This is a genomic window from Paraburkholderia sp. BL21I4N1 (genome assembly GCF_002973525.1).
In the GTDB taxonomy this organism is placed as follows: domain Bacteria; phylum Pseudomonadota; class Gammaproteobacteria; order Burkholderiales; family Burkholderiaceae; genus Paraburkholderia.
Genome location: NZ_PVEN01000002.1, coordinates 56,632 through 114,065 on the forward strand (window position 1 = coordinate 56,632; position 57,434 = coordinate 114,065).

Genomic DNA, 57,434 nt, shown 5'->3' on the forward strand with positions numbered 1-57,434 from the left:
CACCCATTTGAAGCTCTCCTTGATACGCCGGCGGGCGACTGGTCGTCGGCAACCCGGGCGGCGTTTGAAGCAAAGTAAATGCGGCGAACAGGGCGGCAGGTCGCGTCTGTCAGTGCGGCATGCCGGTGCAGCGCGACGAGGCTGCACGTCAAATACAACGGGCGGGCGAGTGCCGGCCGGGCCGAAGCGATCCGGCCGGTCCCCGCTTGTTTGTCGTTGGCCGCGAGCGTGGCGATCGTCGTGGTCGCGATGCTCGCGGCAGGTTCAGGCGATGAGCGGCCTGTGGCGGCTTAGCGGTATTGACCCGCGTACTTCAGCACCTTGTCGACGTTGGCCTTGGTGATGAAGCCCGGGCCCGAGCCGATATTGCGCGGCCCATAAGAAGGCGCGAGTCCGTAAGTGGCGAGCCGTTCCTTGAACTTCGGATTGGCCTGCAGGATCTGGCGGATCTTCGCCGGGTCGGTGGTGTGCTCCTTCTTCACGATCGCCAGTACGGCGACCGGGATATAACCCTGCAAGTACGGTTGCTGATCGATCGCGAACTGGATCGTGCCGTCCTGGATCGCCTTCGCAATGTCGCTGTCGAAGTCGAACGTAGCGAACCAGACCTTGCCCGCAAGGCCCATCTGTTGCAGCGCCTTGATGGTCGGATCAGCCGACAGCGGACCCAGCGCGAGCACCGCCTGCGTGTCCGGATGATTACGCAGATACGCGCTCACCTTCGACTGCACGCCGGTCGGGTCCTGGCCCGCGTCGAGCGTGGAGGTCTTGAAGTCGACGCCGAGCGCATCGGCGAAACCACGGCAGCGCTCGAACGAAGCCGGATTCGTCGCATAGTGGTTCACGCACAGGAACGACTTGATGCCGGCGGCCTTCGCTTTCTGGCCCGCCGCTTTGCCGGCCGCATATTCAGGTTGGCCGACATGCATGATCGCGCCGAGCTGGGCGCTTTGCTCTTCGGTGCCGGAGTTGATCGTGACGAGCGGAATGTGTTTCTGCGTGACCTTGGCGATCGAACTCTTCAGCACGTCGAAGTCGGCGATCGAGACGATCACACCGTCGTAGTTGCGCGCCGCGGCCTGTTCGACCAGCCGCGCCATGTCGGCGATGTCGCCGTTCGGCGGGTTGCGGTAATCGGTTTCGACGTTGAAGTCCTCGTCGGCCTGTTTGATCGCGTTCTTGATGGTGTTCCACCATGAATCCGAATCCGGCGCGTGGCTGATCAGCACGAAATGGGCGTCCGCCGCGCGGGCGGCCGAGGCCGCGCCGAATCCCGTCGCCAACGTCAATGCCGTCACCAGAATCCTGAGCGCACCCTTGCCCTTGCAAAGTCTCATTGTCTCCACCTTTCTCGGTCTGTCGTTATTGAAGGGAGCGTCTGGCGGGCGGCTTTCCGGTCGCAAATCGGGTCGCGCGGTTCAGCTCGACGCCATCGCTCACGACCAAGATTAGGCCATCTTCCCGAGCGTTGCAATGAAAATTTCATGACAAATAAAAATAGAAAATACGTTCCATTTGACGGGGCCGCTGCCTATAATCGGCAGCGTCAGGACGCCGTGTGGCGGGCCTTAGCGGCCGATACCGCACTGCAATAAAGCACCCGAGAGAGAGCCATGGCGGAAGAGAGCACGGAAGAATTGCCCAGCGTCGATGAATTGATGCAGCGCATCGCGGAGAACTACGAGGCGTTGCCGCGTCAGTTGAAGAATGTCGCGACTTATATCGAACAGCATCGCTCCAGCGTGATGGTGGATCGCACCAGCGACATCGCCGCGAGTTGCGGCGTGCATCCGTCGGCGGTGGTGCGGTTTGCGCAGCGCTTCGGGTTTTCCGGCTTCTCGGATTTGCAGGCGGTGTTCCGTCAGGCTTATACGGGGCAGGGCAGTTCGTCGCCGAGTTATCAGCAGCGCATTCGCAAGCTGATCGACGAGAAGCCGGGCGCGTTGTCGGGCGGCTCGGTGGCGCGCGAATTTATCGCGGCGTCGCGTGGCGGGCTCGAAGAACTCGAAGCCGGCCTCGACGACGCGCAGTTCGACGCCGCCGTGAAGATGCTGCAGCAGGCCGACAACATTTACGTGATCGGCGTGCGGCGTTCGTTTCCGGTGGCGAGCTACATCGTCTACGCGTTGCAGCACACGCCCAAGCGCGTGCATCTCGTGTCCGGTTTCGGCGGCATGTACCGCGAACAGATTCGCAGCGTGAAGAAGGGCGACGTGGTGATCGCGATCAGCTTCGCGCCGTACGGCAAGGAAACGCAGTATTGCTTGCGCGTCGCGCATCACCATCAGGCGAAAACCTTGGTGATTACGGATAGTCAACTGTCGCCGCTGTCCCGTTACGCGACGACCCAACTGTATGTGAAAGAGGGCAGCGCGTTCGCGTTCCGCTCGCTCACCAGCACGATCTGTTTGTGCCAGGCGTTGTTTATCGCGCTCGCGTACAAGCTCGAATTGAACGTTGAAGAATCCAAAGACACCGGAGGATACGATGACTGATGTGGCAAAGACGATCGATGTAGCGGTATTCGGCGCGGGACGTATCGGCAAGATTCATGCGGCCAATCTCGCGCGGCAGCCGGGCGTGCGGCTCAAGTACGTGGTCGACGTGAATCGCGAAGCCGCCGCGGCGCTCGCCGCCGAGCATGGTGCGCAGGTGGCGGATATCGACGGCGCGATGGGCGATGCGTCGATCGGCGCGACCGTGATCTGTTCGAGCACGGACACGCATGCGGATCTGATTCTGAAATCCGCCGCGCAAAAGAAGCACGTGTTTTGCGAGAAGCCGGTCGACCTCACGCTGGAACGCGCGCGCGCTTGCGCCGACGCGGTGGCGCAAGCGGGCGTGGTGTGCATGATCGGTTTTCAGCGGCGCTTCGACCCGACGTTTTCCGCGTTGAAGGCGCGTATCGACGCGGGCGAAATCGGCACGCCGGAGATGCTGGTGGTGACGAGCCGCGATCCCGGTGCGCCGCCGGTCGACTACATCCGGCACTCGGGCGGCATCTTCAAGGACATGCTGATTCACGACTTCGACATCTTCCGCTGGATTCTCGACGACGAAGCCGATACGTTGCACGCCACCGGCAGTTGCCTGACCGATCCGGCGATTGCCGAGGCGGGCGACATCGATTCGACGGCGGTGACGATCCGCACGAAGCGCGGCCGTTTGTGCCAGATCAACACCGCGCGTCGTGCCGCGTATGGTTACGACCAGCGTTTCGAAGTGCTGGGCAGCACCGGCATGCTGCAGGCGGGCAATGTGCGGCCGACGGAAGTCACGGCGTATTCGAAAACCGAAGTATCGAGCGACGTGCCGGAAGCGTTTTTCCTCGAACGTTACCGTGCGGCCTATGCGCTTGAAATCGCGCATTTCTTCGATGCGGTGACGCGTGGCAAACCGGTGCGCACGACCGTTGCCGATGGTTTGAAAGCGCTTGAACTGGCCGATGCCGCCACGCGTTCGTGGCGCGAGGGCCGTGCGGTCAAACTCGGCGAGGCCTTGTGATGAGCGCGGACACGGGGCGGCTTCGGCTGGGCGTGGTGGGGTTGGGGCGGCTGGGCAAGCGTCATGCGGAGAATCTCGCGTACCGGGTGCCGGGGGCTGCGCTGGTGGCCGCCTGTAGTCCGGTGGAAGAAGAGCGCGCGTGGGCGCGCGAGGCGTTGCCCGAGCCGCGGCTTTATAGCGAATATGCCGAGTTGCTGGCGGATCGCGACGTGGATGCGGTGTGGCTGGTGACGCCGTCGTCGTTGCACGCGCAACAGATTATCGAGGCGTTGCGGGCCGGCAAGCATGTGTTTTGCGAGAAGCCGTTGTCGCTGGATCTGGCGGAGTGCGAGCGGGTGCTGGCCGAGGCGGCGCGGTATCCGCATTTGCAGGCGACCATTGGGTTTATGCGGCGCTTCGATCCGAGCTATCGGGATGCGTTCGACAGGATCGAGGCGGGCGCGATCGGGCGGCCTTTTTTGGTGCGATCGCAGACGACGGATCAGAACGATACCGATGGGTTTTTCGTGCGCTTTGCGGCGACGTCGGGCGGGATTTTTCTTGATTGCACGGTGCACGATATCGATGTCGCGCGTTGGCTGTTAGGGAAGCCGCGTGCCACGCGGGTGTTTGCCGCAGGGGCGGTGGCGTTGCATGAAGGGCTGCGGGAGTTTGGCGACGTCGATAACGGGGTTGCGATTTGTGAGTTCGAGGGTGGCAAGCTCGCGGTGTTTTATGCGTCGCGGACGCAGGCGCATGGGAACGATAGTCATAGTGAAGTGATTGGGACGGCTGGGGCGTTGGCGATTGGGCGGAATCCGTCGGTGAATCGGGTCGAGATTTATGATCGGACCGGGATTCGGAATGAGTGCACGCCGACGTTTTTTGATCGGTTTGAGGAGGCGTTTCTGGTTGAGGCCAGGGAGTTTGTTGCCGCTGTGCGGGGTGGGGTGGGGTGCGGCGCTACGCTTGCTGATGCGGTTGAGGCTACGCGGATTGGTAGCGCGTTGAGGGAGTCGCTTTTGAGTGGGCAGGCTGTTGGTTTGGCCTGAGCGGCGCTTGGGTTGGGTTGGCTTGCTGTTTTGGCCTTTCCTTGATTTGGTGGTGGTCTATTGGCGTTGCCCCTGTGCGGGGCGGCACTCACTTTCTTTGCCGCCGCAAAGAAAGTAAGCAAAGAAAGCGGGCTCACCCCGCCAGCTTATAAGTGGGTCCCCCGCACAGCCACGGTAGTGGTGCATCTGGAATCCGTGCTCTCGCACATTCCGCACTCGTGACAAAGGTGTCATTCATCCCGCCTCGCGCTACGCGCTCGCCGGTCCGGTCCATCCCAAACCAGTGGTTTTTCCGCGCGCGGCGGGAACCATCGGCTTCGCCTCGGCGAGACGCCGACATGCCCCAAAAGCTCGCAAACGCTTCGTTGGCCAACCGCCAGGGATCCACTTGGCAGGGGCCATGCTTGAACGACCACGGGGGCGCGCGCAGCGCCGCCGGATGAATGACTGCTGTGCCACCAACGTGGAATGTGCGAGAGCCCGGATTCCAGATGCACCACTACCGAGACTGCGCGGGGGACCCGCTTATGGGCTGGCGGTTTGAGCCCGCTTTCTTTGCTTACTTTCTTTGCGGCGGCAAAGAAAGTGAGTGCCGCCCCGCACAGGGGCAACGCTAATAGACCACTAAGAAAGCAAGGAAAGGCCAAAACAGCAAACCAACCCCAAACCCGCCGAGCAGGCCAAAACCCTCCCCCAAAAGTCCCACCACCTTAAGCCCCGCTTATAATCAAGGATTCCACGCATCCATCAGTTGAAAGCCCCATGAGCGAGACCCGCAGCGAGACCCCCAGCGAGACCCCGAGCGACACCCTCTCCAAAAGCTTCGAACCCCACACCATCGAAGCCCACTGGGGCCCTGAATGGGAAAAACGCGCCTACGCCGCGCCCTCATTCGACGGGAATAAGAAAGACTTCTCGATCCAGCTGCCGCCGCCGAACGTCACGGGCACCCTGCACATGGGCCACGCCTTCAACCAGACGATCATGGACGGCCTCACCCGCTATCACCGCATGCTCGGCGAAAACACCCTGTGGGTGCCGGGCACCGACCACGCGGGGATCGCCACGCAGATCGTCGTCGAACGTCAACTCGACGCGCAAGGCGTGTCGCGCCATGACCTCGGCCGCGAAAAATTCGTCGAACGCGTCTGGGAATGGAAACAGGAGTCCGGCTCGACCATCACGAACCAGGTCCGTCGCCTCGGCGCCTCGATCGACTGGTCGCGCGAATATTTCACGATGGACGACAAAATGTCGACCGCCGTGCGCGACGTGTTCGTCCGCCTGTATGAACAAGGCCTGATCTATCGCGGCAAACGCCTCGTCAACTGGGACCCGGTGCTGATGACGGCCGTGTCCGACCTCGAAGTGGCCAGCGAAGAAGAAAACGGCTTCCTCTGGCACATCCAGTACCCGCTCACCGATGGCTCGGGCCATCTGACGGTCGCGACCACCCGCCCGGAAACCATGCTCGGCGACACCGCCGTGATGGTCCATCCGGAAGACGAACGCTACGCGCACCTGATCGGCAAGACGGTCACGCTGCCGCTGTCGGGCCGCGCAGTACCCATCATCGCCGACGACTACGTCGACCGCGAGTTCGGTACCGGCGTCGTCAAGGTCACGCCCGCGCACGACCAGAACGACTACGCGGTCGGCCAGCGTCACAACCTGCCGATGATCGAAATCCTCACGCTCGACGCGAAGATCAACGACAACGCACCGGAAAAATACCGCGGCCTCGACCGTTTCGACGCCCGCAAGCAAGTGGTGGCGGACCTCGAAGCGCTCGGCGTGCTCGAATCGGTCAAGCCGCACAAGCTGATGGTGCCGCGCGGCGACCGCACGAATGTCATCATCGAGCCGATGCTGACGGACCAGTGGTTCGTCGCCATGAGCAAGCCGGCGCCGGAAGGCACCTTCAATCCGGGCAAATCGATCGCCGACACCGCGCTGGACGTGGTCCGCAGTGGCGAGATCAAGTTCGTGCCGGAAAACTGGTCGACCACGTACTACCAGTGGCTCGAAAACATCCAGGACTGGTGCATCTCGCGCCAACTCTGGTGGGGCCATCAGATCCCGGCGTGGTACGGCGAAAACGGCGAGATCTTCGTCGCGAAGACCGAAGAAGACGCCCGCGCCAAAGCCACGGCAGCCGGCTACACGGGGGCGTTGAAGCGCGACGAAGACGTGCTCGACACGTGGTTCTCGTCGGCGCTGGTGCCGTTCTCGTCGCTCGGCTGGCCGAACGAAACGCCGGAGCTGAAGCATTTCATGCCGTCGTCGGTGCTGGTCACCGGTTTCGACATCATCTTCTTCTGGGTCGCGCGCATGGTCATGATGACCACGCACTTCACCGGCAAGGTGCCGTTCGACACGGTCTACGTGCACGGTCTGGTGCGCGACGCCGAAGGCCAGAAGATGTCGAAGAGCAAGGGCAATACGCTCGACCCGATCGACATCGTCGACGGTATCGACCTCGACACGCTGGTCGCCAAGCGCACCACCGGCCTGATGAATCCAAAGCAGGCCGCATCGATCGAAAAGAAAACCCGCAAGGAATTCCCGGACGGCATTCCGGCGTTCGGCACCGACGCGCTGCGTTTCACGATGGCCTCCATGGCCACGCTCGGCCGCAACGTCAACTTCGACCTGGCGCGCTGCGAAGGCTATCGCAACTTCTGCAACAAGCTGTGGAATGCCACCCGTTTCGTGCTGATGAACTGCGAAGGCCACGATTGCGGCTTCGAGCAGCCGGCCCAGTGCGGCGAGTGCGGCCCGGACGGCCATCTGCATTTCTCGCAGGCCGACTACTGGATCGTCTCGCGCCTACAGCGCGTGGAAGCGGAAATCGCCAAGGGTTTCGCCGACTATCGTTTTGACAATGTGGCCAACGCCCTATACAAGTTCGTATGGGACGAATACTGTGATTGGTATCTCGAACTCGCCAAGGTTCAGATCCAGACGGGTCAGCCGAACCAGCAGCGCGCCACGCGCCGCACGCTGTTGCGCGTGCTCGAGACGGTGCTGCGCCTCGCGCATCCGGTGATTCCTTTCATTACCGAAGCGTTGTGGCAGAAAGTGGCGCCGTTGGCCGGACGTTACCCCGCGGGCCATGCCGAGGGCGAAGCGTCCATCATGGTGCAACCTTACCCTGTTGCCGAGCCTTCGAAGATCGACGAAGACGCGGAACAATGGGCCGCCGATCTGAAAGCGGTGATCGACGCGTGCCGGAATCTGCGCGGTGAAATGAATCTGTCGCCGGCGGTCAAGGTGCCGTTGCTCGCCACCGGCAACGCGGAGCGGCTGCGTACCTTCGCTCCGTACGCCCAGGCGCTGGCCCGCTTGTCGGAAGTGCAGATTATCGCCGACGAGGCAACGCTGGACGCCCAGGCAGATGGCGCGCCAATTGCTATCGTAGGGAATGACAAGCTCGTGCTGAAGGTCGAAATCGACGTTGCCGTGGAGCGCGAGCGTTTGTCGAAAGAAATTGCGCGGTTGAGCGCGGAAATCATCAAGTGCAACGGCAAATTGCAGAACGAAAGTTTTGTTGCAAAGGCGCCGCCGGCAGTCGTTGAGCAGGAGCAGAAACGGCGGGCTGAATTCGAAGCCACGGTGGGCAAGCTGCAAGCCCAGCTGGCGCGTCTGCCTGCCTGATCGGGGCGCCATGTCCGCCTGTGATCCGACGGTGATCGGGCGGACACGGACTGATAGCTAAACCAGAGGACTCAGGGTAATCACATGCTAAAAGTTACAAAAGCGGTATTTCCAGTAGCAGGTCTTGGCACGCGGTTCCTCCCCGCCACGAAGGCGAGCCCGAAGGAAATGCTGCCGATCGTCGACAAGCCGCTGATTCAATATGCGGTCGAAGAAGCCATGGCGGCCGGCATCACCGAGATGATTTTCGTCACGGGACGTAGCAAGCGCGCGATCGAGGACCATTTCGATAAATCGTACGAAATCGAAGCGGAACTGGAAGCGCGCGGCAAGGATAAGCTGCTGGAGTTGGTGCGCAGCATCAAGCCGAGCCATGTGGACTGCTTCTACGTGCGTCAGCCGGAAGCGCTGGGCCTCGGCCACGCGGTGCTGTGCGCGGAAAAGCTGGTGGGCGACAACCCGTTCGCCGTGATTCTCGCCGACGACTTGCTGTACGGCACGCCGCCGGTCATGACGCAGATGATCGAGGTGTTCGACCACTATCACAGCTCGGTGATTGGCGTCGAAGAGATCCCGCCGCAGGAAACCAAGTCGTACGGGATTGTCGACGGCAAGGAGTGGGAAGACTCGATCATCAAGATGTCGGGCATCATCGAGAAGCCGGAGCCGAGCGTGGCGCCGTCGAATCTCGGCGTGGTGGGCCGGTATGTGTTGAAGCCGCGCATCTTCGAACATTTGCGCGCGCTGAAACCGGGCGCCGGCGGCGAGTTGCAACTGACGGACGCGATCCAGTCGTTGCTGGCCGACGAACAGGTGCTGGCGTACAAGTATCACGGCACGCGGTTCGACTGCGGCAGCAAGCTGGGTTATCTGAAGGCGACGGTGGAGTTTGCGTTGCGTCACCCGGAAGTGGCTGCTGATTTCGAAGAATATTTGCGTACCCGTTCGCCGGTGCTGGAAGGCTGAACGAGCGTTAGACGCATTGGCCTGTCAGCAGGTCTGTTTTAGCCTCTCGATAGCATCAGACTGACGTAAAAAAGGCGCCGTGCCCGCAATTGCGGGCACGGCGCCTTTTTGTCTGTTGGGCGTTTGGTGCGTGACGCGCGCCGGTTTAGCGGCGTTTCATCAGGAACGTGAAGACTTTGTCTTGCGTTGAGGTTTCGACGATTTCGTTGCCGGTTTGTTTGGCGAAGGCGGCGAAATCGCGCTGCGAGCCGGGGTCGGTGGCGAGCACTTTGAGGATCTGGCCGCTTTCCATGTCGGCGAGCGCTTTTTTGGCGCGCAAGATGGGCAGCGGGCACAACAGGCCGCGTGCATCGACTTCCTTGTGAATCTGAATTTGCATCGACGATGACCTTCTGGGGCGGGGGCGTCGCGGTGGGGCGACGCTTGAGGTTCAAATTCTACAGTGTGGCTGCTGTTTTGGTCTTTCCTTGATTTGGTAGTGGTCTGTTGGCCTTTCCTTGTTTTCTTAGTGGTCTATTAGCGTTGCCCCTGTGCGGGGCGGCACTCACTTTCTTTGCCGCCGCAAAGAAAGTAAGCAAAGAAAGCGGGCTCAAACCGCCAGCCCATAAGCGGGTCCCCCGCACAGCCACGGTGGTGGCTCATCTGGAATCCGTGCCCTCGCACATTCCGCACTTGTGACAAAGGTGTCATTCATCCCGCCTCGCGCTACGCGCTCGCCGGTCCGGTCCATCCCAAACCAGCGGTTTTTCCGCGCGCGGCGGGAACCATCGGCTTCGCCTCGGCGAGACGCCGACATGCCCCAAAAGCTCGCAAACGCTTCGTTGGCCAACCGCCAGGGATCCACTTGGCAGGAGCCATGCTTGAACGACCAGGGGGGCGCGCGCAGCGCCGCCGGAAGAATGACTGCTGTGCCACGAACGTGGAATGCGCGAGAGCCCGGATTCCAGATGCACCACTACCGAGACTGTGCGGGGGACCCACTTATGAGCTGGCGGTGTGAGCCCGCTTTCTTTGCTTACTTTCTTTGCGGCGGCAAAGAAAGTGAGTGCCGCCCCGCACAGGGGCAACGCCAATAGACCACCAAGAAATCAAGGAAAGGCCAACCCAGCAGACAAACAAAACCCAAGCACCGCGCAGCCAACCCCCAGTCAGCCAACCCAAAAAAACCAACCCCCCGCCGGGGCATATAATGTCCCCCGACCTGCCGCCCTCCCGAGAAAAATGCCCGATCTGCTCGCCAACCTGAACCCCGAACAACACGCCGCCGTCACGCTCCCCAACGAGCCGGCGCTCATCCTCGCCGGCGCGGGCAGCGGCAAAACCCGCGTGCTCATCACCCGCATCGCGTGGCTGATCCAGCACGGGCTGGCGTCGCCCGCCACGGTTCTCGCGGTCACCTTCACCAACAAGGCCGCGCGCGAAATGATGTCGCGCCTCCAGGGGCTGCTGCCCATCGACACGCGCGGCATGTGGATCGGTACCTTCCACGGCCTCTGCAATCGCATGCTCCGCGCGCACCATCGCGACGCAGGCCTGCCCGCCACGTTCCAGATCCTCGATACCGCGGACCAACTGTCCGCGATCAAGCGTCTGATGAAGGGCCTCAACATCGACGATGAAAAGTACCCGGCCAAAAACCTTCAGTACTTCATCAACAACGCGAAAGAACAAGGCCTGCGCCCGAAAGACGTCGACGCGACCGACAACTTCAACCTCAAATTCGTCGAGCTTTACGAAGCCTACGACCAGCAGTGCCAGCGCGAAGGCGTGGTCGATTTCCCGGAACTGCTGCTGCGCTGCTTCGAACTGCTCGCGCACAATCCGCCGCTGCGCGCTCACTATCAGGCGCGCTTTCGCCATATCCTCGTCGACGAGTTCCAGGACACCAATAAGCTGCAGTACGCATGGCTCAAGATGCTGGCCGGCCAGACCAACTCAATCTTCGCGGTGGGCGACGACGACCAGTCGATCTATGCGTTCCGTGGCGCGAACGTCGGCAACATGCGCGACTTCGAGCATGAGTTCAACGTCCGCCATCTGATCAAGCTGGAGCAAAACTACCGCTCGCATGGCCATATTCTCGACGCGGCCAATCAGCTGATCGCCAATAACTCGCGGCGTCTCGGCAAAAACCTGCGCACCGACGCAGGTCACGGCGAACCGGTGCGCGTGTACGAATCCGCCACCGATTCGCAGGAAGCCGGCTGGATCGTCGAGGAAATCAAGGCACTCATCAGCACCGGTACGTCGCGCAGCGAAATCGCCATTCTGTATCGCAGCAATGCGCAGTCGCGCACGATCGAACACACGCTGGTCAACGCGGGCATCGCGTATCGCGTGTATGGCGGCTTGCGCTTTTTCGAGCGCCAGGAAGTCAAGCACGCGCTCGCCTATCTGCGCCTGATCGACAATCCGAACGACGACACCGCGTTCGTGCGCGTCGTCAATTTTCCTACACGCGGTATCGGCGCGCGCTCGATCGAACAACTCGCGGACGCGGCGCGTCTGTACAACTGCTCGATGGCCGCGGCGATTCCGTACGTAGCCGGCAAAGCGGGGTCGAGTCTCTCCGGGTTTGCGAACCTGGTCGGCAAGATGCGCGCGGAAACGCAGCAAATGAGCCTGCCGGAAACCGTCGAATACGTGGTGCGCACGAGCGGGCTGTCCGAGTTCTATCAGAACGAACGCGAAGGCCAGGACCGGCTGGAGAACTTGCAGGAACTGGTCAACGCGGCGGCGGCATTCGTCAGCGAAGAAGGCTACGGCATGGACACGCCCGCGCGTTCCATACCGCTGCGTCCGGGCGCGAGCGCCGCGCCTGAGCTCGCGGTCGCCACCGACGACCCGAATACCGTCGTGCTCGACGCCCCCGGCATCGCCGATCCGGCGCAAAACCCGGACACGATGACGCCGCTCGCCGGCTTCCTGTCGCACGCCTCGCTCGAAGCGGGCGACAACCAGGCGCAAGCCGGCCAGGAAGCCGTGCAACTGATGACGGTGCACGCGGCCAAGGGGCTGGAGTTCACCGCGGTATTCATCACCGGTCTGGAAGAGGGCCTGTTCCCGCACGAAAACAGCGCCATGGAATCGGACGGTCTGGAGGAAGAGCGGCGTCTCATGTATGTGGCGATCACGCGTGCGAAGGAGCGGTTGTATCTGTCGTTCGCGCAAAGCCGCATGCTGCACGGCCAGACCCGCTACAACATCCGCTCGCGCTTCTTCGACGAACTGCCGCAGGAAACCCTCAAGTGGCTCACGCCGAAGATCGAGGCGGGTGCGCGTTGGGGCGGCGGCCGTTCGGACAACGCGGGGTATGGGCGCGACTGGTTCGCACGGCCGGGTTATACAGGGCCCGCGTCGTCGACACCGGCGCCGTTGCCGGCTTTCGCGAATGAACAGCGGGCGGCGGAGACCGGCTTCCGCGTGGGGCAGCAGGTGTTCCACACCAAGTTCGGCGAAGGCACGATCACCGCGCTCGAAGGCGGCGGCGTCGACGCCAAGGCGCAGGTCAAATTCAAGCGGCACGGCGAGAAGTGGCTGGCGCTCGCGGTCGCCAAATTGCAGGCGGTCGAATGAGCGCCGCGCCGTCACATCGTCCGCTCGGTATTCTGGCGGCGCTGCCGCAGGAACTCGGTGATCTGATCGACGCGATGCGCGCCGAGTCCGGCGTGCGCACGATCACGCACGGTCAGCGCGACTATCATCTCGGCACATTCCATGGCGCACCTTGTGTCGTGACGCTGGCGCGGGTCGGCAAGGCGGCGGCGTCGGCCACGGTCAGCGCGCTGATTCACGCGTTCGACGTCGAAGCGGTCGTGTTCACCGGCGTCGCCGGTGGCGTGGGCGCACAGGTGCGAGTCGGCGATATCGTCGTGGCCAATGCGCTGCTGCAGCATGACCTCGACGCGTCGCCGCTGTTTCCGCGCTTCGAAGTGCCGTTGCTGGGCGTCTCGCGTTTCGCGGCAAATGCGGCGCTGGCCGATCAGCTCGCGGCGGCTTGCGAACGCTTCGTCGCCGAAGAGGGCGCGGCGGCGGCGGCGCGGTTTGGAACCCGGGCGCCGCGCGTGCATCGCGGCCTGATTATCAGCGGCGATCAGTTCGTGGCCAGCGCGGCGGGCGTGAAAGCGCTGCGCGACGCGTTGCCGGACGCGCTTGCCGTGGAGATGGAAGGCGCGGCAATCGCGCAGGTTTGCTACGAATACGGCGTACCGTGCGCCGTGGTGCGCACGATCTCGGATACGGCCGACGATCACGCGCCGGAGTCGTTCGTATCGTTTCTGACGGAGATCGCGGGCACGTATTCGAACGCGATCCTGACGCGGTTTTTAGAAGCGCGGAGTTCGGTACGCTGAGTTGCGTCGTACAGTGACTGACGAAAACGCCGGCGACATGAACTGACCACGCCGGCGTTTTTTCACCCCGCACGCTAAACGTTCCCAGCGCCGTCGTCCAACGCCTCGCGTACCTGCTGCAACGCCGCCGGATCTTCAATGGTCGGCAAATCGCCGGGCTCACGCCCCTCCGCGAGCGCCGCGATCGCGCGGCGCAGCAGCTTGCCGGAGCGCGTCTTCGGCAGCATCGACACCACCACCACGCGCGCCGGGCGCGCAATCGCACCGAGTTGACGGTCGACCGTCGCCGCGAGATCGGCTTCCAGCTTCGTGCGTTTTTTCGCGTCGGCGTAAGCGCCGGCGTCGCGCAGCACGACGAAGGCCATCGCGGCTTGTCCCTTGAGCGCATCCGTCACACCGACTACCGCCACTTCCGCAACGGCCGCATGGCTCGACAGCGCTTCTTCGATCTCGCGCGTGCCGAGCCGATGGCCCGCGACGTTGATCACGTCGTCGGTACGGCCGAGGATCGTCACGTAACCGTCTTCGTCCTGAATGCCCCAGTCGAAAGTCGAATAAAGCTGCTGGTTCGGAATGCTCGACCAGTACGTGCTGACAAAGCGCTTGTCATCGCCCCAAACCGTCGACATGCAGCCCGGCGGCAACGGATAAGCCAGCGTCAACACGCCTTTTTCTCCGGGCGGGCAGGGCTCGCCGGTCGACTCGTCGCGCAAGCTCAGATTGAAACCCGCCGACGGCACGCCCGGCGAACCGAGCCTGGTGGGCAGCGCTTCGACGCCGCGCGGAATCGCCAGCATCGGCCAGCCGGTTTCGGTCTGCCAGTAGTTGTCGATCACCGGTTTGCCGAGCGCATGGGTAATCCAGCTCGCGGTCGGTTCGTCGAGCGGTTCGCCGGCCAGAAACAGCGTGCGCAGGCTCGACAGATCCGCCTGCTTCAGCAGCGCCGGATCCTGCTTTTTCAGCACGCGCAACGCGGTCGGCGCGGTGAACATCAGGTTGATCTTGTGTTGCTCGACGAGGCGCCACCAGATGCCGCCGTCAGGACGGATCGGTGTGCCTTCGTACATCACGGTCGTCAGACCCGCGATCAGCGGTGCGTAAATAATGTAGCTATGGCCGACCACCCAGCCCACGTCCGACGCGGTAAACATCGTGTCGCCGGGCTTGCCCTGGAAGATGTGTTCCATCGACGCCGCCAGCGCCACAGCGTAACCGCCGACGTCGCGCTGCACGCCCTTCGGCTTGCCGGTCGTGCCCGACGTGTACAGCACATAGGAAGGCTCGTTCGATTCGAGCCATTCGCACGGCACATGGGCGTCATAGAACTGCTCGCGCAGCGGTTCGTAGCTGACCAGGTAGCTGGCGTTCAGCCGCTCCGGCGCGAGTTGCCGGTCGATCAGCAAGACGTGCGGCGTCTTGTGGGTGGCGCGCGCGAGCGCTTCGTCCATCAGCGGTGTGTAGTCGATCACTTTGCCGCCGCGCGCGCCGGCGTCGGCGGTGACGATCAGCACCGGTTTCGCGTCGTCTATACGGGCCGCGAGGTTCGGCGCCGCGAAGCCGCCGAACACCACCGAATGAATCGCGCCGAGCCGCGCGCAGGCGAGCATCGCGAACAGCGCCTCGGGGATCATCGGCAGATAGAGCAGCACCACGTCGCTGCGCTTCACGCCGAGCGAGCGCATCACCGCCGCCATCCGGTTGATTTCTGCGTGCAGCTCGGCATACGTGTAGCGCCGCTCGATACCGGTTTCCGTCGACACGTAGACCAGCGCATTCTGCTGCGCGCGCGAGGCCAGATGACGATCCACCGCGTTATGGCACAGGTTCGTGCGCCCGCCGCTGAACCAGCGCGCGAACGGCGGATTCGACCGGTCGAGCACCGTGTCGAACGGCGTCTCCCAATGAATCCGTTGCGCTTCGTCGCGCCAGAAGGCTTCGGGGTTCTCGATCGAACGGCGGTGGAAGTCGCGGTAGCTGGTCATCGACGGCAATCCTTCTGCTGCGTGAGTGAACCTGAGTGAACGGGAGATCGGAGCGGGCGGCCGGTTTAACCGGCGCGGGAGCAGGGCGGAGTCCCGCACAAGGATAGAACAGGCGCGACGTTGCGGACAACGCGGGTTGTCCATGAGCGACCGACCCACAAAAAAAGGCGCCGCAGCGCCTTTCTCTGAAACTCACTTTCGAGCTAACCGGTCACGCTTTCGCGCGCTTGCCTTCCACGTCCGGCAGAAACACCGTCAGCACGCCGATCAGCGGCAGGAACGAACAGACCTTGTAGACGTACGCGATGCTGGTGGCGTCCGCCAACTGCCCGAGCACCGCCGCGCCGACGCCGCCCATGCCGAACGCGAAGCCGAAGAACAGTCCCGCGACCATGCCTACCTTGCCGGGAATCAGCTCCTGCGCGTAGACGATGATGGCCGAGAACGCCGAGGCCAGCACCACGCCGATGATCACCGTCAGCACGCCGGTCCAGAACAGGTTCGCGTACGGCAGCAGGAGCGTGAACGGCGCGACACCGAGGATCGACACCCAGATCACGTACTTGCGGCCGATCCGGTCGCCGATCGGACCGCCGATCACGGTGCCCGCGGCCACTGCGGCGAGGAACACGAACAGATGAATCTGCGCGGCCTGCACCGGCAGATGGAACTTGTCGATCAGATAGAAGGTGAAGTAACTGTTGAGGCTGGCGAGGTAGAAGTACTTCGAGAACACCAGCAGCATCAACACGCTCATGGCGAACATGACCTTGTTACGCGACAGCGTGGCATGCGGCGCCGAGCTGCGCGCTTTCTTGATCGACGGATGCCGTTTGTACCAGCGGCCGATCTGCGTCAGCACGACGATCGCGACGAGCGCCGCCACCGAGAACCACGCAATGCTGCGCTGGCCGTGCGGAATCACGATCAGCGCAGCGAGCAGCGGCCCGAGCGACGACCCTGCATTACCGCCCACCTGGAACAGCGACTGCGCGAGACCGTGCCGTCCGCCCGACGCCATGCGCGCGACCCGCGACGACTCCGGGTGAAACACCGACGAGCCGCAGCCCACCAGCGCCGCCGCGACCAGCAGCACGCCGAAGCTCGGCGCGACCGACATCAGCAGCAGGCCCGCGAGCGTGAAGCCCATGCCGACCGGCAGCGAGTACGGCTTCGGATGCTTGTCGGTATAGATGCCGATAAACGGTTGCAGCAGCGACGCGGTGATCTGATAGGTCAGCGTGATCAGCCCGATCTGACCGAACGACAGCGCGAAGTTGTCTTTCAGCATCGGGTAGATCGCCAGGATCAACGACTGGATCATGTCGTTGAGCAGGTGCGAAAAGCTGATCGCGCCGAGCACGGAATACACCGTGCGCTGGACCTTGGCGGCAGGTTGCGCCGTGGCTGCGTTGGCAGCGGCGGTGCCGTTTCCGGTTCCGGACGACGCGCCGGCGAGGGCGCTTTTATCGAGGCTCGTTTCCATACGATAGATGAGAGAAAAGGAAGATGACGGGAAAGGATTCGACGCTACCGGCGCGCCTTGACGCTGGGCGGGGACTGCTGCGGCATTTCGACGCGGCTACCGGCGTAATCAGCTATTTGTCGCAGTTTAATGTGGCTTGAGCGAAATGTAAGGACAAGTTTTGTCGCGAATCGGACATGATTTGTCGATGCAGGCCACATCGCGACGCGTCGAAAGCGGGCGTCGCCTGCACCGTCACGGTGCTTGAGTGTGTGTATTGCCCTTACCACGGCTGGCTGGCGACTCGTCGGATAAATCCGGCCCGGCGATTTTTGGCCATGTATAAAACGGTCGCGGGCGCGAAGCTTACAAGGCGATGCGTCGAGGACCGGGCGAAACGCGGTCGGCATTTCGCGAGCGACGTTAAAGATCGCCGACGTTCTTGCCGTAGACCCGGAGAGATAGGCAGCAATGCCGGGACTGACCTTTCCGGCAGCTCTACATGTGGGGACGGGGAATATGAAAGCAGTGTCGCTGGGTAGCCAGACGGGTGTGGGTTTTGTTCCGGAGGAGGATTCGGCCGGCCAGTTGCCGCCGCGCGGCCAACGCGGCCGCTCGCGGGCCGTCAAGCTCAAGGGCTTGTCGGTGAAGGCGATGTTGCGTCTCGCTTTTGCGGTGCTGCTGATCGGCACGCTGGTGATCGGGGTGTTTTCGCTGACGCAGATCAGCCGTCTGAACGCTTCCGCGCAATCCATCTACGACCAGGGGCACGTCGCCAGCCGCGCGGCCGAAGAGGCGCGCGGCCACATGCTGCGCGCGAGCCGCGCGCAAAAAATGCTGCTGACCGCGACCACCGCGAAGGAACGCGACGACCTCGGCGGCGACATCGACAAGGGCTTGAGCGGCCTGGCCGCGCAGCTCGTCACGCTGCAGCAGTACGTGGACACGTCGGACGCCAAGGCGGTCGACCAGCAGAAGAAATTCGCCGCCGCCGTCACGCTCTGGAGCGGCCACCTGCGCGACTTCGTGACGCTCGTGAAAGCGCAGCCGCTGGATCTGTCGCAGATGAACTGGCAGGTCGGTACGCAGGACGTGTCGCTGCTGGTCGAAACCGACAAGCTCGAAAAGAAAGTCGACGAACTCGTCGTGCAGCGCGGCACCGCCGCGAAGGCGACCATCGACGCGTCGGGCTTCATCTACCACTCGTCGTTCGTGATGATCGCCGTGATGACGATCGGGCTGATCGTGCTGGCGTTCGGCATCAGCGAATGGGTGGTGCGGCGTCTGGCCGGGCAACTCGGCGGCGAGCCGGGGTATGCGAAGGAGATTGCCAGCCGGATCGCGGCGGGCGATCTGTCGAACGAGATCGCGCTGGGGCGCAAGGACAAGTCGAGCATGCTGTTCGCGCTGCACGACATGCAAAGCGGACTGGCGACGACGGTGGCCGACATTGCGTCGAGCGCGGATGCGATTGCGACGGCGTCGGGTGAAATCTCGATGGGCAATCTGGATCTGTCGCAGCGCACCGAGCAGCAGGCCATGGCGCTTGAGCGGACCGCGAGCAGCATGGAGCAGCTGACGTCCACGGTGCGGCAGAACGCCGATAACGCGAAGCAGGCGAGCACGCTGGCGCATAACGCGTCGGATATCGCGGAGAAGGGCGGCGCGGTGGTGAGTCGCGTGGTCGCGACGATGAATGAGATCAACGACAGTGCGCGCAGTATCGGCGACATTATCGGCGTGATCGAAGGGATCGCGTTTCAGACCAATATCCTGGCGTTGAATGCGGCGGTTGAGGCGGCGCGGGCTGGGGAGGAGGGGCGTGGGTTTTCGGTCGTCGCCGCCGAGGTGCGGAATCTGGCGCAGCGCAGTGCTGCCGCGGCCAAGGAGATTAAAGGGTTGATTAGTACCTCGGTCGAGCGGGTCGGGAATGGCTCGACTTTGGCTCAGGATGCCGGGCAGACCATGGATGAGGTCGTCAAGGCCGTTAAGCGGGTGACCGATATCATGGGCGAGATTTCCGCCGCGTCCTCCGAGCAGAGCGCTGGGATCGAAGAGATTAACCTCGCGGTTACGCAGATGGATTCCGGCACGCAGCAGAATGCGGCTCTTGTTGAACAGGCTACCGCGGCTGCGAGGTCTCTTGACGATCAGGCTCGGGGGTTGAAGGTGATGGTGGGGAAGTTCAGGTTGTGAGGGGGCCTGGTAGGGGGCCTGGTCGGCGCTTGGGGTGGGCTGCCCGTTGCTTTGGCCTTTCCTTGAATTCACGGTGGTCTATTAGCGTTCCCCCTGTGCGGGGGGCACTCACTTTCTTTGCCGCCGCAAAGAAAGTAAGCAAAGAAAGCGGGCTCACACCGCCAGCCCTTAAGCGGGGCCCCCGCGCAGTTGCGGTAGTGGCTCATCTGGAATCCGTGCTCCCGCACATTCCGCGCCGGTGACAAGGCCGTCATTCTTCCGGCGGCGCTGCGCGCGCCCTCGCGGTTATTGCGGCTGAGGCGCTCACGTACAATTCGGTCATTCCTCCGCTATCCATGCATCGCGCTTTTCTGCGATGCGAATTGCCATGACTTACGACGCCAATCAGGTTCTCGACTCCGCCCAGAAATACTTCGAGGCGGGACAACTCGACCATGCCGCGGATTTGCTGCACGGTGTGCTATCGAACCTGCCGGAGCACGGTGAGGCGTTGGAAGGGCTTGGCTATATCGCCGCGCGGCAAGGTGACCATCCCCGGGCGGCGGATTTTCTGGTGCGGGCTTCGCGGCAGTTGGCGATGTCCGTCGAGCGACTCAACGTGGCCGCCCAGATCTGTCAGCTCGCGCACCGTCATGCGGATGCGGTCGTGTTGTTCGAGCGTTGTCTGAGTCAGTTCCCGGATGACCCGTCCTCGTTGCACGGCAGCGCAATGTCGCTGATCAAGCTCGGTGAGCAACAGCGCGCGCTGGCTTTGCTTGAGCGGCTGTGCAAAAGCCAGCCGCTTTCGGCCGAAGCGCACTACAACCGCGGCTCGCTGCTCGGTGCCATCGAGCGTTACGACGACGAGATCGACGCGTACCGTCATGCAATCAGGCTCAAGCCGAATTTCGTGCAGGCGTATGTGAATCTCGGCGTCGCGTTGCGCGACGTGCAGCGCTTCGAAGAAGCCTTGCTGCAATTCAAAAAAGCGCTGTCGCTCGACTCGAACGATGTCGGCGCCCGCACCAATCGCGCACAGACGAATCTGCTGCGCGGCGAATTCGAACACGGCTGGCGCGAATACGAATGGCGCTGGCTGGAGGGTCCCGGCAATCACGGTTTTCCCGACAGCACGCTGTGGAAAGGCACGCAACCGCTGAACGGCAAGACGGTGCTGGTTCATAACGAACAGGGTTACGGCGACACGCTGCAATTCGTTCGCTTCGTCGATCGACTTAGTGCCAGGGGCGCCCGCGTCGTCCTGCGCGTGCAGGACGTGCTCCTGCCCCTTCTCCACGACTATGCCGGCGCCGATCAGGTGATCGGCGAGTCCGCGGTATTGCCGCCCTTCGACTATCACGTGCCGACCATGAGTCTGCCGTTCATGCTCAAGCTTCGCGAAGCCGATCTCGCGATGGCCGCGCCGTACCTGCATGCGGACGCGGCCCTTGCCGCCGACTGGGACGACCTGTTCGCCGGTCCGATCCGCCGGCCACGGATTGGCGTGGTCTGGTCGGGCAGCCGCACGCATAAAAACGACCGGAATCGTTCGATATCGCTGGAGCAAATCCAGCCTTTGTTTGAAGCCGACGCCGATTTCATCGCGTTGCAAAACGACATCCGCGAGACCGATTGCGCGTGCTTCGCGCAGCTCGTACAGCGGGGCGTACTGCGCGACGTCTCAGCGCGACTAACGACATTCGCGGCGACCGCCGCCCTGATAGAGCGCCTTGATCTGGTGATTAGTGTCGACACGGCGGTAGCGCATCTGGCCGGCGCCCTTGGCAAGCCGGCATGGATAGCATTGCCTTACACGCCCGACTGGCGCTGGCAACTAAACCGAAGCGACAGCCCATGGTATCCCGGCACCCGACTGTTCCGACAGGCAAAGCGCAACGATTGGAGCGACGCGATCGCATCGCTTCGAGAGGAACTCACCAAACGGACTTTCCCGCCCCACTAGGCACGACCCACGACCCACGAGCCCCACCGCAACCGTCCACGGGGGCGCGCGCAGCGCCGCCGGAAGAATGACTGCTGTGTCACTAACGGGGAGTGCGCGAGAGCACGGATTCCAGATGAGCCACTACCTTGACTGCGCGGGGGAGCCGCTTAAGAATTAGCGGTGTGAGCGGCTTTCTCTTGCCTACTTCTCTTTGCCGCGGCAAAGAGAAGTAGGTGCCGCCCCGCACAGGGGCAACGCTAATAGACCACCGCGAACACAAGGAGAGGCCAACCCAGCAAAGAGCCCACCCAACCCCGCCCCGCATAAAACCAAAAAGATCACCTAGGCGTAACAACAACAGTACAAGTAATCCCAGCAGCCAGAACGACGCCCTCAGGAATTGAATCAATACTGACCCGAACAGGCACACGCTGCGCCAACCGCACCCAATTAAAAGTCGGATTCACATCAGCAAGCAGTTCCCGGCTTTCGGGATTATCGTGATCATAGATACCCCGAGAGATGCTCTCGACATGCCCCTGCAGGGTACCCCCACTCATCAGCCGCACCTCGGCCTTATCGCCGACCCTGACATGAGGAAGCTTGGTCTCCTCAAAGTACCCATAAACCCAGAACGAGTGACTATCGACGATAGCGAGCTTGGCCGCCCCAGCAGTCGCATAATCCCCGCGATAAACATTCAGATTCGTGACATACCCATCGACAGGCGAAACCACGCGAGTCCGCGCAAGATTCAACCTGGCAGCATCGAGCGCAGCCAAAGCCTGTTGATAAGAGGCCTCGGCAGCAGAAGCCGTATGCGTAGCATTCTCGCGACTCTCCTTGGACACGACCAAGGCATCCATATCCGCCCGCCGCTGCGCATCGTCGCGCTTCATCTGCAACTCGGCCTTGCGAGCCGCGACCGCAGCCTGGGCCTGCTCCACCGCGATCTCATAGTGCGAGGGATCGATCTGCATCAACAGATCGCCTTTCTTCACCAGTTGGTTATCCTTCACAGGCAGATCGACAACAGCGCCGGAAACATCCGGCGCAACATTGACAATCTCCGCGCGCACGCGCCCATCACGCGTCCAGGGTTCATCCATGTAATGAACCCACAACACGCGCCCAATCAAAATCGCGACGATAAAAATAACGGCGGTCGCGACGAAGCCCACAAGATTTCGGATGGTCATGATTCGACTCTGATCAACGATAAACGGCGAGACCCAGCACGCCGCACACACACACGAGCAAGCTGGCCCGGAACAAGGACGGATGCCACACCACGCGATACACGCCCGTATAGGCGATCACGCGGTCCAGCACCCAGGTAAGCGCGGCGCCCGCGATAAACAGCAGCACGATGGCCGGCACGTAGGCGTCGAAGACGGCGATATCACGTGGCATGACGAATTCCTTTCTCTGACGCACCATTGGCGGTTGCGCGTCCGCTCATCAACGGTTCGAGCGGCGATTGCGGATCGAGCAGTGCGGTACGGATGAAATGCAATTGACTCAGAATGCGTTGCAGTTGATGACGCTCCTCGCGCGGCGGCGTGAACGTGGCGAGCATCTGCTGAAGCGCGGCGATCGCGTCGGCGGTCGCGGCAAGCGCGCGGTCGAAGCGGTCTTCGCGCGGACGCTCGAACAGCGCGGTCAGTGCATCGCGCATCGCCCGTAACGTGACGCGCCACGGCATCGTCTTCGCATAACGCGCGTCGGCGGGCAGCGTTGCCACTTCGCGGCGTAGATCGATCATCGCGTTGCCCACTTCGAGCACCGCGAACAGCCAGCGCAACGTGTCGCGCTTGAGTTCGGGTTCGTTCTGCGCAAGCGCGTTGATCTGGAACATCAGATCGCGCGCGCCGCTCTCGAAGCGCGACCGCACCCGCCGCATGCCCGCACGGCTCGCGAGCGACACCTGACGGCGCAGGTCCACCAGCAGGCGGTTGCGCAGCCACGGCGTCGACGGCGGCAGCAGCACCGCGAACGCAATCGAGACCACCAGCATGGACAGCACCAGCGCGATCGCGTCGTTGATCGTGCCGCTCGGGTCGTAATGGATCACGTTGTCCGGGCCGGCCAGAAAGCAGAAGAAGATGCAGTAGCCGACGCCGTATCCGGCCAGCGCCGGACGCGTCGTCATGAACACGCCGAACAGCAGGAACGGCGTAAGCGCCGCGCACAGCAGCGGAAAACCGTCGATGTGCGGATACACGCCGTACACCGCGATCATCCCCATGACGGAGGCGAGCAGCGTGCCGCCGGCCATCTGGAACGCGGTGCGCTTCGGATTCGGCGACGCCGAGGCGAGCGCGCAGACGGCGGCGGCATTCAGCGTCAAGGTCGAACCGCTCGGCCACGCGGTCGCGATCCAGAACGCGCCGAGCGCCATCATCACGAGCGCGGCCCGCACGCCTGCGACGCCCGCTGCGATCGCATTGGTCTTAGGCTCGTAACGTTCGATCCAGCGCTCGCGCTCGTGCGTGTCGACGGCGAGCGACGCATACGTGGCCGCGTACGCATGCAGATCGTCGATAAAGCGGTACAGCAGTTCGGCGCCGGTGTCGAAGTCGAGCAACGGCGCGTCGGGGTGCGCTTCCAGTTCGCAGCGCGTCGCGCGTACGCGCTTGGGCAACTCGGCCTTGTAGGCGTCGAGCTGTGCGGCGGCGTGGGCGGCATCGGCGGCGCTCAGCACGGGTTCGCCGGATTTCGCGAGCAGCGGGGCGATTTCCTTGAAGTACGGTTCGAGTGCGTCGATCGCAATCGCCGCACCGTGCGTGTCGGTGTCGCGCAGCCGGTTCATCAGTTGATGCAGCGCGTGGAAGCGCGTCGATGCGGTCATGAACTCGCTGTTCAGCCGCGCGAGACGGCCGCCGCGCATCCGCGAATCGGGCCCTTCGAACACGGCCACGCTGCGCGCCGCCTCGAATCCGACGATATCGGCGACGAAGCGCGCGTTGGTCGCTTCGATCTGCGCGCGGTCGTTACGCCCCGCGAGCGACGCGGACACATACTCGACGAACGACGAAAAGCGCGCCCGCACGGTGCCGCGCATCTGCAAGCCGGCGAACTGCGGAAACACCAGGCCGCTGACGGCGCCCGCGCAGACGATCCCGAGCACCACTTCGGCGACCCGCGTGAGCGCGCTGAGAAACGCGCCGTCCGGATGCTGCGAAGCGGGAATGCCGATCAGCGCGGCGGTGTAGCCGGCCAGCACGAAGCCGTACGACTTGAAGTTGCGGTTGCGCGCGGCGCCGGCGGTGCAGATGCCGACCCAGATCGCGGTGGCGGCGATGAACAGTTCGGGTTGCTGCGCGAACAGGCCGATCAGCGCCAGCATCACGACGAGGCCGACGAGGGTGCCGCAGATCCGGTAAAAGCTCTTCGCGAACACCATGCCGCTTTGCGGCTGCATCACGATGAACACCGTGGTCATCGCGGTACGCGGCTGCGGCAGGTCGAGTTTCATCGCGATGCCGAGCGCGAGGAAACAGGCGGCGAGCGCCTTGAACAGATAGATCCACGTGAGGCCGTCGTTGCGCGCCCAGTCGGCGGCGGCCGCGTAGAGCGTGGCAAGCGACGTGGGGCGCGAGGTCGTGGACGCAGAGGCTGACATGGCCGGTTTCCTCATTCGACCACGGGCGCGGCGGCGGGCGCTCGCGTTGCGGTGACTGCCGCGCTGACGCCTGCGTTGCCTGCGCTTCCGCCGCGGCTGGCGGGCGCAGCGGTGTTGCCCGGGTGGCTCGCCGGACCGCTTTGCGTGGACACGGCCGCGGGTTTCGCGCTGCTCGCCGCAGGATCGCCCGCCACGCTGCCGTTACCGCTGCGGCCCTTGCCATGCGCCGGCAGCGTCTCATTCGCCTGCGGACCATTAGCCGGCTCGTCGAGCCCGCCGCCCAGCGCGGTGACCAGCGACGCATGCGCGCCCAGCCGCTCGGCCTGAATCTTCGCCACGCCTTCCTGCGCGCGCAGCAACTGGTTCTGCGCGACCAGCACGTTCAGATAGTCGGTCAGGCCGCGCCGGTAGCCTTCGCGCGACAGATCGTAGTTCTTGCGGGCGGCCGCGACCGAGCGGTCGGCGTCGCCCGCCTGCGTGGCGAGCGAGCGGATCCGGATCACCTGATCGGACACGTCCTTCAACGCGCCGACGATCGACTGGTTATAGCGGTCCACCGCCTCGTCGTAACCTGCCGACGCCGCGCCGAGTTGCGAGCGCAGGCGGCCGCCGTCGAGAATCGGCAACGACAGCGCCGGCCCGGCACTCCAGCTATGCGACGGGTTCTTCAGGAACTGGAACAGCGGCCCCATCGCGGCATAACCGCCGATCGACGCGAGCAGGTTGATGTCCGGATAAAAATCGGCCTTGGCGACGTCGATGCCGCGCGCCTGCGCCGCGACGGTCCAGCGCGCCGCGACCACGTCCGGGCGATGGCCGATCAGGTCGGCGGGCAAGCTGCTGGGCAGGCTGGCCGGCGCGGTGTCCAGCGACAGCGTCGGACGCTGGATCGCATCGCCCGCGCCCGGACCTTTGCCGGCCAGCGCGGCCAACTGGTTGCGGCCGAGCGCGATCTGCTCGTCGAGCGCGTCGATCTGGCGGTCGTATTCCGGCAGCGGCGTTTCGGCCTGGCTCACGTCGAGTTGCGTGCCGATGCCACCCTTCAGCCGGCGGTTGGCGAGATCGACGATCTGCTGCTGTTGCTTCAGGGTCGCCTGGGCGATGTCGAGCAGCGCGTAGTTCATCGACAGCTGAATGTACGTACGCACCACGTTGCCTTCCAGTTCGAGCTGGGCGGCGCGGGCATCCGCGGCGCTGGCGTGGGCGGCGTCGAGCGCGCGTTCGGCGGCGTTCCTGTCCTTGCCCCAGATGTCGAGGTGATACGACAGGCCTAGCGTGCCGGTGTTGTTCCACGATTGCTCGCCGGCGAGCGGGCCGGGGCCGTAGTACACGTTGTCGGCCCACTTCTGACGCTGCACCGACAGGCTGCCGTTGACCTGCGGCGACAGCGCCGAGCGCGCGACGCCGGCCATCGACATGGCCTCGCGCACGCGCGCCTGGGCGGCCGCGAGACTCGGATTGCCGGCCTGCGCCGCGGCGATCCACTCGTTCAGTTGCGGATCGTTATAGGCGCGCCACCAGTCGGCGGCGGGCCACTGGGCGTCCACATCGGCGGCGCGGATCGCGTTGCCCACGTCGAGCGACGAGGGCGCCACGCTGTCCGCTTGCGGAGCGATGCCTCCGGTACTTGCACAGCCGGCGATTGTTAATAGGATCGTAAGAACCGCGGCTGCGGTGATCCCTTTTTGTACCGGAGACTGCACGATTCCTCCAAAATTGACTATAGAAGCTTGTGCGTCATTATATTTTTTGATTGATTGGGGAATAACCTGTAAAGATGCAAGGCATTTTTACGGAATCTGAGACAATCGCCTTTGCGAATCATGTAACAATCGCTTCCGATAAAAGAGGAAGGTTATGGATACGCTTCAAAACATGCGCGTATTTGTCCGGGTGGTCGAAGCGGGCAGCTTTACAGGCGCCGCGCAGCACCTGAATACGACGACGGCCTACGCGTCGCGCGCGGTGTCCGATCTGGAAGCGCATCTGCGCACGCGTCTGCTGAACCGCACCACGCGGCGCATTGCGCTGACCGAGGCAGGGGAGCGTTACCTGCAACGCTGCGAGCAGATCCTCGCCTACGTGGATCAGGCGGAAGCCGAGGCAGGCGACGCGCACGCGCGGCCGGCCGGCAAACTGAAGGTGCATGCCATGACGAGCTTCGGGCAGCACTATGTGGTGCCCGCCGTCGGCCTGTATCAGGAGCGCTATCCGGACGTGCAAATCGAGTTGACGCTGGCGCAGCGCATGCCCGATCTGCTCGACGAAGGCTTCGACGTCTCGTTGACGCTCGCCACGACCGGCTTGCCGGATTCGGGGCTGGTGTCGCAACGGCTGGGCGGTGCGTTCAGCATTGCGTGTGCGTCGCCGGCTTATCTGGAGCGGCACGGCGTGCCGCAGACGCCCGCCGACCTCGCTCAGCACACCTGCCTGCAAATGGTGACGCCGGTGTTTCCGACTGACAAATGGACCTTCGACGGTCCGAACGGCGAGGAAACGGTCGCGCTGGGCTCGTCCCGGTTTCAGGTGAACGTGGCCGAAGCCATGGCGGTCGCGGTGAGCCGGGGCATGGGAATCGGGCTGATTCCGATCTACTCGGCGATCAGCGGGTTGCGCAGCGGTAATCTCGTCTGGCTATTGCCCGAATACACGTCGCAGGAAATGAGTCTGTATGCGCTGTATCCGTCGCGCCAGTATCTGGACGCGAAAATCCGCACGTGGGTCGAATTTCTGCGCGATGAGCTGCCGGCTACGCTGGCGGCGGATCAGGAAGAGTTGCGGCAGTTTGCTCGAGCGTGAACGCGTGTTACAGAGCTGCCGCGCCGCAACATTTCCTTACTTCTACCGCGCGGTCGTTTTGCTAACGTGTCGTTCATGCGCTGCCGCTTCAGCCGGACGCGTTCAATTTCGCTGCTGTTCGGTAAATCGCACTAATCGAAGGACGAGGGATTCATGGATACGCATCTGATGATCGGCGTGGCCGTCATGTTTGGACTGATCGGGATCGCCGCATCGCGTGATCTGCTGCGCCGTCTGCGGGAGCAGCAGCCGCAACTGGCGCCGATCAAGGTCGAGCGTGCGGATTTGCGGACGCAACGGCACGATCGGTGACATTCGCGGGCGGGTTCTTCTGGACTATGCCCGCGCATCGGGTCTTGCAGCTTTTCAGTCCAGCGCTTCGATCAAACCCGGCTCGTCGTTGAGCGTGCGATCCACGTCGTGACTCACGCGATGCCAGCGGAATCGCCCGGCGGCCAGGCCGCCCGCGCGCGCCAACTGTTCCAGTTCCTCGGCAGGCAGCTCGGGGTCCAGCCAGCGGCGCGCCGCGTCCGGCCCGAACACCAGCGGGCGGCGGTCGTACAGGTCGACCAGACCGGCGTCGGCATTCGCTGTCACGATGACCAGACCCATCCCCTCCGTTTGCGGCTCCGTGCCGCGTACGCTCGATAGCGCCGCCAGATACATCGGCGCGGCGCTTTTCAGACGCACAAAATAAGGTTGGCGCGAGGCGTGGTGCGGTGTCGCGTCGGATGATGCGGCGGTCTGCGCTACGTCGGGCTCACCGTCGACGCCTTCCGTCGAGGAGGCGGCTGCTCTGCGCCACTCGAACCAGCCGTCCGCCGGCACCAGAACCCGGCCGGTTTTCCACAATTCCTCGAAATAGCGTGCGGTTGGCGCGGTGTCGGCGCGCGCGTTGATGGTCTGCGGCAAATGCTGCTCGCGCGCCCAATCCGGGCAATAACCCCAGTGAACCGGGCGCAGCGTCTGATCGGCAAAAATCGCCAGCGGATGCGTGCCCGGTGCAAGGTTATAGCCGGGGCGACGGTCGGAGGCATCGAACAGCATCAGCGGATCGGCGAGACCCAGATGCTGTGTGTAAAGGCGCGGATCGCGGTACTGGCTGATTCGACCACACATGAGCGACCTCCGGAGACGACCGGCGTGACGGACTAGATCTCGACAACCTTATCCCACCTGAACGCCGGATTTTCCCACTGCCCGGTGCGCCGGTCGAGGTAGCCGCGCGGATTGCAGACCACGCGCGTGCCGTTCACCGTGTAGTCGAACGGCGTATGCGTGTGGCCATGAATCCACAGCGCGACGGGCGCGCGCACCAGTTCCGGCAAATGACTGACGAAGCCCGCCGACACGCGATCTTCGGCATACCGCTCGGCCAGGCTCTGCCGATGCGGCGCGTGATGCGTGACGACGATCGTCTTGCCGTCGAACGGTTTGGCCAGCTCGCGTTCGAGCCAACCGCGCGCCTGCTGGTGCAGGGCGAGCGAGTCACCGGGCGTGAAGTTGCGCGAGGCGTCATGCATGTCGTGCGGCCAGTTCATCTGGATCGGGCCGTGAAAATCGAGCATGGTGCGGCGCGACGCATCGATCGATTCGGCCAGCGTGGCGGCGTCCGCGCCATACAGCGCGAAGTCGGTCCATAAGGTCGTGCCGAGCACGCGCCATTGACCTCGCGGATCGACCAGCGCGGCGTTGTTCAGCACATGCACGTTGTCGACCTGCGCGGCCGCGTCGTATAGCGCGGCGTCGAGCGCGCCGAATTCGCCGTCGTAGTACTCGTGATTGCCGGGCACGTAGATCACCGGCACGGTGCCGTCGAACGTCTGCGCGGCCCAGCGCGGACCGGCCGCGTGATTGTGGATGTCGCCCGCCAGCACGATCAGGTCGGCCTGAGCATGCGGTATCAGCTCGGGTTCGTCGTTCTCCAGATGCAGATCGGACAGCACTCGAATCTTCACGGCGGCGACTCCTGCAAACGGCGCCGCCGGGGAGGGCGGCGGCCTGAGACGTTAGCGTAGCACCTTGCCCGGGTTCATCAGATTCAGCGGATCGAGCGCGTGTTTGACGGCGCGCATCAACTGCACTTCGACGTCCTGCTTGTAGTGCATTGCCTCGTCGATCTTCAACTGGCCGAGCCCGTGCTCCGCGCTGATGCTGCCGCGGTGCCGGTGCACGCTGTCGTAGACGATCTGGTTGATCGGGCTCTGGTACTGCTTGAGAAACACCTTCGCATCGACGCCCTCGGGGGCCTGCACGTTGTAGTGCAGATTGCCGTCGCCGAGATGGCCGAAGGTCACCATGCGCACGCCAGGCACCGCCTGCGCGATCGCCGCATCGGTTTCCTCGATGAAATGGCCGATGCGCGAGATCGGTACCGCGATGTCGTGCTTGATGTTCAACCCTTCCTCGGCCTGGGCGAGCGGAATATGTTCGCGCAGGTTCCAGAACGCCCGCGATTGCGCGAGGTTTTCCGCGACCACGGCGTCTTGCACCAGGCCTTCTTCGAGCGCGGTTTCCATCAGACGCTCGAACAGCGCGCGTGCGTGTTCTTCACTTTCGCTGTCCGACAGTTCCAGCAGCACGACTTGCGCGTGCGTCTCCGCGAATGGATAGCGCATCTGCTCGAAATGCCGGCCAACCAGCCGCAGGCAGAAATCCGACATCAGTTCGAAGCCGGTCAGCAGCGGCCCGGCGATACGTTGCGTGAGCGACAGGAAATCGAGCGCCGCATGCGGCGACGCGAGCGCGGCAAGCGCCGTGACCCGCGCGGCCGGCCGTGGATGCAACTTGAGCACGGCGGCGGTGATGATGCCGAGCGTGCCTTCGGCGCCGATGAACAGATCGCGCAGATCGTAGCCGGTGTTGTCCTTGCGCAGTCCGCGCAGGCCGTCCCACAGTTCGCCTTGCGGCGTGACCACTTCGAGGCCGAGGCACAGCTCGCGCGTGTTGCCGTAGCGCAGCACGCCGGTGCCGCCCGCGTTGGTGGCGAGATTGCCGCCGATCGTGCAACTGCCTTCGGCCGCTAGGCTCAGGGGAAACAGACGGCCGGCTTCGTCGGCATGCTTCTGCACCTCGGCGAGGATCACGCCGGCCTCGACGGTGATGGTGTTGTTGTGCGGATCGATGTCGCGGATCCGATTCAGTCGCCGCAGGCTGATGACCGCCTGCGCGCCGCTCGCGTCCGGCGTGGCGCCGCCGGCGAGGCCGGTGTTGCCGCCCTGCGGCACCAGCGCGATGCGATATTCGACGGCGAGTTTGACGAGCGCGGCGGCTTCGCTCGCGGTGGCCGGGCAGAGCACCGCGCAGGCCGCGCCGGTGTAGCGACGGCGCCAGTCGGTGAGGTACGGGGCGGTGTCGTGCGCGTCGGTCAGGACATGGGTGGCGCCGATGGCGTCACGGCAGGCGGTGAGGAAAGCGGTTTGGGTCATGTTGGTCGGTCAGCGGGTTCGGGGCGCACAGGAGGTGGCGGGCGTTTCGTCAGGCGTGGGTGTTTGCCTGTTTTTTAGCCCGTTTCGCCGCACGTTTGAACGGCGCGACGTAGGTCAGTGCGCAGACAAAAAACACCACGGCGAGTGCGACTTCGAGCCAGCCCAGCCGTGCGCTCAAACCACGGTCGCTCCAGCCGCGCACAATGCCTTCGGCAAAGTAAAGCAGGATCAGCATCGACGCCCACTGCAGCGTGTAAAGCCGGCCCCGCCAGACGCCCGGCAACGCCAGCAGCAACGGCACCGCCTTCAACACCATCGCCGAGCCGCCGGGGCGCAGCGGCGCGAGCCACCATTCCCATGCGACGGATAGCGCAATCAGCGCGATCAAGGCCGCCGTGGCGCCGTGGGCGGCAACGGTTTTTTGCGGCACGGGTGGCGCGGCGGCCGCGGAGGGGGCAGAGGATGCGGAGGCCGCTGGCACGGACGCGCCGCTCGCCGGCGCTACGTTCGACGCGCCGGCTTGCTGGGCATCGGGCTCGTTCATCACGGCCGTTCGCCCAGCGAGGCCGCCGTGCGCGCGACGCGTGCGCCGAGTGCGATGGCGAGGGTTTTCTCGTCGGCGGAGATGCCTTGTTCCGCCGTGCCCGCGCGCGCGAAATGCGACGCGCCGTAAGGCGTGCCGCCGGTCTGCGTGGTGGACAGCACGCTCTCCGTATACGGAATGCCGACGATCAGCATGCCGTGATGCAGCAGCGGCAGCATCATGGACAGCAGCGTGGATTCCTGACCGCCGTGCAGGCTACCCGTGGACGTGAACACACAGGCCGGTTTGCCCGACAACGCACCCGCGAGCCACTGCGGCGTGGTGCCGTCGAGAAAGTATTTGAGCGCGGCGGCCATGTTGCCGAACCGGGTGGGCGAACCGAGTGCCAGACCGGCGCATTCTTCGAGGTCGCGTAATTCGACGTAGGGTGGACCTTCGGCGGGAATATCCGGCTGCGTGGCTTCGCAGACCGTGGAAACCGCCGGCACCGTGCGCACGCGCGCCTGCATGCCGGGAACGCTGTCGACGCCGTGCGCGATCGCCAGCGCGAGCTCGCGCGTGGCGCCGTGGCGGCTGTAATAGAGCACGAGAATGTCTTTCATAGGCCTCATCGGTGAACGGGTATTATAGGGGCTGGGTCCGCTGCAGAGGCCACTCATGGCCGTTCGGCCAGGTGCCGGGAACGGTCCGCTCAGGTGCTGATCCCGTCCTGCCCCGGTCCCGAAGCACGATCCTGAAACACGGGTTCACGAAGCAAGGAGGTGGGTTTGTTGTCCAGGGTGCGTTTCGATCTCGACACGCTCAAAAGGCTCGCGCAATTCGCCGCGCAGCGCAGCAGCGAAGACCGCATTCCGCAGGTGGCCGGCAGTCTCACGTTCACCACCATGCTCGCGCTCGTGCCGCTCGCCACGGTCGCGTTCGCGCTGTTCACCGCGTTCCCGATCTTCAGTTCGTTCCAGGAGTCGCTGCAGTTTTTCCTCGCCGACCACCTGATGCCGGCGCAACTGAACAGTCAGATTTTCAAATATCTGAACCAGTTCGCATCCAAGGCCAAGGGGCTCACCACGATCGGCATGATCCTGCTGTTTCTCACGGCAGTCATGACCATGATGACGGTCGAATCCGCGTTCAACGTGATCTGGCGCGTGCGCAAGGCGCGGCCCATCGCGCAGCGCATTCTCGTCTACTGGGCGATCATTACGCTCGGCCCGCTGCTGATCGGCGTGAGCCTGTCGATTTCCTCGTATCTGTTCACGCAATCCATGACGTTCACGGCGGCGCAGCGCATCACGCCGCTGATCGAATGGGCGCTCGCGGGCGCCGCGCTGCCGCTGACGGCGCTGGCCTTCACGATTCTCTACGTGTATTTGCCGAACTGCCGGGTGGAGTGGCGCGACGCGGTGATCGGCGGTGTGACCGCGGCAATCGCGTTCGAGCTCGCCAAGCGCGGCTTCGGCTATTACGTGCGGCGGATTCCGACCTATACCGCCGTTTACGGCGCCTTTGCCGCCGTGCCCTTGTTCCTGCTCTGGATGTACCTGTGCTGGTTCATCACGCTGGCGGGCGCGATGATAGCGTCGGCATTACCGGCGATCCGTATCGGCCAGTTTCATCGGCCTACGTTCGAGGGCAGCGATCTGTTCGATTCGCTCGAACTGCTCGCGCGGCTGTCGGAAGCGCGCGACGCCGGCAAGCGCGGCTACACGGTGCCCGAACTCTCGCGAATGCTCCGCCGCGATATGGATACCACGATCAACCTGCTGCAGAAGCTCGAGGAAATCGAGTGGATCGCGCGCTTGCAGGAAGACGGCACGCGTCCGCATTTCCTGCTGCTTGCCAACCCGGCGCAGATCACGGTGGAACGATTGTTCGATCTGTTCGTCATCGATCGTGCGGAGCTGGAGTATCAACTCGAACTCGACGCAACCCGCGTGGATGGCGACACGTTGCTATCCGCGTTGGACAACGACAAGCTGAAGAAGGTAACGCTCGCCGCGTTGCTGGCGGCACGCGCGGCAACCCGTGCGCAGCGTGCCGAGAACGACGGAGAAAGCGCCGCGTCGATGCCACATCAGGCGGCATGAGGGTTTTGTCGCGGCTTGGCGGGGAGCGTCTCCCCGCAGCATGACGAAGGGCGACGGCAACGCGGCTTTTTCAGTCGCTACAGCGAAATCTTGCCGACGCAGATGTCCTTGAACATCACCCAATCGCCCATCAGGCTATAGACCGGGTGCCGGAAGGTAGCCGGCCGGTTCTTCTCGAAGAAGAAATGGCCGATCCACGCAAAGCCATAGCCGCATATCACCGCGGCCGGCAGCCACAGCCAGCCGCCGGTGGCGAGCGCCATCGCGAGACAGCCGATGACGCCGAGCGACCCCACGAAATGCAGCCGCCGCGAGACCGTGTTGCGATGCTCGCTCAGATAGTAAGGATAAAACTCCGCGAAACTCGCGAAGTGATCGGTGTGGGCGGTTTGAGCCATCACGGCCTCCGGATTTCCATACTTCTCGACTCCGTGCCTGTCGCTTCCAGGATGCTTCGTTGTGCGCCGTCGGCAGGCCCGGCGCGGCGTCGAAACAGGACAGGCGTGACCCATTGTGCGGCCATTCCGCTCATGCGCGCAACCTGGCCATTCGGCCGATGGCGCGCCGCTTCCGGCGCGCTTATCGTGACGGTTCGCTTCGGCTAACGAGCGCCGTGAGTCGGTCGTGATGCGAAGCCGAAGAGGGCGTCGAGCGTGGCGTCGGGTTGCTCGGCCATCAAGGCGTGACCGGCCTCCAGCGTGACGGTGTCGACCGGTACGCCCGCTTGCGCGAGCGCGTCGGCGAGCGCTTTGGCTGCGCGCGGCGGCGTCATCGCGTCGCGCCGCCCGACCACCACGCGGGTCGCGCAGCTCACCTGGGCGGCACGGGTGAGACCGTCCGTGTAGCCGTTGCAGGCGTTGAAGTCGGTGTGGAACAGATTGGCTTCGCCGCGTGCCGATACGCGCTCCATCAAGCGCTGGTTCATGCCGTGCAGCCAGAAGCCGGGGCCGGGGCAGGAGGGCTTGGCGGCGAGCGTCGAATGCGACCATTCGTTGACCATGCCGATTGCCTCGGGCTCGCGGTTCAGCGCGGCGTCGAGCAAGGTGTCGGAGACCGTCATCGGGACCGCGGTGGCGAGCAGCGCGAGGTGGGTCGCGCGCTCGGGATAGCGGCCGGCGAAGTCGAGCGCGATCAGCGAGCCCATGCTGTGGCCGGCCACGAACGCGCGTTGCACGCCGGCGGCATCGAGCAGCGCGGCGAGCCAGTCGGCCATGGCCGGCACGGAGGTCAGCGCCGGGCCGCTGCTACGGGAGTGTCCGGGCAGGTCCACCGCCAGCACGCCGAAACCGTGGTGCGCGAAGTAGCGGCTTTGCAGCGCCCACACGCTGTGATCGTGTTCCGCGCCGTGGACGAACACAGCGGTCGGCAGAGCGGCGTCGAATGGTTTGCCGCCGGTGTAGGCGTAGGCGGGTCGGCCTTGAACGGTAAGGATCATGCGGACTCCGGGCGGGGTTGGTCGGCGGCTTTGCCCGCTTTCTGCGCGGCCTTCAGCGCACGCTTGAGATCGTCGATCAGATCGTCGGGATCCTCGAGGCCGATCGACAGCCGAATCGTGCCTTCCGCGATGCCCGCCGCGGCGAGCGCGGCGGCGTCCATGCGGAAGTGCGTCGTCGATGCCGGGTGGATCACCAGCGAGCGTGCGTCGCCCACGTTCGCCAGATGCGAGAACAGCGAGAGCGCTTCGATAAAGCTGCGCCCGGCTGCGCGGCCGCCGCGCAAATCGAAGCTGAACACGGCACCCGCGCCGCGCGGCAGCAGGCGTTTGGCGAGCGCGTGATCCGGATGGGTCGGCAACTCCGGGTAGGCGACCGCGTCGACCGCCGCGTGCGACACGAGAAAGTCGACCACCCGGCGCGTATTGGCGATGTGCCGCTCCATCCGCAACGGCAGTGTCTCGATGCCTTGCAGCAACTGCCACGCGGCCTGCGGATGCAGGCATGCGCCGAAGTCGCGCAGACCTTCGCGACGTGCGCGCAGCAGGAACGGCGCAACGGTGCTTTCCTCGCTGAACACCATGCCGTGAAAGCCGTCGTAAGGCTCGGTGAATTCGGGGAAAAGGCCGGAGGCCTCGAAGTCGAAGGTGCCGCCGTCCACCAGCACGCCGCCGATCGTCGTGCCGTGGCCGCCCAGAAATTTGGTCGCCGAGTGGTAAACGAAATCGGCGCCGTGCTCGAACGGTTTGAGCAGATACGGCGTGGTGAAGGTCGAGTCGACCAGCAGCGGCACGCGGTGCTCGTGCGCGATCTGCGCGACGGCGGCAATGTCGAGCACGTCGAGGCCCGGATTGCCGAGCGTCTCGCCGAACAGCAGACGCGTGTTCGGGCGCAACGCCGCGCGCCATGCGTCGGTGTCGCCGGGTTTGACGAAGGTCGTCTCGATGCCGAAGCGCCGCAACGTGTAGTGCAGCAGGTTGTGCGAGCCGCCGTACAGCGCACTGGAGGCGACGATATGGGCGCCCGCGCCCATCAGCGTGGCGATCGCCAGATGCAGGGCGGCCTGGCCGCTGGCCGTGCCGATCGCGCCCGCGCCGTTCTCGAGCGCGGCCACGCGCTCTTCGAATACGGCCACGGTCGGGTTCGAGATGCGGGAATAGACGTGGCCGGCGCGCTCCATATTGAAGAGCGCCGCGGCGTGGTCGGAATCGCGGAACGAAAACGAGGTAGTCTGGTAAATCGGCGTGGCGCGCGCGCCGGTGGTGGGGTCGGGCGCGGCGCCGGCGTGCAGCGCAAGCGTATCGAAACGGTTGGCGGACATGCTGGGCGGCGAGGCCACGAACGGCCCCGCGAAAGGTGAAAGTGGCGGCCATCCTATCACCGGCGCCGGGCGCATCAAGCGCGGTTTTCCCGATGCGGGGGCGGGCGAACGCCCGGCGCGCCTTGGTGGGCGGGCCGCTTTCCTTTTATGGGCCTTTCCGCTAGGATCGAAAATCATTCATGCATTACCAGCTTAGCGGGTATCTCGGGAGACAGATCATGCGAGTCAGCGACATTCTTAAGGTCAAAGGCAACACCCTTTTTACGGTCACGCCAGACACCACGCTGCACGAAGCCGTCAACGCCATGGCCGAGCACGACATCGGCTCGCTGGTGGTGATGGAATACGGCGATCTGGTCGGCATGCTGACCTTCCGCGAAATCATCAATACGTTGAGCAAGAACGGCGGCAGCGTCGGCACCTCCACGATCCGCAAGGTCATGGACGACCATCCGCTCACCTGCACGCCTGAAACAGACGTGAACGAAGTCCGTCGCATGATGCTCGAGCACCACGTGCGCTATCTGCCGGTGCTGGAAAGCCGTACGCTGATGGGCGTGATCTCGTTCTACGACGTCGCCAGGGCCGTGGTCGAAGAGCAGGGTTTCGAGAACCGTATGCTCAAGGCTTATATCCGCGACTGGCCGGAAGAGCAGCAGGAACAACCCGCGCGTTAATTTGAATCAGTGTGAGTTAATGCGCGGTGATTCACCGCAGCGCTCGGGCGCTGGCCATGAGCGGTTGCGGTGAGCGCGAATATGCAGTCAGGGCGCGCGCGAAAGCGTGCGCTTTTTTTGTGCCCGGACTTGTGCCCAAGCCCGCCACCCTGTTGCTCTTTTAGCGTGCCCTTCGAACTTCATGAGCGATCGTCCGATACCTGCCGCCCGCCGCACCGCCCGCACTCACGAGGCGCACGAGTCCCAGTTCCGGCTGCTCAGCCAGCGCCGCTTCGCGCCGTTTTTCTGGACCCAGTTCCTCGGCGCGATGAACGACAACGTGTTCAAGATCGGCTTCACGTCGCTGGTGACCTATCAGGCGGCGCGTTTTTCCGGTGTCGATCCGGCAACGGCGGCGTTTCTGATCTCGGCGATCTTCATTCTGCCGTTCGTGCTGCTGTCGGCCACCTCCGGCCAGATCGCCGACAAATACGACAAGGCGATGCTCACGCGCTTCGTCAAGACATTCGAAATCGTCGTGATGCTGATCGGCGGTGCGGGTTTCTGGCTGCATAGCGCGCCGCTGCTGTATCTGTGCACGTTTCTGATGGGCGTGCATTCAACCGTGTTCGGACCGGTCAAGTATTCGTACCTGCCGCAGCATCTGTCGAAGTCGGAACTGGTCGGCGGTAACGGCATGGTCGAGATGGGCACCTTCGTGGCGATTCTGATCGGCACCATCATCGGCGGCGCGGGCGCGGGTTTCGTCGAACACGGCGCGGTGCTGCTGGCCTGCGCGTGTGTCACGATTGCGCTGGTGGGGCGTGTCGTGTCGAGCTTCGTGCCGGTCACGCCGGCGGCGCAGGCCGATCTGCGCATCAACTGGAATCCGGTCACCGAGACGTGGCGCAACCTGAAGCTGGCGCGTGAAAACCGTACCGTGTTCCTGAGCCTGCTGGGCATCTCCTGGTTGTGGTTCGTGGGCGCGACGTTTCTGTCATCGTTTTTCAGCTTCGCGAAGAATGTGCTGTCCGCCGACCCGGACGTCGTGACCGTGTTGCTCGGCACGTTCTCGATCGGCATCGGCCTCGGTTCGCTGATGTGCGAAAAGCTCTCGAAGCGGCGCATCGAAATCGGTCTGGTGCCGCTCGGTTCGATCGGTATGAGCGTCTTCGCCATCGATCTGTTTTTCGCGAGCCACGCGCTGCCGGCGGCAGGGCATCTGCTGAGCGTCGGCGAGTTTCTCGCGCGGCCCGCGCATTGGCGCGTGCTGGCCGATCTGTTCCTGCTCGCCATGTTCGGCGGTTTCTACAGCGTGCCGTTGTATGCGCTGATCCAGAGCCGCAGCCAGCCGAGTCACCGCGCGCGGATCATCGCGGCGAACAATATTCTGAACTCGTTGTTCATGATTCTTTCGTCGCTAATGGCGGTCGGGCTGACCTCGGCCGGCTTCAGTATTCCGGCGCTGTTCCTGATTACCGCGCTGCTGAACATCGTGGTGGCGACCTACATCTATTCGCTGGTGCCGGAGTTTCTGCTGCGTTTCGTCGCTTGGGTACTTGTGCATACGTTCTACCGGATCCGTCTCGTGCATGCCGAACGGATTCCGGAAGAGGGCGCGGCCGTGCTCGTGTGTAATCACGTGAGCTTTGTCGACGCGATCGTCATCATGGCCGAAAGCCCGCGCCCGATCCGTTTCGTAATGGACCACCAGATCTTCAAGTCGCCGTTCGCCGGCTGGGTGTTCCGTCATGCGAAAGCGATTCCGATCGCGCCGGCTCATCAGGACCCGGAATTGTTGACGCGTGCCTACGAACGGTGCGCGCAGGCGCTGGCCGAGGGCGATCTGGTTTGCATCTTCCCGGAAGGTAAGCTCACCAAGACCGGCGACATGAATCCGTTCCGCCATGGCGTGACCGAGATCATCAGGCGCACGCCGGCACCGGTCGTGCCGATGGCGTTGCGTGGCCTGTGGGGCAGCGTGTTTTCGCGCGCCAACGACGCGCGCTGGCCGCGGCCGATCCAGAAGGGCGTCATGAGCCGCTTGACGCTCGCCGTGGGCGAGCCGATCGATCCGGAGTTGGCGACCCCTGAGTTGCTGCAACAGGTCGTGACGGAGCTGCGTGGGGCGCGGAAGTAGTGCGCGGGCGGCGTCTCGCGGCCCGGCCACTACTTGTCCGGAAGGCAGATAGCGCAACCTGCGCCACCGCCCGGGGCCTAACGGGCTGGCATAATAGTGCCTTCCCCGCATTTCTTTGGACGACGCCCATGTCCGGCAACACGCTCGGTACGCTTTTCACTGTCACGACCTTCGGCGAATCGCACGGCCCCGCTATCGGCTGCGTGATCGACGGCTGCCCGCCGGGCATGGCGCTCACTGAGGCCGACATCCAGTTCGAACTCGACCGCCGCAAGCCCGGCACCTCGCGCCACGTCACGCAACGCCAGGAAGAAGACAAGGTCGAGATCCTGTCGGGCGTGTTCGAAGGCCAAACCACCGGCGCGCCGATCGCACTGCTGATCCGCAACACGGACCAGCGCAGCAAAGACTACGGCAACATCGTCGACACGTTCCGTCCGGGCCACGCCGACTACACCTATTGGCAGAAATACGGCATTCGCGACTACCGCGGCGGCGGCCGTTCGTCGGCGCGTCTGACCGCCCCCACGGTGGCGGCGGGCGCGGTGGCGAAGAAGTGGCTGCGCGAAAAATTCGGTACCGAGATTCGCGGCTACATGGCCGCGCTCGGTGAGATCGACGTGCCGTTCGTCGACTGGGCGCACGTGCGCGAGAACCCGTTCTTCGTGCCGAATGCCGAGATTGTGCCGCGGCTCGAGGAGTACATGGACGCGTTGCGCAAAGAGGGCGATTCGATCGGCGCGCGCATCAACGTCGTGGCGTCCGGCGTGCCGGTCGGCCTCGGCGAACCGTTGTTCGACCGTCTGGACGCCGACATCGCGCATGCCATGATGGGCATCAACGCGGTCAAGGGCGTGGAGATCGGCGCCGGCTTCGCGAGCGTCGCGCAACGCGGCTCGGTACATGGCGACGAACTGACGCCGGAAGGCTTCGTCGGCAATCACGCGGGCGGTGTGCTTGGCGGCATTTCGACCGGGCAGGACATTACCGTGTCGATCGCGATCAAGCCGACGTCGAGCATTCGCACGCCGCGTCGCTCGATCGACAAAGCCGGGCAGCCGGCCGTCGTCGAAACGTTCGGACGGCATGACCCGTGCGTCGGCATTCGCGCCACGCCGATTGCCGAATCGATGCTTGCGCTGGTGCTGATCGACCATGCACTGCGTCATCGCGCGCAATGCGGCGATGTCGCCGTCAGCACGCCGAAGATCGCTGCCAGCGCGCCGTAACAGGCTGCGTTCAGCATTGTCTGTATGTCGTAAAGAAGCGCGCGCGGTGCCGTCATGACTGGGCCGAACAACGCCCCGATCAACGAACCGACTTTCGTGCCGACAGCCGAGTCGGCCGACAACCATCTGGCCGACCTGCGCACTCGCGCGGCCGCGCCGGATGCCACCGCTGGCAACTGCTGCGCGTTCGGTCAGCTACTGCTGCAACACGCCGGTCGCGACAAGGACCGTCAGCGCGAAGCACTTGCCGCGTTGGTGCGCGCCTATCAGCTCGATCCTTCCTGCGAGCCCACGCTGCTTCACACGATCGCGCAGATCGCTTTCGTCTTGCGTGATTGGTCTTTGACCGACGCCGCCGCCCAACTTCTACTTTCTCACCACGCCGACGACGCCAACGCGCTGATCTGGCGCGCGGCCGCCGTTCAGCAGCGCGACGACTTCGTGCTGGCGGAGCATCTGTTGCGCGAGGCGGTGCGCGTGCTGCCCGGCAATCCGGTGGCGCTTCACAAACTGGCGTTGTGCGTCAAGGAACAGGCACGTTTCGCCGAAGCGGAGGCGTTGCTCAGGCAGGTGCTGACGTTGTCGCCGGATAACGCGCACGCGTTGTTCGATCTGTCGGAGCTCGAAATCCGTACCGGCCGTTTTGCCGATGGCTGGGCGCACTACGAATCACGCGTTGCCTTTGGCGGCGAGTTGAACAACGCGCAGCAGGCGCTCGCGTCGATCTGCGCGCATTGGCAGGGTGAATCGCTGGCGGGCAAGACGCTGGTGGTGTACGGCGAGCAGGGCAACGGCGACTGTCTGTGGGCGGTGCGTTTTCTGCCGCACCTTGCCGAGCGGGCGCGGCGCGAGGGTGGCCGGGTGATCTTCGGTCACGACGGGCCGTTGCGGCATCTGTTCGAACGCATATTGCCCGCCGATTTGCCGCTCGAAACGAGTCTGGATACGCGGCCCGATTTCCACTGCGGATTGATGAGCTTGCCGCTGCGGCTCGGCGTGTTCGACCCAACGGGCTGGGGCCAGCCGTATCTGAGCGCCGATCCCACACATAGTCAGGTGTGGCGTGAGCGGGTCGACGCACACGTCGCGGGGACGCATGGCCGTCGCAAAGTCGGTCTGGTGTGGAACGGCAATCCCGACCATATCCGCGACGTGCGGCGTTCGGTGCCGGTCACGCAACTCGAGCCGCTGCTGAACGTTCCGGGCGTGAGCTATTTCGCGTTGTCGCCAGGACGCGGCGAGACCGTCGCGCAATGGCGGGAGAAGGGACTGGATGTCGTCGATATGACCGGTCATTTTCAGTCCGGATTCGACGACGTGGCCGCGTTGCTGGCGAATCTGGATTTAGTGGTGACGATCGACAGCGGGCCCGCGCATCTGGCGGGCGCACTCGGCGTGCCGACCTGTCTGATGATCGATCACGTGTCCGCGTGGTTCTGGGGCGATGAATCGTCGGCGACGCCCTGGTACGACTCGATCGAGCTGGTTCGACAGCCTGCGGTCGGCGATTGGATGCCAGTGGTGGCGCACGTGCGGGAAAGAATCGTGGCGCTTGCGGTGCGGAATTAAAATTTGCTTTCGCAACGCGCGACGTGCAGTCGACGCGCCGCGAAAGCAAATGCACGGTCATTACATATTCGGGTAGTTCGGACCGCCGCCACCCTCAGGCGTCACCCACACGATGTTCTGTGTCGGGTCCTTGATATCGCACGTTTTGCAATGCACGCAGTTCTGCGCGTTGATCACCAGACGCTCGCCGCCGTCGTCGTTCTTCACGAACTCATACACGGCAGCGGGGCAGTAACGCGACTCCGGACCGGCATAGGTCTGCCAGTTCACGTTCACCGGCACGGACGGATCTTTCAGCGTCAGGTGAGCCGGCTGGTTCTCTTCGTGATTGGTGTTCGAGATGAACACCGAAGAAAGCCGGTCGAACGTCAGCTTGCCGTCCGGCTTCGGATACGTGATCGGCTTGCACTGCGACGCCGGCTTCAGCATCTCGTGATCCGAATGCTGGTGATGCAGCGTCCAGGGCACATTGCCGCCCAGCACCTTCTGCTCGAGACCGACCATCAGCGTGCCGAGGTACAGGCCCTTGCTCATCCACTGTTTGAAATTGCGCGCGCGATACAGCTCGGTGTGCAGCCACGAGGTCTTGAACGCTTCCGGATACGCGGTCAGTTCGTCCGACTGACGACCCGCCTGCACGGCTTCGAACGCCGCCTCGGCGGCCAGCATGCCGGTCTTGATCGCCGCATGCGAACCCTTGATCCGCGATGCGTTCAGGAAGCCTGCGTCATCGCCGACCAGCGCGCCGCCCGGGAACACCAGCTTCGGCAGCGACATCAGGCCGCCCGCGGTGATTGCTCGTGCGCCGTACGACACGCGCTTGCCGCCTTCCAGAATCGCGCGGATCGCCGGATGCGTCTTGTAGCGCTGGAATTCCTCAAACGGCGACAGATACGGATTCGTGTAGCCGAGGCCGACCACGAAGCCCACCATCACCTGGTTGTTGTCCATGTGGTACAGGAACGAGCCGCCGTAGGTATCGTTTTCCAGCGGCCAGCCGGCGGTGTGCATCACCAGACCCGGCTTGTGCTTGCCCGGATCGATTTCCCACAGTTCCTTGATGCCGATCCCGTAGACCTGCGGATCGACGCCTTCGCGCAGCTTGTAGCGGTCGTTCAGCTGACGGCCCAGATGGCCGCGCGCGCCTTCGCAGAAAAGCGTGTACTTGGCGTGCAGTTCCATGCCGAGCTGGAAGTTCTCGGTCGGCTCGCCGTCCTTGCCAATACCGAGATTTCCGGTCGCCACGCCCTTGACCGAGCCATCGTCGTTGTAAAGGATTTCAGCGGCGGGGAAGCCCGGGAAAATCTCGACGCCCAGTGCCTCGGCCTGCTGACCGAGCCAGCGTGTGACGTTGGCCAGCGAAATGACGTAGTTGCCGTGGTTCTTGAAGTTGTCCGGCAGCGCCCAGACCGGCACGTTCTTCGAGCCGGTTTCGCTCAGGAACAGGAATTTGTCTTCGCTCACCGCCACGTCGAGCGGCGCGCCTTTTTCTTTCCAGTCCGGAATCAGTTCGGTGATCGCGCGCGGATCCATCACCGCGCCCGACAGGATATGCGCCCCGATCTCCGAGCCTTTTTCCAGCACGCACACGCCCAGCTCAACGCCTTTTTCCGCCGCCAGCTGTTTCAGGCGGATCGCTGCGGACAGGCCAGCCGGGCCGCCGCCGACGATCACGACGTCGTATTCCATCGACTCGCGTGGACCGTATTGCTCAATGAGACTTGCGGGGGTCATTGATGCTCCTCTTACCGTTAGAATGCTTTTTTCGGGTTCGTATTGTGGGCGATGCATCCCCGCACTGCAACCGGATGAGCAGAGATTAGCACGATCGTTCTATTTATGTGATACGGTACGGACCCGTAGCGACGGTCTTACCGCACCTGTCAACCGCAGTTGCAATTACAACCGAACAAGGGAACGACAATGGGCCGTTCGATCAATCTGGAAGGCAAGGTCGCGCTGATCACCGGCGCTTCGAGCGGGTTGGGAAAGCGCTTTGCTCAGGTGTTGTCGCAGGCGGGCGCCAAGGTCGTGCTGGCGAGCCGGCGCACCGAGCGGTTGAAGGAATTGCGCGCCGAGATCGAGGCGTCCGGCGGCGCGGCGCACGTGGTGTCGCTCGACGTAACCGATTACCAGAGCATCAAGTCGGCGGTCGCGCATGCGGAAACCGAGGCCGGCACCATCGACATTCTGGTGAACAATTCGGGCGTGTCGACCACGCAGAAGCTCTCTGAAGTCACGCCAGCCGACTTCGAATACGTGTTCGACACCAACACGCGCGGCGCGTTTTTCGTCGCGCAGGAAGTCGCCAAACGCATGATCATGCGCGGCAACAACGCGCAGAAGCCGTCGTATCGCATCATCAACATCGCGTCGATGGCCGGCCTGCGCGTGCTGCCGCAGATCGGCCTGTACTCGATGAGCAAGGCCGCCGTCGTTCATATGACGAAGGCCATGGCGCTGGAGTGGGGCAAGCACGGCATCAACGTGAACGCGATCTGCCCGGGGTATATCGACACGGAGATCAACCATCACCACTGGTCGACGGAGCAGGGGCAGAAGCTGGTGTCGATGCTGCCGCGTCATCGCGTCGGCAAGCCCGACGATCTGGACGGCCTGCTGCTGCTGCTGGCGGCCGACGAATCGCAGTTCATCAACGGCTCGGTGATCGCCGCCGACGACGGCTTCGGCCTCGCATGATTTCAACTCACCTTAAGAAGCAGGCAGAACGGAAGTACGATGAGCGATTTTCACGCAGTCTTTGAGATGTCCATGCCGATCCGTTGGGGCGACATGGACGCATTCGGCCATGTCAACAACACGGTCTACTTCCGCTACATGGAGCAGGTGCGCATCTCCTGGTTCGAGCAGATGGGTCTGGCGGGCAGCAATGCCGACGGGCAAGGCCCGGTGATCGTCAACGCGTCGATGGAGTTTCTCCGGCAGCTGCACTATCCCGGCGACGTGATCGGCCGGATGACGGTGGCTACGCCCGGCCGCAGCAGCTTCGACACAGGCTTCGAGTTGGTGCGCGCCGACGATCCGAACACTGTCTATGCACGCGGCGCCGCGCGCTGCGTGTGGATCGATTATGCGGCGTCGAAGTCGGTGCCCGTGCCTGATCTGTTGCGTGCGACGATCGAGCGCGCCGCGCTGGTCAAGGTGGCTTGATATTGCCCGCTGAGGTGGCCCATAAAGCGAGCCGCCCACGCAAACCTCAATGCCCGAGCAGGCGCTGCAATAGCTCGGTCGCATTCCCCGTATCGTATTTGCGCATCAGCCGCGCCCGGTAGACATCCACGGTGCGCGGGCTGATATCCAGCACGCGCCCGATCTGCTTGCTGGTTTTTCCGGTCACCAGTTGCGCGGCGATCTCCCGTTCGCGCGGCGTCAATTCGACCGCCACGCGGCGCGTCGCGCTCAAATCCTCGAACGTCCACACGCCCGCCGCGTGCGCATCCGCGCGTTGCTGCGCGCGGCCCGTTACGTGGCACCAGAACAGTTCGCCATTGGCGCGCTTCATGATGCGGTCGTCGGCGTAGCTGCCCTGCGCGGTCATGATCGGCGGAATGCGCGCGCCGATCCGCTCGAATTCGTCCGTCGACGGATACAGCACCTGAAACGACCGGCCGAGCAGCGCCTCGCGCGGGCAGCCGAAAATCGACGCCAGCTCGTCGTTACAGTCTTCGATCACCCGTTCGCGCGACAGCACGAGGCCGATCGGCGCGAGTTGAAAAGCGGTTTGATAATCCAGTGCGGGCATGAGTTGGCGGCAAGTACTTATGTATTTTTGCGTATTGTGCCGCATGGCGCGCCCAGCGTACTCTTTCGGGCATATGACAACGCGCTGCAAGCGTCCGCAACGGGTCTTTGCGCACCACACCGGCCAAGCCGGGCGCACGGCCTGCTACGGATGACTAGAATGACGTGTCGGGCGCGACTCGCGCAACGTCATACCAGCCGCAACGAACCTGATTCGGGTTTCCATAAAGGAAGGGACATACTGATGAACAAGGTCTATCCAGGCGCCGCCGAGGCGCTGAAAGACATCGTCAAGGACGGGCAGACGTTTGCCGTCGGCGGCTTCGGGCTGTGCGGCATTCCGGAGGCGCTGATCGCGGCGCTGCGCGACTCGAAGGTGCAGGGCATTACCTGTATCAGCAACAACGCGGGCGTCGACGGTTTCGGCCTCGGTCTGCTGCTCGAAACGCGCCAGGTGAAGAAGATGATCTCGTCGTACGTGGGCGAGAACAAGGAGTTCGAGCGCCAGTATCTGGCCGGCGAACTCGAGCTCGAATTCACGCCGCAAGGCACGCTGGCTGAAAAGCTGCGCGCGGGCGGTTCGGGCATTCCGGCGTTCTTCACCAACACCGGCTACGGCACGCTGATCGCGGAAGGCAAGGAAACCCGCCAGTTCGGCGAGAACCACTACGTGCTCGAACATTCGCTGACGGCGGATGTCGCGCTCGTCAAGGCATGGAAGGCCGACAAGTCCGGCAATCTGATCTATCGCCGCACCGCGCGCAACTTCAACCCGATGTGCGCGATGGCCGGCAAGATCACGGTCGCGGAAGTCGAGGAGATCGTCGAGGTCGGCGAACTCGATCCGGACGCGATCCATACGCCCGGCATCTTCGTTCAACGCATTGTGCTCAATGCGACTCCGGAAAAACGCATCGAACAACGCGTCGTCCGCGCGAAAGGAGCCTGATCATGGCATGGACTCGTGACGAAATGGCCGCTCGCGCGGCGAAGGAATTGCAGGACGGCTTCTATGTGAACCTCGGCATCGGCCTGCCGACGCTGGTGGCGAATCATGTGCCGGCCGGCGTCGAGGTCTGGCTGCAGTCGGAAAACGGCTTGCTCGGCATCGGCCCGTCGCCGACCGAAGAGGAAGTGGACGCCGACCTGATCAACGCCGGCAAGCAGACGGTGACCACGTTGCCGGGTTCGTCGATTTTCTCGTCGGCGGATTCGTTCGCGATGATTCGCGGCGGCCACATCAACCTCGCGATTCTGGGCGCGATGCAGATCAGCAAGAAGGGCGATCTGGCGAACTGGATGATTCCGGGCAAGATGATCAAGGGCATGGGCGGCGCGATGGATCTGGTGGCGGGCGTCAAGCGCGTGGTCGTGCTGATGGAGCACGTCGCGAAGGGCGACCAGCACAAGATCCTTGAAGAATGCACGCTGCCGCTGACGGGCGTCGCCGTGGTCGATCAGATCATCACCGACCTCGGCGTGATCGAAGTGACGGAAGCCGGGTTGAAGTTGACCGAACTGGCGCCGGGCGTCAGCGTCGAGGAAATTCAGGCGAAGACTGGTGCGCCGCTCGATGTGAGCGCGGTGAGCTAAGTGACGGGTCGCGCAGCGCGCTGTAAAGCGGGGCGTCGGGCGGGCTGAAGTTTCGGTCTCCGACTGGGGGCGCCGCCGGTGCTGCGACCGGCCGGTGTAATTGCAAAGCGGGTGAGGCGTGTGCCTCGCCCGCTTTTGTTTGTGTGCGGCGGGTCCGAGTCCCAGCTTGTCTTATGCCGTTTGGCCGATCCTTGCGGCCTGCCAAAGCGGTTTACAATCCTTTGAAGATTGGACGCCTCATGGGCCCGTGCTGTGCCGGGCCGATTCCGCCGTGCTTTTGCAAGGAGCCCCGATGACAGCAGCAACGTCCGTTTTCAGCGCCGAGTTAGACGTTCCGCGCCAACGCTATGTGCAGTGCGCCAGCCCCGCCGGGTTGCATCGCGTTGCTTACACCGAATGGGGCGATCCGGCCAATCCGCGTGTGCTGATGTGCGTGCATGGCTTGACGCGCTCGGGGCGTGATTTCGATCGTCTCGCGGCGCAATTCGCCGGCACTTACCGTGTGGTGTGCCCGGACGTGGCAGGGCGAGGCTTGTCATCATGGCTTGCCAACCCCAACTTCTATAGCGTGCCGCAGTACGTGGCCGACATGGTCACGCTGATCGCGCGTCTGAACGTCGAAACGGTCGACTGGTTCGGCACTTCCATGGGCGGCCTGATCGGCATGGCGTTGGCCGGTTTGCCCGACACGCCGATCCGCAAGCTGCTGCTGAACGACGTCGGCCCACATCTCGAGCCGGTGGCCGTGCAGCGTATCGGCGACTACCTCGGCAAGCCCGTGCGTTTCGATACGCTGCAACAGGGCGTCGATTATGCGGCATTGCTCGCAAAAACCTTCGGTCCGCTCACGCCGGACGAATGGCGCGAAATCAATACGCCGCTGCTGCACGAAAAAGACGGCGCATGGCTCTTGCGCTACGACCCGCGCATCGCCGAGCCGTTTTCCGCCATCACCGAAGAGGCTGCCAAACTCGGCGAGGCCGTCCTATGGCGTTCGCTGGCGGCGTTTCAGGGGCCAGTGCTGGTGGTGCGCGGCGAGCAGTCCGATTTGCTATCGCGTGAAACCGTCACGCAGATGACCGAGAGCGGGCCCGCCGTGTCGAGCGTGGAGATTGCCGGTGTCGGACACGCGCCGGCGTTTTTGTCGGCCGATCAGATCGACGTTGCGCGGCAGTTCTTCATCGGGCCGCCGGTCGACGCGTCATAATATGCAGTTCCGCGCGGCGTTCGCTCAGGGGCGTTATGCAGAGGCGTCATGCGGAAAGCATCTCCGATCAATTTTTAACCCAATTCAGGATCTTTCATGGCAGTCATTCGTCATCACGTCGGCAAGCGCCTCTCCGAAATCGCCGTGCATAACGGCACGGTGTACCTCGCAGGCCAGATCGCCGAAGACGCGGATCAGGACATCACGGGTCAGACGCGCGAAGTGCTGGGCCACATCGACCGTTTGCTGGCTGAAGTGAACAGCGACAAGGCGCAACTGCTGTCGGTGCAGATTTATATCTCGGATATGGTGCACTTCGCCGGCATGAACGCCGTGTGGGACGAGTGGGTCGCACAGGGCAACACGCCGCCGCGCGCAACCGTCGAAGCCAAGCTCGCGAACCCGAAGTGCCTCGTCGAAATCGTCGTGGTCGCTGCGCAGCTCGGCTAAGCCGCGCGTAGAAGCTGTTGTCGTTCACCTTCCGTTGATTCGTCTGGCCCGTCGGGCCGTCGCACTGTCGCACCATGAATACCGAAACCGTTACGAGCACGCCGAATCCCCTCCCGTCCTTCGACGAAGCGATGGCGTTCGTGCGCGAACATGCGGGCGAGGTGCGGCTGTCGTCGGGCGAGTTGCTGGCGGATCACGCGGCGGGCACGGCGTCGATCATGCGCACGCTCAACGTCGATCCACCGGCGGTGCTGGCGGCGGCACTGTTTGCGTTGACGCCGCATCTGCAGGATCCGGAGCGCGTGATCGCCGACAACTTCGGCGAAGAAGTCGCGCAACTGGTCGGCGACGTGCGCAAGCTGCTGCGTCTCGGCACGGTCAGCTTGCGTGCGGCCCAGAACGCGATGCCCGAAGCCGGGCGGGACGCGCAGGCCGCGCGCCGCGCGCAGGTCGAGGCGTTGCGCAAGATGCTGCTGGCGTTCGCGCAAGACATTCGCGTGGTGCTGATCCGGCTCGCGTCGCGTCTGCAATCCATGCGCTATTACGCCGCGGCGAAGATCACGCCGTCGCCTGACGTGGCGCGCGAAACGCTCGACATTTACGCGCCGCTCGCCAACCGGCTGGGCATCTGGCAACTGAAGTGGGAGCTCGAGGATCTCGCGTTCCGCTTCGAGGAGCCGGTCACGTACAAGCGCATTGCCAAGCTGCTCGACGAGAAACGTGTCGAGCGCGAGGGCTATGTCGCACAGGCCATCGAACGCCTGCAGCAGGAACTGGCTGCGGCGGATATCCGCGCCGAAGTCAGCGGCCGGCCAAAGCATATCTATAGCATCTGGCGCAAGATGCGCGGCAAGGAGCTGGACTTCGCCGAGCTGTACGACGTGCGCGCGTTTCGCGTGATCGTGCCGGACATCAAGGATTGCTACACCGTGCTCGGCATCGTGCATAACCTGTGGCAGCCGGTGCCGCGAGAGTTCGACGACTACATTTCGCGGCCCAAGCCGAACGGCTATAAATCGCTGCACACGGTCGTGATCGGCGACGACGGCCGTGCGTTCGAAGTGCAGATCCGCACGCACGAAATGCATCAATTCGCGGAATACGGCGTGGCGGCGCACTGGCGCTACAAGGAAGCGGGTACGCGCGGTTACGGCGGCCAGTTCAGCGCCAACGAGAAGTACGACGAGAAGATCGCGTGGTTGCGGCAGTTGCTCGCGTGGAAAGACGAGGTCTCGGAAGGTGAGCATGGCGAGAAGCGCGCGGCGCAGCCGTGGGAGCAACTGCGCCAGGCCACGCTCGACGACGACCACATTTATGTGCTGACGCCGCAGGCGCGCGTGATTCCGCTGCCGCACGGCGCGACGCCTGTCGATTTCGCCTATCACCTGCATAGTGAGTTGGGGCATCGTTGCCGTGGCGCGCGCGTCGACGGTGCGATGGTGCCGCTCAACACGCCGTTGCAGAACGGCCAGACGGTCGAGATCGTCGCGGTGAAGGAGGGCGGTCCGTCGCGCGACTGGCTCAACCCGCAGCTCGGCTATTTGCAAAGCCCGCGCGCACGGCAGAAAGTGCGCGCGTGGTTCAACGCGGTCGAAGTGCAGGAGTACATCGCCAACGGACGTGCAATGGTCGAAAAGACCTTGCAGCGCGAAGGCAAGACCTCGGTCAATCTCGACCAGCTCGCAGCCAAGCTGGGCTTCAAGACGACCGACGATCTGTTTTCGGTGGTGGGCAAGGAAGAGTTCAGTCTGCGGCTCGTCGAGCAGGCGTTGCACGACGCACCGCCGCCCGAGCCCGTGGTCGAAGCGCCCGAGCAATTCGAAAAGCGCAGCAGCGGTGCGAGCGTCGCGCGCGGCGCGTCGACTGGCGTGCTGGTGGTCGGTGTCGACGCGTTGCTCACGCAGCTTGCGCGGTGCTGCCGGCCCGCACCGCCGGACGATATCAGCGGCTTCGTGACACGCGGTAAGGGCATGTCGATCCATCGCAGCGATTGCCCAACGTTCCTGCGCATGGCGGATCGCGCGCCGGAGCGCGTGTTGCAAACCGCGTGGTCGGCGGACGTGATGATTGGGCGCGGCCAGTCGGTCTATCCGGTCGACCTCAGTATCGAGGCGACGGACCGGCAGGGTCTGCTGCGCGACATCTCCGAAGTTTTCGCGCGCGAGAAAATGAACGTGATCGGTGTGAAGACGCAATCGCGCCGCAATACGGCGTTCATGCAATTCACCGTCGAGGTGTCGAGCTCCGCGCAGATTCAGCGCGCCTGCACGGTGCTTGGAGAAGTGACGGGCGTGGTGCGCGCTTCGCGCAAGAGTTGAAGCGTGCGTGGTGGCGAGTGCGCGTCGCTGTCTCCGCGACAGCCTCCGCTCCGAGGTGTTCATAGGCACGCAGAAATTTAAAGTCGGCGCATAAAAGTACTTGCCAAGCAGTGTGGCGCTCCATATAATCTCGTTTCTTCAGGCTCGTAGCTCAGCTGGTTAGAGCACCACCTTGACATGGTGGGGGTCGTTGGTTCGAGTCCAATCGAGCCTACCAACGAAAGAGAAATTCCGGTTTTTCCGGGGTTTCGCAAACTGCAGTAAGCGCCTTTGGCGCAAAAGGCGAATACGGTTATGACACCGCGAACGTTGACCGAAACTACTTCGGAGCGACGCTAGTCGAGGACCAATTTCGCCAATGTAGTTTGCAGGAAATGTGAATGCGGCCCCTCGAAAGCGGGGCCGCATTTTTTTTGGCTTGATTGATGGTTGAATGTGCCACCGCCGGTCGGCACCACGGAGAACGCAATGGTTTCGATACGTCTGCCTGACGGTTCTGTTCGACAGTACGAACATCCGGTGACCGTCGCCGAAGTGGCCGCCTCGATCGGCCCCGGCCTCGCGAAGGCCGCGCTTGGCGGCAAGATCGACGGAGAGCTGGTCGATACGTCCGCGCTGATCGATCACGACGTGGCGCTTGCCATCGTCACCGAAAAAGACGCCGACGGTCTCGACATCATTCGTCACTCCGCGGCGCACTTGCTCGCCTATGCGGTGAAGGATCTGTTCCCGGAGGCGCAAGTCACGATCGGCCCGGTAATCGACAACGGCTTCTACTACGACTTCGCGTACAGCCGTCCCTTCACGCCGGAAGATCTGGAAAAGATCGAGAAGCGGATGCAGGAGCTCGCCAGGAAAGACGAGCCGGTTTCGCGTCGTGTGGTGTCGCGTGAAGAAGCGGTCGACTACTTCAAGAGCATCGGCGAAAAGTACAAGGCCGAGATTATCGAATCGATTCCCTCCAGCGACGATATCAAGCTGTACTCGCATGGTGGCTTCACCGATCTGTGTCGCGGCCCGCACGTGCCGTCCACCGGCAAGCTGAAAGTCTTCAAGCTGATGAAGGTGGCGGGCGCCTACTGGCGTGGCGATTCGAAGAACGAGCAACTGCAGCGCATCTACGGTACGGCCTGGACCAAAAAAGAAGACCAGGAAGCGTATCTGCACATGCTCGAAGAGGCGGAGAAGCGCGACCACCGCAAGCTCGGCAAGCAACTCGATCTGTTCCATATGCAGGACGAATCGCCGGGCATGGTGTTCTGGCATCCGCGCGGCTGGACGTTGTGGCAGCAGGTCGAGCAGTACATGCGCCGTCGCGTGAACGACGCTGGTTACCTCGAAATCAAAACGCCGATGATCATGGACCGTTCGCTGTGGGAAGCGTCGGGCCACTGGCAGAACTACCGTGAAAACATGTTCACGACGGAATCGGAAAAGCGCGACTACGCGATCAAGCCGATGAACTGCCCGGGTCACGTGCAGGTGTTCAACCACGGTCTGCGTTCGTATCGCGACCTGCCGCTGCGGTATGCGGAGTTTGGATCGTGCCACCGCAATGAATCGTCGGGCGCGTTGCATGGCCTGATGCGCGTGCGTGGTTTCGTGCAGGACGACGCGCACATTTTCTGTACTGAAGACCAGTTCATCAGCGAATCGATCGCGTTCAACACGCTGGCCATGAGCGTGTACAAGGATTTCGGCTTCGACAACGTCGAGATCAAGCTGTCGCTGCGTCCGGACGCGCGCGCCGGCACGGACGAAACGTGGGATCGGGCGGAGCAGGGGCTGCGCGAAGCGCTGACCGCGTGCGGCGTGACGTGGGAAGAGTTGCCGGGCGAGGGCGCGTTCTACGGCCCGAAGGTCGAATATCACATCAAGGATGCGCTCGGCCGCTCGTGGCAATGCGGTACGCTGCAGCTCGACATGGTGCTGCCGGAGCGCCTCGGCGCCGAATACGTCGCGGAAGACAATGGCCGCCGTCGGCCGATCATGCTGCACCGGGCAATCGTCGGATCAATGGAGCGGTTCCTCGGCATTCTGATCGAGCACCACGCTGGGGCAATGCCGTCCTGGCTCGCGCCGATGCAGGTTGTGGTGATGAATATCGCCGAAAATCAGGCGGAATATGCACGCTCGCTAGCCCAATCGTTGCAAAAACAAGGGGTTAGAGTAGAGGCCGATTTGCGCAACGAGAAGATTAGCTATAAAATACGCGAGCACACGCTGGAAAAGGTGCCGTACCTGCTTGTGGTCGGCGACAAAGAGCGTGAAGCCCAAACGGTAGCCGTGCGTGCCCGTGGTGGTGTCGATCTGGGCGTTATGCCTCTCGACACCTTCATTGAGCGTCTGCGCCATGACGTGCAGACGTTCAACTGAGCCACTTGGCAGCCCGGCTCGTTTTTTTAAATTTTAGAGGAAACGTAACATCGCTACTGATAAGTCTGCGCACCGCATCAACGGTGAAATTACGGCACCCGAGGTGCGTCTGGTCGGAGTCGAGAACGAACCGCTCGGCATCGTGAAGCTCGCTGATGCGTTCCGCATGTCGGAACAGCAGGATGTCGATCTGGTTGAAATCGCACCGCAAGCGGTCCCGCCAGTTTGCCGCTTGATGGACTACGGCAAGTTCAAGTACTCGGAAGCGAAGAAGCAGCACGAGGCCAAGCTCAAGCAGAAGATTGTCCAGGTCAAGGAAGTCAAATTCCGTCCGGGCACTGATGACGGCGACTACAACGTCAAGCTGCGTAACCTCATTCGCTTCCTCGACGACGGCGACAAGACGAAAATCACGTTGCGTTTCCGTGGCCGCGAAATGGCTCACCAGGAAATCGGTATGCGCATGCTGGAACGCCTGCGCACCGACCTCGACGAAGTCGGTCAGGTCGAGCAAATGCCGAAAATGGAAGGGCGCCAGATGATCATGGTGCTCGCTCCGAAGAAAAAGAAGTAAGCGACTTGAGCAGCGGCGCGCCGTGTGGCGTGCGCTCTAATCGTGAAAGATTGAAACGGTGCTGTGCCGGGTGTCCGGCGCAGTATCGGCAGGTTTCGGAACGGTGCGAGTACCGCGTAAGTGGCACTCGCACCGATTCCTGAAAAGCGGCCGCTGGTGATATTGGCGGTCTGCATACCAAGTGGAATGGGTTTCGAAGGGCGGGTGATGGCTTCTAGCCGACCGCACACCCATATCCATCTAATAATGGAGTTGTCATGCCGAAGATGAAGACCAAGAAGAGTGCTGCAAAGCGCTTCGTGGTGCGTCCGGGCGGTACCGTCAAGCGCGGTCAGGCCTTCAAGCGCCACATTCTTACCAAGAAGACCACCAAGAACAAACGCCATTTGCGCGGTTCGACGGCAGTTCATGATGCAGATATGAACTCCGTGCGCGCAATGCTGCCGTTCGCTTAACCCTTAACCGAAACTCATAGGAGCAAGATATGCCTCGAGTAAAACGTGGGGTTACCGCACGGGCCCGTCACAAGAAGATCATCAAGCTGGCCAAGGGTTACCGCGGCCGTCGCAATAACGTCTATCGCATCGCCAAGCAGGCGGTCATGCGCGCAGGGCAATATGCCTACCGCGATCGCCGCAACAAGAAGCGTGTGTTCCGTGCATTGTGGATCACGCGTATCAACGCGGCGGTGCGTCAGCACGACATGACGTACAGCGTGTTCATCAACGGCCTGAAGAAGGCTTCGATTGAACTCGACCGCAAGGTACTGGCCGACATGGCTGTGTTCGACAAGGCTGCTTTTGCTGCGATCGTTCAGCAGGTGAAAGCCGCCGTTGCAGCCTGATTGCGCTTCTGGCAATTAACACTGCGTGGTTCGTTGTAGCGAACATCCGGTAGTCTCGGTGACGCTGCAGCAAAAACGGGGCTCCTCACCGAGCCCCGTTTTTGTTGGTAGAACCAGTTTTGCTTCGATTGAACACTGACGTTGAAATGATGGGATCAATGGATCTGGACCAGATTGTCGCCGACGCGCAAAAAGCCTTCGCAGAAGCCTCCGACGTCACCACCCTCGAGAACGAGAAAGCGCGCTTTCTTGGTAAGTCGGGCGCGCTGACCGAGCTATTGAAGGGCCTTGGCAAACTCGATCCCGAAACGCGCAAGACCGAAGGCGCACGGATCAACCTCGTCAAGCAACAAGTGGAGGCCGCGTTGACGGCCCGCCGTCAGGCATTGGCCGACGCGTTGCTGAATCAGCGCCTTGCCGCTGAAGCCATCGACGTCACGTTGCCCGGCCGTGGCACCGGCGCAGGTAGCCTGCACCCGGTGATGCGCACGTGGGAGCGCGTCGAACAGATTTTCCGGTCGATCGGATTCGACGTGGCCGACGGCCCCGAAATCGAAACCGACTGGTACAACTTCACCTCGCTGAACAGCCCGGAAAACCATCCGGCGCGTTCCATGCAGGACACCTTCTACGTCGACGGCAAAGATGCCGACGGCCGTCAACTGCTGCTGCGCACCCATACCAGTCCGATGCAGGTTCGCTACGCGCGTACCAACACGCCACCGATCAAGGTGATCGTGCCGGGCCGCACGTATCGCGTGGACAGCGACGCGACGCATTCGCCGATGTTCAACCAGGTCGAAGGCCTGTGGATCGACGAGAACATCAGCTTCGCGGACCTGAAGGGCGTCTACACCGACTTCCTGAAGAAATTCTTCGAGCGCGACGACATTCTCGTGCGCTTCCGTCCTTCGTATTTCCCGTTCACCGAACCGTCGGCTGAAATCGACATGCTGTTCGAAACGGGCAAGAATGCCGGAAAGTGGCTCGAAATTTCGGGCTCCGGCCAGGTGCATCCCACGGTGATTCGCAACATGGGTCTCGACCCGGAGCGCTACATCGGCTTTGCGTTCGGCAGTGGCCTCGAACGGCTCACCATGTTGCGTTACGGCGTGCAAGACCTGCGTCTGTTCTTCGAAAACGACCTGCGTTTCCTGCGTCAATTCGCCTGAACCGCACGGTCGAACGCGACAAGCATAGAGCGCGAACGGCACGCAAAGCGTGCCGTTCGCAGCGTCCCCGGCAGAGTCCAGCGCAACACCAAGGCAGCATCGCCGGACGTGGACCTAACCTGATCAGAACGTACACAGAACCATGCAATTCCCGGAATCCTGGCTGAGAACCTTTGTCGATCCGCAACTAACGACCGACCAACTGTCGCACGCGCTGACAATGGCCGGTCTCGAAGTTGAAGACCTGCGGCCGGCTGCGCCGCCGACCTCGAAGATCGTTGTCGGCCAGGTGCTGGAAGTCGTCAAGCACCCGGACGCGGACAAGCTCAACGTGTGTCAGGTCGACGCCGGCACCGGCGCGACGCTGAACATCGTGTGCGGCGCGCCGAACGTGGCGCCGGGCATCAAGGTGCCGGTCGCGCTGGTGGGCGCGCAACTGCCGCCGGCCGAAGAGGGCGCCGCGCCGTTCGCGATCAAGCTCTCGAAGCTGCGCGGCGTGGAAAGTCAGGGCATGTTGTGCTCGGCACGCGAGCTCAAGCTGTCTGAAGATCATAGCGGCCTGATGATCCTGCCGGAAGATACGCCGATCGGCCAGGACATCCGCGAAACGCTCAATCTCGACGACACGATTTTCGAAATCAAGCTGACGCCGAACAAGGCGGACTGTCTGTCGGTGTTTGGCGTGGCGCGCGAAACGTCGGCGATCACGGGTGCATCGTTGCATCCGATCGAGATCAAGCCGGCGCAAGTCACGCTCGACGAAACGCTGCCCGTCAAAATTTCCGCGCCGGATCTGTGCGGCCGATTCTCGGGTCGTGTGATTCGCGGCGTGAACGCGCGCGCGAAGTCGCCGCAATGGATGGTGCAGCGTCTCGAACGTTCGGGTCAACGCAGCATCTCCGCCCTGGTCGATATCTCGAACTACGTGATGCTCGAACTCGGCCGTCCGTCGCACGTGTTCGATCTGGACAAGATCCACGGCGGCATGGACGTGCGTTGGGGCCGCCCCGGCGAAACGCTCAAGCTGCTGAACGGCGACACGGTCGAACTCGACGAAACCGTCGGCGTGATCGCGGACGAGCAACACATTGAAAGTCTCGCGGGCATCATGGGTGGCGACAGCACGGCCGTCACGCTCGACACCACCAACATCTATCTGGAAGCCGCATTCTGGTGGCCGGATAGCATTCGCGGCCGCTCGCGCAAGTACAACTTCTCGACCGACGCGGGTCA

The 57,434-nt window shown here is 63.3% G+C and carries 48 protein-coding genes and 1 tRNA gene (2 of these 49 only partly in view); 30 read left to right on the plus strand and 19 right to left on the minus strand.

Annotation, left to right across the window (positions count from 1 at the left end):
* Positions 1–7, minus strand: partial view of an ABC transporter permease gene (locus tag B0G83_RS06565; RefSeq protein WP_105506661.1) — the start only. The gene continues 1,178 nt to the left of window position 1, outside the view; the window shows 7 of its 1,185 coding nt (coding positions 1–7); the start codon lies at positions 5–7; its stop codon lies off the left edge, out of view.
* 283 nt (positions 8–290) lie between these two features.
* A complete protein-coding gene (locus tag B0G83_RS06570) occupies positions 291–1,337 on the minus strand; it encodes a sugar ABC transporter substrate-binding protein (RefSeq protein WP_105506662.1) in 1,047 nt (348 codons plus the stop codon).
* A 276-nt stretch (positions 1,338–1,613) separates the two neighbouring features.
* On the opposite strand from B0G83_RS06570, the gene B0G83_RS06575 reads away from it, so the two are divergent.
* The 5 genes from B0G83_RS06575 to galU all read left to right on the plus strand — a co-directional run bounded on the left by B0G83_RS06575 (position 1,614) and on the right by galU (position 9,158).
* Positions 1,614–2,495 (plus strand): MurR/RpiR family transcriptional regulator, encoded by an 882-nt coding sequence (locus tag B0G83_RS06575; RefSeq protein ID WP_105506663.1) that lies wholly within the window; start codon positions 1,614–1,616, stop codon positions 2,493–2,495.
* Positions 2,488–3,504: an inositol 2-dehydrogenase gene (gene iolG, locus B0G83_RS06580; RefSeq protein WP_105506664.1), complete on the plus strand. Its 1,017-nt coding sequence runs from the start codon at positions 2,488–2,490 to the stop codon at positions 3,502–3,504. Before B0G83_RS06575 ends, iolG begins: the two co-directional genes overlap by 8 nt.
* Positions 3,504–4,535 (plus strand): Gfo/Idh/MocA family oxidoreductase, encoded by a 1,032-nt coding sequence (locus B0G83_RS06585; RefSeq protein WP_105506665.1) that lies wholly within the window; start codon positions 3,504–3,506, stop codon positions 4,533–4,535. The genes iolG and B0G83_RS06585 overlap by 1 nt, the downstream gene beginning before the upstream one ends.
* Positions 4,536–5,297: 762 nt before the next feature.
* Positions 5,298–8,192 (plus strand): valine--tRNA ligase, encoded by a 2,895-nt coding sequence (locus B0G83_RS06595; protein ID WP_105506667.1) that lies wholly within the window; start codon positions 5,298–5,300, stop codon positions 8,190–8,192.
* An 84-nt stretch (positions 8,193–8,276) separates the two neighbouring features.
* Positions 8,277–9,158 (plus strand): UTP--glucose-1-phosphate uridylyltransferase GalU, encoded by an 882-nt coding sequence (gene galU / locus B0G83_RS06600; protein WP_105506668.1) that lies wholly within the window; start codon positions 8,277–8,279, stop codon positions 9,156–9,158.
* Between the two features lie 145 nt (positions 9,159–9,303).
* Here galU and B0G83_RS06605 read toward each other — a convergent pair whose 3' ends face one another.
* The gene (locus B0G83_RS06605; RefSeq protein ID WP_105507183.1) at positions 9,304–9,531 is read right to left on the minus strand and encodes a sulfurtransferase TusA family protein; all 228 of its coding nucleotides are present in this window, start codon (positions 9,529–9,531) and stop codon (positions 9,304–9,306) included.
* 848 nt (positions 9,532–10,379) lie between these two features.
* On the opposite strand from B0G83_RS06605, the gene B0G83_RS06620 reads away from it, so the two are divergent.
* Entirely contained in the window at positions 10,380–12,734 is a 2,355-nt protein-coding gene (locus tag B0G83_RS06620) for a UvrD-helicase domain-containing protein (RefSeq protein ID WP_105506671.1), read from the plus strand.
* The gene (locus tag B0G83_RS06625) at positions 12,731–13,510 is read left to right on the plus strand and encodes a 5'-methylthioadenosine/adenosylhomocysteine nucleosidase (protein WP_105506672.1); all 780 of its coding nucleotides are present in this window, start codon (positions 12,731–12,733) and stop codon (positions 13,508–13,510) included. Before B0G83_RS06620 ends, B0G83_RS06625 begins: the two co-directional genes overlap by 4 nt.
* Positions 13,511–13,584: 74 nt before the next feature.
* On the opposite strand, the gene B0G83_RS06630 is transcribed toward B0G83_RS06625, so the two are convergent.
* Together B0G83_RS06630 and B0G83_RS06635 are read right to left on the minus strand one after the other, a co-directional pair.
* Positions 13,585–15,492 carry a propionate--CoA ligase gene (locus B0G83_RS06630; RefSeq protein ID WP_105506673.1) on the minus strand — a complete coding sequence of 636 codons (1,908 nt, stop codon included), beginning with the start codon at positions 15,490–15,492 and terminating at the stop codon, positions 13,585–13,587.
* 211 nt (positions 15,493–15,703) lie between these two features.
* The gene (locus B0G83_RS06635; RefSeq protein ID WP_105506674.1) at positions 15,704–16,978 is read right to left on the minus strand and encodes an MFS transporter; all 1,275 of its coding nucleotides are present in this window, start codon (positions 16,976–16,978) and stop codon (positions 15,704–15,706) included.
* Between the two features lie 498 nt (positions 16,979–17,476).
* On the opposite strand from B0G83_RS06635, the gene B0G83_RS06640 reads away from it, so the two are divergent.
* Both B0G83_RS06640 and B0G83_RS06650 read left to right on the plus strand, forming a co-directional pair.
* A complete protein-coding gene (locus B0G83_RS06640) occupies positions 17,477–19,153 on the plus strand; it encodes a methyl-accepting chemotaxis protein (RefSeq protein ID WP_105506675.1) in 1,677 nt (558 codons plus the stop codon).
* A gap of 367 nt (positions 19,154–19,520) precedes the next feature.
* Entirely contained in the window at positions 19,521–21,095 is a 1,575-nt protein-coding gene (locus B0G83_RS06650; RefSeq protein ID WP_105506676.1) for a tetratricopeptide repeat protein, read from the plus strand.
* 320 nt (positions 21,096–21,415) lie between these two features.
* Here B0G83_RS06650 and B0G83_RS06655 read toward each other — a convergent pair whose 3' ends face one another.
* The 4 genes from B0G83_RS06655 to B0G83_RS06670 are packed head-to-tail and all read right to left on the minus strand — an operon-like array spanning position 21,416 to position 26,405.
* On the minus strand, positions 21,416–22,276 hold the full coding sequence (locus B0G83_RS06655) for an HlyD family secretion protein (RefSeq protein ID WP_105506677.1): 861 nt from the start codon (positions 22,274–22,276) through the stop codon (positions 21,416–21,418).
* Positions 22,277–22,289: 13 nt separating this feature from the next.
* The gene (locus B0G83_RS06660; protein ID WP_012433767.1) at positions 22,290–22,490 is read right to left on the minus strand and encodes a DUF1656 domain-containing protein; all 201 of its coding nucleotides are present in this window, start codon (positions 22,488–22,490) and stop codon (positions 22,290–22,292) included.
* Positions 22,480–24,702 (minus strand): FUSC family protein, encoded by a 2,223-nt coding sequence (locus B0G83_RS06665; RefSeq protein ID WP_105506678.1) that lies wholly within the window; start codon positions 24,700–24,702, stop codon positions 22,480–22,482. The genes B0G83_RS06660 and B0G83_RS06665 overlap by 11 nt, the downstream gene beginning before the upstream one ends.
* 11 nt (positions 24,703–24,713) lie before the next feature.
* The gene (locus B0G83_RS06670) at positions 24,714–26,405 is read right to left on the minus strand and encodes an efflux transporter outer membrane subunit (RefSeq protein WP_105506679.1); all 1,692 of its coding nucleotides are present in this window, start codon (positions 26,403–26,405) and stop codon (positions 24,714–24,716) included.
* Between the two features lie 154 nt (positions 26,406–26,559).
* Here B0G83_RS06670 and B0G83_RS06675 point away from each other — a divergent pair, with 154 nt between their 5' ends.
* Both B0G83_RS06675 and B0G83_RS38485 read left to right on the plus strand, forming a co-directional pair.
* On the plus strand, positions 26,560–27,501 hold the full coding sequence (locus B0G83_RS06675) for a LysR family transcriptional regulator (RefSeq protein WP_105506680.1): 942 nt from the start codon (positions 26,560–26,562) through the stop codon (positions 27,499–27,501).
* A 153-nt stretch (positions 27,502–27,654) separates the two neighbouring features.
* A complete protein-coding gene (locus B0G83_RS38485) occupies positions 27,655–27,813 on the plus strand; it encodes a hypothetical protein (protein ID WP_181156735.1) in 159 nt (52 codons plus the stop codon).
* 54 nt (positions 27,814–27,867) lie between these two features.
* On the opposite strand, the gene B0G83_RS06680 is transcribed toward B0G83_RS38485, so the two are convergent.
* Genes B0G83_RS06680 through wrbA form a run of 5 tightly spaced genes read right to left on the minus strand, consistent with a single transcriptional unit; the run spans position 27,868 to position 32,075 of the window.
* Positions 27,868–28,620: an SOS response-associated peptidase gene (locus tag B0G83_RS06680; protein ID WP_105506681.1), complete on the minus strand. Its 753-nt coding sequence runs from the start codon at positions 28,618–28,620 to the stop codon at positions 27,868–27,870.
* A 32-nt stretch (positions 28,621–28,652) separates the two neighbouring features.
* Positions 28,653–29,459, minus strand: a complete 807-nt coding sequence (locus B0G83_RS06685) for a metallophosphoesterase (RefSeq protein ID WP_105506682.1) — start codon at positions 29,457–29,459, stop codon at positions 28,653–28,655.
* Between the two features lie 51 nt (positions 29,460–29,510).
* The gene (locus B0G83_RS06690; RefSeq protein WP_105506683.1) at positions 29,511–30,929 is read right to left on the minus strand and encodes an FAD-binding oxidoreductase; all 1,419 of its coding nucleotides are present in this window, start codon (positions 30,927–30,929) and stop codon (positions 29,511–29,513) included.
* A 49-nt stretch (positions 30,930–30,978) separates the two neighbouring features.
* Positions 30,979–31,473, minus strand: a complete 495-nt coding sequence (locus B0G83_RS06695; RefSeq protein ID WP_105506684.1) for a DUF2069 domain-containing protein — start codon at positions 31,471–31,473, stop codon at positions 30,979–30,981.
* On the minus strand, positions 31,473–32,075 hold the full coding sequence (wrbA, locus tag B0G83_RS06700; RefSeq protein ID WP_105506685.1) for an NAD(P)H:quinone oxidoreductase: 603 nt from the start codon (positions 32,073–32,075) through the stop codon (positions 31,473–31,475). Before wrbA ends, B0G83_RS06695 begins: the two co-directional genes overlap by 1 nt.
* A 165-nt stretch (positions 32,076–32,240) precedes the next feature.
* Here wrbA and B0G83_RS06705 point away from each other — a divergent pair, with 165 nt between their 5' ends.
* Entirely contained in the window at positions 32,241–33,557 is a 1,317-nt protein-coding gene (locus tag B0G83_RS06705; RefSeq protein ID WP_105507184.1) for a YihY family inner membrane protein, read from the plus strand.
* A 77-nt stretch (positions 33,558–33,634) separates the two neighbouring features.
* Here the strand turns inward: B0G83_RS06705 and B0G83_RS06710 are convergent, their stop codons facing one another.
* The 3 genes from B0G83_RS06710 to B0G83_RS06720 form a co-directional block, all read right to left on the minus strand.
* Positions 33,635–33,955: an Mpo1-like protein gene (locus tag B0G83_RS06710; RefSeq protein ID WP_105506686.1), complete on the minus strand. Its 321-nt coding sequence runs from the start codon at positions 33,953–33,955 to the stop codon at positions 33,635–33,637.
* 203 nt (positions 33,956–34,158) lie between these two features.
* On the minus strand, positions 34,159–34,992 hold the full coding sequence (locus tag B0G83_RS06715; protein ID WP_105506687.1) for an alpha/beta fold hydrolase: 834 nt from the start codon (positions 34,990–34,992) through the stop codon (positions 34,159–34,161).
* Positions 34,989–36,311 (minus strand): O-acetylhomoserine aminocarboxypropyltransferase, encoded by a 1,323-nt coding sequence (locus tag B0G83_RS06720; RefSeq protein ID WP_105506688.1) that lies wholly within the window; start codon positions 36,309–36,311, stop codon positions 34,989–34,991. The genes B0G83_RS06715 and B0G83_RS06720 overlap by 4 nt, the downstream gene beginning before the upstream one ends.
* Before the next feature lie 218 nt (positions 36,312–36,529).
* Between B0G83_RS06720 and B0G83_RS06725 the strand changes: the two genes are divergently transcribed.
* The 4 genes from B0G83_RS06725 (at position 36,530) to B0G83_RS06740 (ending at position 41,905) form a co-directional block, all read left to right on the plus strand.
* Positions 36,530–36,988: a CBS domain-containing protein gene (locus B0G83_RS06725; protein WP_105506689.1), complete on the plus strand. Its 459-nt coding sequence runs from the start codon at positions 36,530–36,532 to the stop codon at positions 36,986–36,988.
* A 181-nt stretch (positions 36,989–37,169) separates the two neighbouring features.
* On the plus strand, positions 37,170–39,107 hold the full coding sequence (locus tag B0G83_RS06730; RefSeq protein WP_105506690.1) for an MFS transporter: 1,938 nt from the start codon (positions 37,170–37,172) through the stop codon (positions 39,105–39,107).
* A gap of 128 nt (positions 39,108–39,235) precedes the next feature.
* Positions 39,236–40,336 (plus strand): chorismate synthase, encoded by a 1,101-nt coding sequence (gene aroC, locus B0G83_RS06735; RefSeq protein WP_105506691.1) that lies wholly within the window; start codon positions 39,236–39,238, stop codon positions 40,334–40,336.
* A gap of 54 nt (positions 40,337–40,390) precedes the next feature.
* Positions 40,391–41,905, plus strand: a complete 1,515-nt coding sequence (locus B0G83_RS06740; protein WP_105506692.1) for a tetratricopeptide repeat protein — start codon at positions 40,391–40,393, stop codon at positions 41,903–41,905.
* Positions 41,906–41,965: 60 nt separating this feature from the next.
* Here B0G83_RS06740 and B0G83_RS06745 read toward each other — a convergent pair whose 3' ends face one another.
* A complete protein-coding gene (locus B0G83_RS06745) occupies positions 41,966–43,639 on the minus strand; it encodes an electron transfer flavoprotein-ubiquinone oxidoreductase (RefSeq protein ID WP_105506693.1) in 1,674 nt (557 codons plus the stop codon).
* A gap of 189 nt (positions 43,640–43,828) precedes the next feature.
* On the opposite strand from B0G83_RS06745, the gene B0G83_RS06750 reads away from it, so the two are divergent.
* Positions 43,829–44,605, plus strand: coding sequence for an SDR family oxidoreductase (locus tag B0G83_RS06750; protein ID WP_027799848.1), 777 nt, complete (start codon positions 43,829–43,831; stop codon positions 44,603–44,605).
* 39 nt (positions 44,606–44,644) lie between these two features.
* Complete coding sequence (locus tag B0G83_RS06755; RefSeq protein ID WP_105506694.1) at positions 44,645–45,076, plus strand: thioesterase family protein; 432 nt, start codon at positions 44,645–44,647, stop codon at positions 45,074–45,076.
* Between the two features lie 46 nt (positions 45,077–45,122).
* On the opposite strand, the gene B0G83_RS06760 is transcribed toward B0G83_RS06755, so the two are convergent.
* Positions 45,123–45,668 (minus strand): LuxR C-terminal-related transcriptional regulator, encoded by a 546-nt coding sequence (locus tag B0G83_RS06760; protein WP_105506695.1) that lies wholly within the window; start codon positions 45,666–45,668, stop codon positions 45,123–45,125.
* A gap of 243 nt (positions 45,669–45,911) precedes the next feature.
* Between B0G83_RS06760 and B0G83_RS06765 the strand changes: the two genes are divergently transcribed.
* From B0G83_RS06765 to pheT, 12 genes are all read left to right on the plus strand, one after another.
* Positions 45,912–46,616, plus strand: a complete 705-nt coding sequence (locus B0G83_RS06765) for a CoA transferase subunit A (RefSeq protein WP_105506696.1) — start codon at positions 45,912–45,914, stop codon at positions 46,614–46,616.
* Between the two features lie 2 nt (positions 46,617–46,618).
* On the plus strand, positions 46,619–47,260 hold the full coding sequence (locus B0G83_RS06770; protein WP_105506697.1) for a CoA transferase subunit B: 642 nt from the start codon (positions 46,619–46,621) through the stop codon (positions 47,258–47,260).
* A gap of 292 nt (positions 47,261–47,552) precedes the next feature.
* Positions 47,553–48,467, plus strand: a complete 915-nt coding sequence (locus B0G83_RS06775; RefSeq protein WP_105506698.1) for an alpha/beta fold hydrolase — start codon at positions 47,553–47,555, stop codon at positions 48,465–48,467.
* A gap of 96 nt (positions 48,468–48,563) precedes the next feature.
* On the plus strand, positions 48,564–48,917 hold the full coding sequence (locus B0G83_RS06780) for a RidA family protein (protein WP_105506699.1): 354 nt from the start codon (positions 48,564–48,566) through the stop codon (positions 48,915–48,917).
* A gap of 74 nt (positions 48,918–48,991) precedes the next feature.
* Positions 48,992–51,235: a bifunctional (p)ppGpp synthetase/guanosine-3',5'-bis(diphosphate) 3'-pyrophosphohydrolase gene (locus B0G83_RS06785; protein WP_105506700.1), complete on the plus strand. Its 2,244-nt coding sequence runs from the start codon at positions 48,992–48,994 to the stop codon at positions 51,233–51,235.
* 140 nt (positions 51,236–51,375) lie between these two features.
* Positions 51,376–51,452, plus strand: a tRNA-Val gene (locus B0G83_RS06790).
* 251 nt (positions 51,453–51,703) lie between these two features.
* On the plus strand, positions 51,704–53,611 hold the full coding sequence (thrS, locus tag B0G83_RS06800; protein WP_105506701.1) for a threonine--tRNA ligase: 1,908 nt from the start codon (positions 51,704–51,706) through the stop codon (positions 53,609–53,611).
* Between the two features lie 49 nt (positions 53,612–53,660).
* Entirely contained in the window at positions 53,661–54,185 is a 525-nt protein-coding gene (infC, locus tag B0G83_RS06805) for a translation initiation factor IF-3 (protein ID WP_074263967.1), read from the plus strand.
* A 257-nt stretch (positions 54,186–54,442) separates the two neighbouring features.
* The gene (gene rpmI, locus B0G83_RS06810) at positions 54,443–54,640 is read left to right on the plus strand and encodes a 50S ribosomal protein L35 (RefSeq protein WP_012433738.1); all 198 of its coding nucleotides are present in this window, start codon (positions 54,443–54,445) and stop codon (positions 54,638–54,640) included.
* Between the two features lie 29 nt (positions 54,641–54,669).
* Complete coding sequence (gene rplT / locus B0G83_RS06815; protein WP_006052502.1) at positions 54,670–55,029, plus strand: 50S ribosomal protein L20; 360 nt, start codon at positions 54,670–54,672, stop codon at positions 55,027–55,029.
* A 158-nt stretch (positions 55,030–55,187) separates the two neighbouring features.
* The gene (gene pheS, locus B0G83_RS06820; RefSeq protein ID WP_035546916.1) at positions 55,188–56,201 is read left to right on the plus strand and encodes a phenylalanine--tRNA ligase subunit alpha; all 1,014 of its coding nucleotides are present in this window, start codon (positions 55,188–55,190) and stop codon (positions 56,199–56,201) included.
* A gap of 142 nt (positions 56,202–56,343) precedes the next feature.
* Positions 56,344–57,434, plus strand: the start of a protein-coding gene (pheT, locus tag B0G83_RS06825; RefSeq protein ID WP_105506702.1) for a phenylalanine--tRNA ligase subunit beta. It continues 1,345 nt past the right edge of the window; only the first 1,091 of its 2,436 coding nucleotides appear in the window; it begins with the start codon at positions 56,344–56,346; its stop codon lies off the right edge, out of view.

What these genes read in the sequence shown, in the direction of transcription:
- B0G83_RS06570 (WP_105506662.1), bottom strand. Translation starts at nt 1,337, where the DNA reads ATGAGACTTTGCAAGGGCAAGGGTGCGCTCAGGATTCTGGTGACGGCA.
- B0G83_RS06575 (WP_105506663.1), top strand. Translation starts at nt 1,614, where the DNA reads ATGGCGGAAGAGAGCACGGAAGAATTGCCCAGCGTCGATGAATTGATG.
- iolG (WP_105506664.1), top strand. Translation starts at nt 2,488, where the DNA reads ATGACTGATGTGGCAAAGACGATCGATGTAGCGGTATTCGGCGCGGGA.
- B0G83_RS06585 (WP_105506665.1), top strand. Translation starts at nt 3,504, where the DNA reads ATGAGCGCGGACACGGGGCGGCTTCGGCTGGGCGTGGTGGGGTTGGGG.
- B0G83_RS06595 (WP_105506667.1), top strand. Translation starts at nt 5,298, where the DNA reads ATGAGCGAGACCCGCAGCGAGACCCCCAGCGAGACCCCGAGCGACACC.
- galU (WP_105506668.1), top strand. Translation starts at nt 8,277, where the DNA reads ATGCTAAAAGTTACAAAAGCGGTATTTCCAGTAGCAGGTCTTGGCACG.
- B0G83_RS06620 (WP_105506671.1), top strand. Translation starts at nt 10,380, where the DNA reads ATGCCCGATCTGCTCGCCAACCTGAACCCCGAACAACACGCCGCCGTC.
- B0G83_RS06625 (WP_105506672.1), top strand. Translation starts at nt 12,731, where the DNA reads ATGAGCGCCGCGCCGTCACATCGTCCGCTCGGTATTCTGGCGGCGCTG.
- B0G83_RS06630 (WP_105506673.1), bottom strand. Translation starts at nt 15,492, where the DNA reads ATGACCAGCTACCGCGACTTCCACCGCCGTTCGATCGAGAACCCCGAA.
- B0G83_RS06635 (WP_105506674.1), bottom strand. Translation starts at nt 16,978, where the DNA reads ATGGAAACGAGCCTCGATAAAAGCGCCCTCGCCGGCGCGTCGTCCGGA.
- B0G83_RS06640 (WP_105506675.1), top strand. Translation starts at nt 17,477, where the DNA reads ATGAAAGCAGTGTCGCTGGGTAGCCAGACGGGTGTGGGTTTTGTTCCG.
- B0G83_RS06650 (WP_105506676.1), top strand. Translation starts at nt 19,521, where the DNA reads ATGACTTACGACGCCAATCAGGTTCTCGACTCCGCCCAGAAATACTTC.
- B0G83_RS06655 (WP_105506677.1), bottom strand. Translation starts at nt 22,276, where the DNA reads ATGACCATCCGAAATCTTGTGGGCTTCGTCGCGACCGCCGTTATTTTT.
- B0G83_RS06660 (WP_012433767.1), bottom strand. Translation starts at nt 22,490, where the DNA reads ATGCCACGTGATATCGCCGTCTTCGACGCCTACGTGCCGGCCATCGTG.
- B0G83_RS06665 (WP_105506678.1), bottom strand. Translation starts at nt 24,702, where the DNA reads ATGTCAGCCTCTGCGTCCACGACCTCGCGCCCCACGTCGCTTGCCACG.
- B0G83_RS06675 (WP_105506680.1), top strand. Translation starts at nt 26,560, where the DNA reads ATGGATACGCTTCAAAACATGCGCGTATTTGTCCGGGTGGTCGAAGCG.
- B0G83_RS38485 (WP_181156735.1), top strand. Translation starts at nt 27,655, where the DNA reads ATGGATACGCATCTGATGATCGGCGTGGCCGTCATGTTTGGACTGATC.
- B0G83_RS06680 (WP_105506681.1), bottom strand. Translation starts at nt 28,620, where the DNA reads ATGTGTGGTCGAATCAGCCAGTACCGCGATCCGCGCCTTTACACACAG.
- B0G83_RS06690 (WP_105506683.1), bottom strand. Translation starts at nt 30,929, where the DNA reads ATGACCCAAACCGCTTTCCTCACCGCCTGCCGTGACGCCATCGGCGCC.
- B0G83_RS06695 (WP_105506684.1), bottom strand. Translation starts at nt 31,473, where the DNA reads ATGAACGAGCCCGATGCCCAGCAAGCCGGCGCGTCGAACGTAGCGCCG.
- wrbA (WP_105506685.1), bottom strand. Translation starts at nt 32,075, where the DNA reads ATGAAAGACATTCTCGTGCTCTATTACAGCCGCCACGGCGCCACGCGC.
- B0G83_RS06710 (WP_105506686.1), bottom strand. Translation starts at nt 33,955, where the DNA reads ATGGCTCAAACCGCCCACACCGATCACTTCGCGAGTTTCGCGGAGTTT.
- B0G83_RS06715 (WP_105506687.1), bottom strand. Translation starts at nt 34,992, where the DNA reads ATGATCCTTACCGTTCAAGGCCGACCCGCCTACGCCTACACCGGCGGC.
- B0G83_RS06720 (WP_105506688.1), bottom strand. Translation starts at nt 36,311, where the DNA reads ATGTCCGCCAACCGTTTCGATACGCTTGCGCTGCACGCCGGCGCCGCG.
- B0G83_RS06725 (WP_105506689.1), top strand. Translation starts at nt 36,530, where the DNA reads ATGCGAGTCAGCGACATTCTTAAGGTCAAAGGCAACACCCTTTTTACG.
- B0G83_RS06730 (WP_105506690.1), top strand. Translation starts at nt 37,170, where the DNA reads ATGAGCGATCGTCCGATACCTGCCGCCCGCCGCACCGCCCGCACTCAC.
- aroC (WP_105506691.1), top strand. Translation starts at nt 39,236, where the DNA reads ATGTCCGGCAACACGCTCGGTACGCTTTTCACTGTCACGACCTTCGGC.
- B0G83_RS06740 (WP_105506692.1), top strand. Translation starts at nt 40,391, where the DNA reads ATGACTGGGCCGAACAACGCCCCGATCAACGAACCGACTTTCGTGCCG.
- B0G83_RS06745 (WP_105506693.1), bottom strand. Translation starts at nt 43,639, where the DNA reads ATGACCCCCGCAAGTCTCATTGAGCAATACGGTCCACGCGAGTCGATG.
- B0G83_RS06750 (WP_027799848.1), top strand. Translation starts at nt 43,829, where the DNA reads ATGGGCCGTTCGATCAATCTGGAAGGCAAGGTCGCGCTGATCACCGGC.
- B0G83_RS06755 (WP_105506694.1), top strand. Translation starts at nt 44,645, where the DNA reads ATGAGCGATTTTCACGCAGTCTTTGAGATGTCCATGCCGATCCGTTGG.
- B0G83_RS06760 (WP_105506695.1), bottom strand. Translation starts at nt 45,668, where the DNA reads ATGCCCGCACTGGATTATCAAACCGCTTTTCAACTCGCGCCGATCGGC.
- B0G83_RS06765 (WP_105506696.1), top strand. Translation starts at nt 45,912, where the DNA reads ATGAACAAGGTCTATCCAGGCGCCGCCGAGGCGCTGAAAGACATCGTC.
- B0G83_RS06770 (WP_105506697.1), top strand. Translation starts at nt 46,619, where the DNA reads ATGGCATGGACTCGTGACGAAATGGCCGCTCGCGCGGCGAAGGAATTG.
- B0G83_RS06775 (WP_105506698.1), top strand. Translation starts at nt 47,553, where the DNA reads ATGACAGCAGCAACGTCCGTTTTCAGCGCCGAGTTAGACGTTCCGCGC.
- B0G83_RS06780 (WP_105506699.1), top strand. Translation starts at nt 48,564, where the DNA reads ATGGCAGTCATTCGTCATCACGTCGGCAAGCGCCTCTCCGAAATCGCC.
- B0G83_RS06785 (WP_105506700.1), top strand. Translation starts at nt 48,992, where the DNA reads ATGAATACCGAAACCGTTACGAGCACGCCGAATCCCCTCCCGTCCTTC.
- thrS (WP_105506701.1), top strand. Translation starts at nt 51,704, where the DNA reads ATGGTTTCGATACGTCTGCCTGACGGTTCTGTTCGACAGTACGAACAT.
- rpmI (WP_012433738.1), top strand. Translation starts at nt 54,443, where the DNA reads ATGCCGAAGATGAAGACCAAGAAGAGTGCTGCAAAGCGCTTCGTGGTG.
- rplT (WP_006052502.1), top strand. Translation starts at nt 54,670, where the DNA reads ATGCCTCGAGTAAAACGTGGGGTTACCGCACGGGCCCGTCACAAGAAG.
- pheS (WP_035546916.1), top strand. Translation starts at nt 55,188, where the DNA reads ATGGATCTGGACCAGATTGTCGCCGACGCGCAAAAAGCCTTCGCAGAA.